The 55,988-nt window shown below is 74.7% G+C and carries 51 protein-coding genes and 1 tRNA gene (2 of these 52 only partly in view); 17 read left to right on the top strand and 35 right to left on the bottom strand.

What is annotated here, in order from left to right; all coding sequences use genetic code 11:
* Both ACSUPT_RS16575 and ACSUPT_RS16570 read right to left on the bottom strand, forming a co-directional pair.
* Positions 1-250, bottom strand: the 5' portion of a protein-coding gene (locus ACSUPT_RS16575) for a rodlin (protein WP_351963993.1). The gene continues 140 nt to the left of window position 1, outside the view; the window shows 250 of its 390 coding nt (coding positions 1-250); the start codon lies at positions 248-250; the stop codon falls past the left edge of the window.
* A 152-nt stretch (positions 251-402) separates the two neighbouring features.
* Positions 403-792 (bottom strand): rodlin, encoded by a 390-nt coding sequence (locus ACSUPT_RS16570; protein ID WP_351963992.1) that lies wholly within the window; start codon positions 790-792, stop codon positions 403-405.
* Positions 793-998: 206 nt separating this feature from the next.
* On the opposite strand from ACSUPT_RS16570, the gene ACSUPT_RS16565 reads away from it, so the two are divergent.
* The 4 genes from ACSUPT_RS16565 (at position 999) to ACSUPT_RS16550 (ending at position 3,809) form a co-directional block, all read left to right on the top strand.
* The gene (locus tag ACSUPT_RS16565; RefSeq protein WP_351963991.1) at positions 999-1,379 is read left to right on the top strand and encodes a DUF6479 family protein; all 381 of its coding nucleotides are present in this window, start codon (positions 999-1,001) and stop codon (positions 1,377-1,379) included.
* 313 nt (positions 1,380-1,692) lie between these two features.
* Positions 1,693-3,030 carry a cytochrome P450 gene (locus ACSUPT_RS16560; RefSeq protein ID WP_436944785.1) on the top strand — a complete coding sequence of 446 codons (1,338 nt, stop codon included), beginning with the start codon at positions 1,693-1,695 and terminating at the stop codon, positions 3,028-3,030.
* A gap of 100 nt (positions 3,031-3,130) precedes the next feature.
* Entirely contained in the window at positions 3,131-3,349 is a 219-nt protein-coding gene (locus ACSUPT_RS16555) for a hypothetical protein (RefSeq protein WP_351963989.1), read from the top strand.
* Between the two features lie 226 nt (positions 3,350-3,575).
* The gene (locus ACSUPT_RS16550; RefSeq protein WP_351963988.1) at positions 3,576-3,809 is read left to right on the top strand and encodes a chaplin; all 234 of its coding nucleotides are present in this window, start codon (positions 3,576-3,578) and stop codon (positions 3,807-3,809) included.
* 71 nt (positions 3,810-3,880) lie between these two features.
* Here the strand turns inward: ACSUPT_RS16550 and ACSUPT_RS16545 are convergent, their stop codons facing one another.
* Both ACSUPT_RS16545 and ACSUPT_RS16540 read right to left on the bottom strand, forming a co-directional pair.
* Positions 3,881-5,179 (bottom strand): NAD(P)-binding domain-containing protein, encoded by a 1,299-nt coding sequence (locus ACSUPT_RS16545; protein WP_436944783.1) that lies wholly within the window; start codon positions 5,177-5,179, stop codon positions 3,881-3,883.
* Positions 5,180-5,196: 17 nt separating this feature from the next.
* Entirely contained in the window at positions 5,197-6,618 is a 1,422-nt protein-coding gene (locus ACSUPT_RS16540) for an ATP-grasp domain-containing protein (protein WP_436944782.1), read from the bottom strand.
* 169 nt (positions 6,619-6,787) lie between these two features.
* Here ACSUPT_RS16540 and ACSUPT_RS16535 point away from each other — a divergent pair, with 169 nt between their 5' ends.
* Entirely contained in the window at positions 6,788-8,083 is a 1,296-nt protein-coding gene (locus ACSUPT_RS16535; RefSeq protein ID WP_399219583.1) for a glycoside hydrolase family 26 protein, read from the top strand.
* On the opposite strand, the gene ACSUPT_RS16530 is transcribed toward ACSUPT_RS16535, so the two are convergent.
* From ACSUPT_RS16530 to ACSUPT_RS16490, 9 genes are read right to left on the bottom strand one after another with little or no spacing between them, the layout of a single operon-like run.
* Positions 8,080-9,237, bottom strand: coding sequence for a GNAT family N-acetyltransferase (locus ACSUPT_RS16530; RefSeq protein ID WP_404148900.1), 1,158 nt, complete (start codon positions 9,235-9,237; stop codon positions 8,080-8,082). The two genes, ACSUPT_RS16535 and ACSUPT_RS16530, sit on opposite strands and share 4 nt — an antisense overlap.
* Positions 9,234-9,944 carry a lipopolysaccharide biosynthesis protein gene (locus ACSUPT_RS16525; protein ID WP_404148897.1) on the bottom strand — a complete coding sequence of 237 codons (711 nt, stop codon included), beginning with the start codon at positions 9,942-9,944 and terminating at the stop codon, positions 9,234-9,236. The genes ACSUPT_RS16530 and ACSUPT_RS16525 overlap by 4 nt, the downstream gene beginning before the upstream one ends.
* Complete coding sequence (locus tag ACSUPT_RS16520; protein ID WP_361656144.1) at positions 9,941-11,053, bottom strand: glycosyltransferase; 1,113 nt, start codon at positions 11,051-11,053, stop codon at positions 9,941-9,943. Before ACSUPT_RS16520 ends, ACSUPT_RS16525 begins: the two co-directional genes overlap by 4 nt.
* Complete coding sequence (locus ACSUPT_RS16515; RefSeq protein ID WP_436944780.1) at positions 11,050-11,796, bottom strand: polysaccharide deacetylase family protein; 747 nt, start codon at positions 11,794-11,796, stop codon at positions 11,050-11,052. The genes ACSUPT_RS16520 and ACSUPT_RS16515 overlap by 4 nt, the downstream gene beginning before the upstream one ends.
* Positions 11,732-13,429 (bottom strand): lipid II flippase MurJ, encoded by a 1,698-nt coding sequence (locus ACSUPT_RS16510; protein WP_436944778.1) that lies wholly within the window; start codon positions 13,427-13,429, stop codon positions 11,732-11,734. Before ACSUPT_RS16510 ends, ACSUPT_RS16515 begins: the two co-directional genes overlap by 65 nt.
* Positions 13,426-14,817 carry an O-antigen ligase family protein gene (locus ACSUPT_RS16505; RefSeq protein WP_436944777.1) on the bottom strand — a complete coding sequence of 464 codons (1,392 nt, stop codon included), beginning with the start codon at positions 14,815-14,817 and terminating at the stop codon, positions 13,426-13,428. The genes ACSUPT_RS16510 and ACSUPT_RS16505 overlap by 4 nt, the downstream gene beginning before the upstream one ends.
* The gene (locus ACSUPT_RS16500; RefSeq protein ID WP_436944775.1) at positions 14,817-16,304 is read right to left on the bottom strand and encodes an exopolysaccharide biosynthesis polyprenyl glycosylphosphotransferase; all 1,488 of its coding nucleotides are present in this window, start codon (positions 16,302-16,304) and stop codon (positions 14,817-14,819) included. The genes ACSUPT_RS16505 and ACSUPT_RS16500 overlap by 1 nt, the downstream gene beginning before the upstream one ends.
* The gene (locus ACSUPT_RS16495; RefSeq protein WP_436944774.1) at positions 16,301-17,461 is read right to left on the bottom strand and encodes a glycosyltransferase; all 1,161 of its coding nucleotides are present in this window, start codon (positions 17,459-17,461) and stop codon (positions 16,301-16,303) included. The genes ACSUPT_RS16500 and ACSUPT_RS16495 overlap by 4 nt, the downstream gene beginning before the upstream one ends.
* A 46-nt stretch (positions 17,462-17,507) precedes the next feature.
* Positions 17,508-18,662 (bottom strand): DUF3344 domain-containing protein, encoded by a 1,155-nt coding sequence (locus ACSUPT_RS16490; RefSeq protein WP_436944773.1) that lies wholly within the window; start codon positions 18,660-18,662, stop codon positions 17,508-17,510.
* Between the two features lie 292 nt (positions 18,663-18,954).
* On the opposite strand from ACSUPT_RS16490, the gene ACSUPT_RS16485 reads away from it, so the two are divergent.
* The 4 genes from ACSUPT_RS16485 to ACSUPT_RS16470 all read left to right on the top strand — a co-directional run bounded on the left by ACSUPT_RS16485 (position 18,955) and on the right by ACSUPT_RS16470 (position 21,231).
* Complete coding sequence (locus ACSUPT_RS16485; protein ID WP_351963976.1) at positions 18,955-19,194, top strand: chaplin; 240 nt, start codon at positions 18,955-18,957, stop codon at positions 19,192-19,194.
* Between the two features lie 261 nt (positions 19,195-19,455).
* The gene (locus tag ACSUPT_RS16480) at positions 19,456-19,722 is read left to right on the top strand and encodes a hypothetical protein (RefSeq protein WP_351963975.1); all 267 of its coding nucleotides are present in this window, start codon (positions 19,456-19,458) and stop codon (positions 19,720-19,722) included.
* A gap of 314 nt (positions 19,723-20,036) precedes the next feature.
* Positions 20,037-20,600 carry a hypothetical protein gene (locus ACSUPT_RS16475; RefSeq protein ID WP_351963974.1) on the top strand — a complete coding sequence of 188 codons (564 nt, stop codon included), beginning with the start codon at positions 20,037-20,039 and terminating at the stop codon, positions 20,598-20,600.
* 346 nt (positions 20,601-20,946) lie between these two features.
* Complete coding sequence (locus ACSUPT_RS16470; RefSeq protein ID WP_436944771.1) at positions 20,947-21,231, top strand: chaplin; 285 nt, start codon at positions 20,947-20,949, stop codon at positions 21,229-21,231.
* 102 nt (positions 21,232-21,333) lie between these two features.
* On the opposite strand, the gene ACSUPT_RS16465 is transcribed toward ACSUPT_RS16470, so the two are convergent.
* Both ACSUPT_RS16465 and ACSUPT_RS16460 read right to left on the bottom strand, forming a co-directional pair.
* The gene (locus ACSUPT_RS16465) at positions 21,334-22,200 is read right to left on the bottom strand and encodes a tyrosinase family protein (RefSeq protein WP_361656123.1); all 867 of its coding nucleotides are present in this window, start codon (positions 22,198-22,200) and stop codon (positions 21,334-21,336) included.
* Positions 22,184-22,702 (bottom strand): tyrosinase family oxidase copper chaperone, encoded by a 519-nt coding sequence (locus ACSUPT_RS16460; protein ID WP_436944770.1) that lies wholly within the window; start codon positions 22,700-22,702, stop codon positions 22,184-22,186. The genes ACSUPT_RS16465 and ACSUPT_RS16460 overlap by 17 nt, the downstream gene beginning before the upstream one ends.
* A gap of 196 nt (positions 22,703-22,898) precedes the next feature.
* Here ACSUPT_RS16460 and ACSUPT_RS16455 point away from each other — a divergent pair, with 196 nt between their 5' ends.
* Positions 22,899-23,402: a DUF5949 family protein gene (locus ACSUPT_RS16455; RefSeq protein WP_351963970.1), complete on the top strand. Its 504-nt coding sequence runs from the start codon at positions 22,899-22,901 to the stop codon at positions 23,400-23,402.
* 22 nt (positions 23,403-23,424) lie between these two features.
* Complete coding sequence (locus ACSUPT_RS16450) at positions 23,425-24,081, top strand: vitamin K epoxide reductase family protein (protein ID WP_436944769.1); 657 nt, start codon at positions 23,425-23,427, stop codon at positions 24,079-24,081.
* Between the two features lie 173 nt (positions 24,082-24,254).
* Here ACSUPT_RS16450 and ACSUPT_RS16445 read toward each other — a convergent pair whose 3' ends face one another.
* Positions 24,255-24,857 (bottom strand): LysE family translocator, encoded by a 603-nt coding sequence (locus ACSUPT_RS16445; RefSeq protein ID WP_436946223.1) that lies wholly within the window; start codon positions 24,855-24,857, stop codon positions 24,255-24,257.
* Positions 24,858-25,027: 170 nt separating this feature from the next.
* Here ACSUPT_RS16445 and ACSUPT_RS16440 point away from each other — a divergent pair, with 170 nt between their 5' ends.
* Positions 25,028-26,368 (top strand): PLP-dependent aminotransferase family protein, encoded by a 1,341-nt coding sequence (locus ACSUPT_RS16440; protein WP_351963967.1) that lies wholly within the window; start codon positions 25,028-25,030, stop codon positions 26,366-26,368.
* 15 nt (positions 26,369-26,383) lie between these two features.
* Here the strand turns inward: ACSUPT_RS16440 and ACSUPT_RS16435 are convergent, their stop codons facing one another.
* Positions 26,384-26,755 carry a winged helix-turn-helix transcriptional regulator gene (locus tag ACSUPT_RS16435; protein WP_351963966.1) on the bottom strand — a complete coding sequence of 124 codons (372 nt, stop codon included), beginning with the start codon at positions 26,753-26,755 and terminating at the stop codon, positions 26,384-26,386.
* Between the two features lie 135 nt (positions 26,756-26,890).
* On the opposite strand from ACSUPT_RS16435, the gene ACSUPT_RS16430 reads away from it, so the two are divergent.
* On the top strand, positions 26,891-27,757 hold the full coding sequence (locus ACSUPT_RS16430) for an NAD(P)-dependent oxidoreductase (protein WP_436944768.1): 867 nt from the start codon (positions 26,891-26,893) through the stop codon (positions 27,755-27,757).
* A 43-nt stretch (positions 27,758-27,800) separates the two neighbouring features.
* Positions 27,801-28,562, top strand: coding sequence for an alpha/beta fold hydrolase (locus ACSUPT_RS16425; protein ID WP_436944767.1), 762 nt, complete (start codon positions 27,801-27,803; stop codon positions 28,560-28,562).
* Between the two features lie 226 nt (positions 28,563-28,788).
* Here ACSUPT_RS16425 and ACSUPT_RS16420 read toward each other — a convergent pair.
* The 10 genes from ACSUPT_RS16420 to ACSUPT_RS16375 form a co-directional block, all read right to left on the bottom strand.
* A tRNA-Thr gene (locus ACSUPT_RS16420) sits at positions 28,789-28,862 on the bottom strand.
* A gap of 130 nt (positions 28,863-28,992) precedes the next feature.
* A complete protein-coding gene (locus tag ACSUPT_RS16415; protein WP_365724620.1) occupies positions 28,993-30,204 on the bottom strand; it encodes a DNA polymerase III subunit delta' in 1,212 nt (403 codons plus the stop codon).
* A gap of 139 nt (positions 30,205-30,343) precedes the next feature.
* Positions 30,344-33,520, bottom strand: a complete 3,177-nt coding sequence (tmk, locus tag ACSUPT_RS16410) for a dTMP kinase (protein ID WP_436944766.1) — start codon at positions 33,518-33,520, stop codon at positions 30,344-30,346.
* A 341-nt stretch (positions 33,521-33,861) separates the two neighbouring features.
* Entirely contained in the window at positions 33,862-36,726 is a 2,865-nt protein-coding gene (gene topA / locus ACSUPT_RS16405; RefSeq protein ID WP_436944765.1) for a type I DNA topoisomerase, read from the bottom strand.
* A 405-nt stretch (positions 36,727-37,131) separates the two neighbouring features.
* Entirely contained in the window at positions 37,132-37,329 is a 198-nt protein-coding gene (locus tag ACSUPT_RS16400) for a hypothetical protein (RefSeq protein ID WP_361656095.1), read from the bottom strand.
* A 424-nt stretch (positions 37,330-37,753) separates the two neighbouring features.
* Complete coding sequence (locus ACSUPT_RS16395) at positions 37,754-39,277, bottom strand: DUF7059 domain-containing protein (RefSeq protein ID WP_436944763.1); 1,524 nt, start codon at positions 39,275-39,277, stop codon at positions 37,754-37,756.
* Positions 39,278-39,364: 87 nt separating this feature from the next.
* A complete protein-coding gene (locus tag ACSUPT_RS16390) occupies positions 39,365-40,063 on the bottom strand; it encodes a small secreted protein (protein WP_351963957.1) in 699 nt (232 codons plus the stop codon).
* A gap of 209 nt (positions 40,064-40,272) precedes the next feature.
* A complete protein-coding gene (locus tag ACSUPT_RS16385) occupies positions 40,273-42,669 on the bottom strand; it encodes a sodium-translocating pyrophosphatase (protein ID WP_365726895.1) in 2,397 nt (798 codons plus the stop codon).
* 265 nt (positions 42,670-42,934) lie between these two features.
* Complete coding sequence (locus ACSUPT_RS16380) at positions 42,935-43,393, bottom strand: ATP-binding protein (protein ID WP_351963955.1); 459 nt, start codon at positions 43,391-43,393, stop codon at positions 42,935-42,937.
* Positions 43,394-44,037: 644 nt separating this feature from the next.
* Entirely contained in the window at positions 44,038-44,391 is a 354-nt protein-coding gene (locus ACSUPT_RS16375; RefSeq protein WP_003967428.1) for an STAS domain-containing protein, read from the bottom strand.
* 78 nt (positions 44,392-44,469) lie between these two features.
* Here ACSUPT_RS16375 and ACSUPT_RS16370 point away from each other — a divergent pair, with 78 nt between their 5' ends.
* Complete coding sequence (locus ACSUPT_RS16370) at positions 44,470-47,199, top strand: DEAD/DEAH box helicase (protein WP_436944762.1); 2,730 nt, start codon at positions 44,470-44,472, stop codon at positions 47,197-47,199.
* Here ACSUPT_RS16370 and ACSUPT_RS16365 read toward each other — a convergent pair.
* The 7 genes from ACSUPT_RS16365 to ssd form a co-directional block, all read right to left on the bottom strand.
* Positions 47,138-47,527, bottom strand: a complete 390-nt coding sequence (locus ACSUPT_RS16365; protein ID WP_436944761.1) for an Rv3654c family TadE-like protein — start codon at positions 47,525-47,527, stop codon at positions 47,138-47,140. The genes ACSUPT_RS16370 and ACSUPT_RS16365 overlap by 62 nt on opposite strands.
* 104 nt (positions 47,528-47,631) lie before the next feature.
* Positions 47,632-48,000: a TadE family type IV pilus minor pilin gene (locus tag ACSUPT_RS16360; protein ID WP_436944759.1), complete on the bottom strand. Its 369-nt coding sequence runs from the start codon at positions 47,998-48,000 to the stop codon at positions 47,632-47,634.
* Positions 48,001-48,014: 14 nt separating this feature from the next.
* The gene (locus ACSUPT_RS16355) at positions 48,015-48,152 is read right to left on the bottom strand and encodes a DUF4244 domain-containing protein (protein ID WP_231717367.1); all 138 of its coding nucleotides are present in this window, start codon (positions 48,150-48,152) and stop codon (positions 48,015-48,017) included.
* Positions 48,153-48,289: 137 nt separating this feature from the next.
* Positions 48,290-49,066 (bottom strand): type II secretion system F family protein, encoded by a 777-nt coding sequence (locus ACSUPT_RS16350; RefSeq protein WP_436944757.1) that lies wholly within the window; start codon positions 49,064-49,066, stop codon positions 48,290-48,292.
* A complete protein-coding gene (locus tag ACSUPT_RS16345; RefSeq protein ID WP_436944756.1) occupies positions 49,063-49,941 on the bottom strand; it encodes a type II secretion system F family protein in 879 nt (292 codons plus the stop codon). The genes ACSUPT_RS16350 and ACSUPT_RS16345 overlap by 4 nt, the downstream gene beginning before the upstream one ends.
* Positions 49,935-51,086 (bottom strand): TadA family conjugal transfer-associated ATPase, encoded by a 1,152-nt coding sequence (locus ACSUPT_RS16340; protein ID WP_436944754.1) that lies wholly within the window; start codon positions 51,084-51,086, stop codon positions 49,935-49,937. The genes ACSUPT_RS16345 and ACSUPT_RS16340 overlap by 7 nt, the downstream gene beginning before the upstream one ends.
* On the bottom strand, positions 51,083-52,186 hold the full coding sequence (gene ssd / locus ACSUPT_RS16335) for a septum site-determining protein Ssd (RefSeq protein WP_436944752.1): 1,104 nt from the start codon (positions 52,184-52,186) through the stop codon (positions 51,083-51,085). The genes ACSUPT_RS16340 and ssd overlap by 4 nt, the downstream gene beginning before the upstream one ends.
* Before the next feature lie 597 nt (positions 52,187-52,783).
* Between ssd and ACSUPT_RS16330 the strand changes: the two genes are divergently transcribed.
* Entirely contained in the window at positions 52,784-53,638 is an 855-nt protein-coding gene (locus ACSUPT_RS16330) for an HAD family hydrolase (RefSeq protein WP_436944750.1), read from the top strand.
* A gap of 573 nt (positions 53,639-54,211) precedes the next feature.
* Here ACSUPT_RS16330 and ACSUPT_RS16325 read toward each other — a convergent pair.
* Positions 54,212-55,030, bottom strand: a complete 819-nt coding sequence (locus tag ACSUPT_RS16325) for an oxidoreductase (protein WP_436944749.1) — start codon at positions 55,028-55,030, stop codon at positions 54,212-54,214.
* Between the two features lie 102 nt (positions 55,031-55,132).
* Between ACSUPT_RS16325 and ACSUPT_RS16320 the strand changes: the two genes are divergently transcribed.
* Positions 55,133-55,988, top strand: the 5' portion of a protein-coding gene (locus ACSUPT_RS16320; protein ID WP_351963945.1) for an ATP-binding protein. 128 nt of this gene lie beyond the right edge of the window; 856 of the gene's 984 nt are visible here — the first part of the coding sequence; its start codon is at positions 55,133-55,135; its stop codon lies off the right edge, out of view.

Raw genomic sequence — 55,988 nt, 5'->3', positions numbered from 1 at the left:
TGATCAGGCCCACGACGTTCTGGACGTCGGCCTGGATCGGCACACCGAGGCACGGCTTGTTCAGCGTGCCCTGGATGAGGCCCATCTGCGGGCTCATGTGGCCGCCCGTGACGGTGTTGCCGTAGGCCTGCTTGGAGAAGTTGCCGTTCTGCGTCTCCACGTTGTGGTCGCCCACGGCGGCGGCCATCGGGGCACCCGCACCCAGGACGGCCGCGGCGATACCGGCGCCAGCCAGAACCTTCTTGATCATGGTTGATCCTTCTCGTCGAGAGACCCGGCGTCCGGGTCGTCCTGCCGCACCCCTGGTGGGCGCATGGTCGAAAGGTGGAGCAGTGGCCGCACGGCCACGGGAGGCGCGGCCCGCGGGACGTTTCGCCCGCGCGGACCGGCCGCGGCCCGTCGTCAGTCGACGGCGATGGCGCCGTTCTCGGAGAGGACGTTCTCCAGGATGTGCGACAGGGCGCTGTCGCCCTTGACCGCGGTGGAGTTCTCGGCGCACTGCTGGTTCTGCGTGTCGTTCAGGATGTCCTGGACGCCGATGTTCAGCAGGCCCACGACGTTCTGGACGTCGGCCTGGACCGGCAGACCCAGGCACGGCTTGTTGAACGAGCCCTGGATCAGCCCGATCTGCGGGCTCATGTACCCGCCCGTGTAGGTGTTGCCGTAGGACTGCGTGGCGAAGTTGCCGTTCTGCGTCTCCACGCCGTGGTCGCCGACGGCGGCGGCCATCGGCGCGCCGGCGCCGAGGACGGCCGCGGCGACGCCGGCCGTAGCCAGAGCCTTCTTGATCATTTAAGTGATCCTTCTCGTCGAGAGACCCGGTCTCGGGTCGCCCTGCCCAACAGTGCGGCGCTGTTTAGGTTGCGCCAGGTCACCCGAAGGGCTCAATCGACGAATAAAGGTCCAGAATTTGAATGACGATAGGGCCGGGAAGGCGGGCTCCCCGGGCGTCGCGTATACGCGTGGATGGTTCGCCATCGCCGGGGTACTCATATTTTATGAACGCTCTCATCACGCACAGCGCGGAATTCGCCGCGAAAGATCACGTCGTCGGGATCGGGCCGCTGGTGGCCGGCATCCTCCTCGTCGGCTTCCTCATCGGCGCGTTCTGGCTGGGCCGTCGGATCTGGACCAAGGAGCCCGCACCGCCGACCCCGGACGAGCAGCCGCACCGCCCGCCGGACGCCGGGCTTCCGGGCGAGGTGGAAGGCCACCGCAGGCCCGCCGAGGTGCCAAAGGGTGAGCGGCGGCTGATGCCGTACGAGCTGCGGCACGAGAACACCGAGCCGGACACCTCCCCCATGTCGGACGACGACCGGAAGTGGCGCGGGGCGCCCAGCGGCGGCTTCGGCAGCGGCGGCCCCACCACGGGCGGCTGACCACCCGTCCCGTACCCCCGCGGGCCGCGCGGGCGGACGCTCCCGCCCTGCCCGCACCACCGCGGGCCGCGCGGACACGCCCGCCCCGGCATCCGGCAGGTTCTGCGCCGGACGTGGACCTGAGCCCGCGGCCACGCGGCGGGACACGCCCGCACGGGAAGACACCGGCCCCCGACGGCCCTCCGAGGCCCCGTCGGGGGCCTCTCGCCGTCGCGGCGCCGGCCCGGAGGGCGCGGGCGCCGCAACGGCCCTCGCGGGCCCGCCGCGGGCGCGCATGGGCGGGGGGAACCAGGGCACCCGAGGGGGCATGGTGATGATGGAGACGACGGGGCCCACGCGGGTCTCCGCACGAGACGCGGCCCGCGTCGCCGCCGTGGTCGTCGCACCCACCCTCGCCGCGGGCGTGATCCTGCGCCGCCGCGGCGGGATGGCACTGGCCGAGCGGTACGCGGCGGACCGCCGGGCCATCGGCCTGCTGGCCGAGCTGCGGCGCCGCTACGGCCCAGGCCCCCTCCGCGCCGACGTGGCCGGCCGCCACTTCGCGCTGGTGCTCCGCCCCGAGGACGCCGTGCGCGTCCTGGACGGCACCCCCGACCCGTACACGCCCGCCACCCGCGAGAAGCGGGCCGCGCTGGAGCAGTTCCAGCCCCATGGCGTGCTGATCTCGCGGGGGCCCGAGCGGACCGCGCGGCGGGCGCTCAACGAATCCGTCCTGGAGACCGGCAACCAGCTGCACAGCCTCGCCCCGCGCCTGGTGCGTGTGGTGCGCGAGGAGGCCGGGCTGCTGCTGCGGGACGTCGCCGCGGACGCGGGCGAGCTCGGCTGGGACGACTTCGCCGCCGCGTGGGACCGCACCGTACGGCGGATCGTCCTCGGCGAGGCCGCGCGCGACGACACGGCGCTCACGGCCATGCTCGGCCGCCTGCGGGCCGCCGCCAACTGGTCCGTCGCCGCACCGCGCCGCAGCGGTCTGCGGGAGCGCTTCGAGCAGCGGCTGCGCGCACACGTCGGACGCGCCGAGCCGGGCTCCCTCGCCGCCGCGCTGAACGCGGCCCCCGCGCCGCCGGACCTCGACCCGGCCGGCCAGGTGCCGCACTGGCTGTTCGCGTTCGACGCGGCCGGCATCGCCGCGTTCCGCACCCTGGCTCTGCTGGCGACCCACTCGCAGCAGGACCGGCAGGTGCGCGACGAGATGGCCGTCACCGACCTGACCGAGCCCCGTCCGATGCCCTACACGCGCGCGTGCGTCCTGGAATCGGTGCGGCTGTGGCCGACCACGCCGTTCCTGCTGCGCGAGGCCGTGACGGACACCGAATGGGGCGGCGGCACCCTCCCGGCGGGCACCGAGTTCCTGATCTACGCGCCGCTGTTCCACCGCGACGACGCGCTGCCGTACGCCGACCGGTTCACGCCCGAGATCTGGCTCGACGGGACCGCGCAGGACACCGCCGGCCTGTTCCCGTTCAGCGCGGGCCCCGGCGCCTGTCCGGGCGAGGACCTGGTGCTCTTCCTGACGTCGACGCTGCTCGCCGCGCTGGCGGAGCGGCACGCCTACCTGCCGGACCGCCCCGGGCGGCTGCGTCCCGACCGGCCGCTGCCGCGCACGCTCGACCACTTCGGGCTGCGGTTCGCGGTCCTGCCGAACCGCTGACCTGCGTCGCTGCGGCGGGTTACCGGGAGTTCCGGTGCACGCCGAACCGCTGTGACATGATGCGATGGCCCCGACACGCGCTGTGAACGGAAGGGTTGTCATGACCTCAGGCACCGGAAAGTGGGAGCGCGTGCCTCTCGCCCCGCCGCGCCCCGGCCACGCGGGCGCCGCCGCCCCGGCCCGGCACATGGGCGCCGACGCGGCACCGCTGTTCGCGGCGCTCGCCAGGGAGTGGCGCTCCAAGGGCCGCGTGGTGCCGGGGGCGCGGGACCACGAGTGGGAGCTCCTCGTCGGCCGCCCGGCGTGGCCGGGACGCTGATCACCCGTCAGCGAGCGCCCGTGCCTGATGGGGTGTTCGCGCGGCGCCTCTACTCCCTTGGGAGAAAAGCCGGTTGGCGTTCGAGTGAATCGCGTGCGGCCGCTGTTTCGCCGGTGTCCTTTCGGTGCCCTATTCGTTGTGGTTGTTTGCGGCGGCAGCCGGGCCCGCGGGCCCGTGGGTCACGAAATCCGTGGCATGTCTCCGCCGCGGAAAGGGAGCCGAATAAATGAAGTGCAAGAAGGCCGTCGTGGCGGTCGCCGGTATGTTCCTCGCCGTGGGTGCCGCTGCTCCGGCGCTCGCCGACGCGGGCGCCAGCGGTGCGGCGGTGGGTTCCCCGGGCGTCCTGTCCGGCAACGTCGTCCAGGTGCCGATCCACATCCCGATCAACATCTGCGGCAACACCGTGAACATCATCGGTCTGCTGAACCCGGCGTTCGGCAACGTCTGCATCAACGACTGACGCAGCGGCACCGCACAGCGAAAGCCGGCCCCGGAGCGTCTTCGGGGCCGGCTTTCCGCTGTCCTGACCGGTCAGCCGGGGGCGCGCACGCCCTCGGCGCGGGTGCCGGTCCGGTCGGCGGCGCGGGTACGGGCGCCCGGCACCGCCGCCGGCCGCCGGGCGGCGCCGAGCCGCCGCTCCACGCCCCGGACGAGCCGCTGCGCGGTGTAGGAGGCGCCGTACACGAAGCGCATCGCCGGGCCGTACGACGGGGCCGTCAGCAGCCCGGCGAGGAACAGGCCGGGGTGGGACGACTCGAAGCGGCCGCTCACCTCGGGGGCGCCGCTCGCGCCCACCGTGCGCAGCGCGGCACGGACGTCCCGCGGCAGCACGTCCACGCGGTCGAGGCGCGGTCTGAACCCGGTGGCCGCGATGACGTGGTCGGTCTCCACCTCCGTCGCCGCCGCGCCGGGCCCGCCGGTGTCGGCGAGGGTGAGCCGTACGCGGTCCCCGGCCGGTGCGGCCGCCACCACGGTCTTGCCGAGCCGCACATCCGCCACGGCCTCGAAGCGCGGCCGCAGCCACCAGGCGCCGGCCGGGCCCAGGGCGGTGTCGAAGACGCGCTCGCGGGTCGTGTCGGGCAGGCGCCGGAAGAGGCCCGGCGTACGGGCGTACAGCAGGTTCCGCCAGCCGCAGCCGAGCCCGGTGTGCGGGGCGCGGGCGGCCTCCCAGGGGTCGCGGCGCAGGGACGGCGGAACGGTGTTCCACACGAGGTGCCGGGAGCGGGCCACCACGCGCGCGCGGGCGCCGAACTCGGTGAGCAGCACCGCCGTCTCCAGGGCGGCCTGGCCGGCGCCCAGCACGGTCACGTCCCTGCCCGCGAAGGCCGTCAGGTCCGTGTGGTCGCTGCTGTGGGTCACCAGACCCGGCATCAGGGGCCGCAGCACCGCCGGTACGTCGGTGAACGGCATGACGCCCAGCGCGAGCGCGACCGTACGGGCGCCGGTCGTCTCGCCGTCCTCGGTCGTGACGGCGAAGCCGCCGTCGGGCCGGGGGCGGACGGCGGTGACGGCGCGCGGGTCGACGGCGGGCACGGCATGCCGCGCGAACCACTCGCCGTACGCGGTGAAGAACGCCACCGGCAGCGGTACGCCGTGCTCGGCGCGCACCCCGCGCGTGGCGGCGTACGCGGTCAGGCGGTACGCGCCGGTCGGGTCGGACAGGTCGGACGCCCACGGCTCGGACTTCAGGAGCATGCCGGGCGGCATGTCGTGCCAGGAGCTCATCAGCCGCCCGTGGACGCGCACCCGGAGGCCGCGCGCCGCCGCGTGGGCGGCCACCGACAGTCCGTACGGGCCGGCGCCCACGATCAGCAGATCGTCGTCGTGCATCGATCGCACCGCTTTCGTCATCGTCGGGGGGTGGGAGCGGAGGGGTTCTGCGGGCTCGCGGGGCCCGGCGGACGCGCCGCGTGCGGGGGGAGCCCGGGGCGGCGGTGGCCCGCCGCCGGGGCCTGGGCGTCGTGGTGGCGGCCCGGCGCGGGGTCGCGGCGGGACTCCGCCGTGCGGATCGCGGGCTGGGCGGGGATCGGGGTGCGGGCCCCCTCCTGGGACCGCCAGGCGCGCTGCGGGGCCGTCCAGGCGCGGCGCGCCAGGTGGCCCGCCCAGGCGCGCGCCATGGCGAAGGCGGGCGCGGGGTCGTCCGCCGCGTACCAGGCCGTCTCCAGGACGCCTGACGCCCCGTGGCGGCGGGTGCGGGGACGGGGCGAGGCCAGCAGGGAGAGCGCGGCGTAGTTCTCCACGGCGAAACGGCGCCCGTACGAGCGCACGAGGTCGGGCACCGCGCGGCCCGTCAGGTCCAGGTGCAGCGCGCGCACCACGTCGAGGCCCCACGGATCGGCGAACAGCCGGAACTGGGCGCCGGGCCGGGGGTTGAAGTCCAGCAGGTGGTACGTGCCGGTCTCCGGGTCGCGGCGGAAGTCCAGGTCGGCGATGCCCCGGTAGCCGAGCGCGGCCACCAGGTCCCTGGCCGGCCGCTCGACGTCCGGGTTCGGCGCCCACGCCCCGACGGCGGTCAGTCCCGCGCCGTCCGGCCAGGAGCGGACCTTGCGGCCGGTCGCCGCGACCCCGCAAGCCCCGGCGCTGTCGCAGTACGCGTGGAAGAACCAGTCGCCGTCCCTGCTGGCGGGCAGGTACCGCTGGAGCAGCAGCGGACTGCCGGCCTGCGCCACGCGCGCGTAGAGGTCCCGTACCTGCCGGACGGAGCGGGCGAGGACGGTGCTGCGCAGTCCGGTGCCGGGCGGCAGCAGCCAGGGGCGGCTCCACTTGGCGACGACGGGCAGGCCCAGGTCGGCGGCCATGGAGGCGGCCTCGTCGGCGTCGGCGGGGACGAGGGTGCGCGGATGGGGGACGCCGAGGCGGCGGCAGGTGGCGGCGAGCGCGGCCTTGTCGGCGACGAGCGCGGCGAGCCCCGGCGGCTGATCGGGCAGCAGGAACCGGCGGGCGGGGCCGCCCGGTTCGCGGCGCAGCTCGTCGAGGGCGACGGCGGTCGCGTCGTCGAGGGGCAGCAAGACGGCGGGTTCGCCGCCGAGCGCGCCGGCGACCCCTACCAGGGCCTCGCGGACGGCGGCGAGGCCCTCGCCGGCGGGCCGCGCGTGGCACCGCCGTACGTACCGGGAGCGGGCCACGGGCTCCGCCGGGTCCCCCGCCACGACATGGACGGGGACGCCCGCGCGGCCGAGGGAGCGGGCGGCGCCGAGCGTGCCGTGGTGGAACGGGTTCCGGTCGAGCCGCAGCAGCACTGCGGCGACGCGGGTGTCAAAAAGCGGCACGGCATGTCCTCGTCTCGATGCCCCGATTGGGCGATGAATTTCACTGATGGGCTAGGGAAAAGCCGGGACGGGTTCCCGCCCGCCGGTCAAGGAATACGTTCAGTCAAGACGACTCGATGACGATTGCCGGACGGCGTGGTGCGACGCGGCGGGCGACGGAGGAGTGGCGATGGCGATGCGGTACGGAAAGCGGACGAAAGCCTGGCTGGGGGCGTGTGCGGCCGGCCTGCTGATCTCGGGTTCCGTACTGACGGCGCAGGCCGCGCGCGCCATCGGTTTCCGGGACGGCCCCGACCCGGTGGCGACCGGCGAGACGGCGCTCGGCGCCTATCTGCACTACGGGCCGGCCGGAATCCAGCGCATGGCGGAACTCCAGTCCTGGCTGGGCGGCACCGAATTGCGGGTCGGCCACACCTACCTGCCGGGCGACCGCTGGTCGAACATCGCCGGGCAGGTCGGCTTCCTGGAGGACTGGGCCAGGTGGCGGCAGGAGCGCGCGGACCGGATGTTCGTCCTCAACGTGCCGATGCTGGAGCTCAACGAGAGCCGGCTGCCGGACTTCCTGGTCGCGCGGATGCTGCGGGCGGGCGCCGAGGGGCGGTTCGACCAGCACTTCCGGGCGCTGGCGGAGCGGCTGGTCGGGCTGGGCGTGCCGGACACGGTCCTCGTGCTCGGCTGGGAGATGAACGGATCGACGTACACCCACCGGTGCGGACCGGACCCGGAGGCGTGGAAGAGGTACTGGAAACGCATCGTCACCACCATGCGTGAGGTGCCCGGCCAGAAATTCCGGTTCGACTTCGCGCCCAATCGGGGCCGGGACGCCATTCCGTGGACCGAGTGCTATCCGGGTGACGACGTCGTGGACATCGTGGGAATGGATTCCTACGACCAGCCGCCGGGCCGGACATTCGACGAGCAGGCGAACGAACCGTACGGACTGCGCGACCATGTGGAATTCGCCGCCGCCCGCGGAAAGCCTATCTCCTATCCCGAGTGGGGCCTGTTCCGAAACGGCGACAATCCCGAGTACATGCGGCGGATGCTCGAATGGGTGAAGGAGCACAAACCGCTGTACCACTCGATCAGCGACTACTGCCCGCACGGCGTGTGGCAGTGCCGGAGCAATCCGAGGTCGTCGGACGTGTTCCGGTCGTCGCTGTACGGTCTGGTCCCGCCGGCCCCCGCCCCGACCGGCACCCCGACCGGCACTCCCGCCCCGACGGACCCGGGCGCGCCCGTCCCGTCGGACCCGGGTGCGCCGCCCGGACCGGAGCAGCCGGGCGAGCCCGGTACGGCGCCGCAGCCTCCCGTGGCCGGCGAGCCGCCCGTAGCCGGACAGCCCCCCGCGGTCGGCGAGCCGCAGCAGGGCACCGGACCCGGGCAGCAGGAGGCCGGTACCGGAGAGCCGGGCACCGGACCCGGGCAGCAGGAGGCCGGTACCGGGACGCGGCCCGGCGGTTAGGGGGTCCCGCGCCGCAGCCGCCTGGCCCAGGGCCGGTCGCGCAACCGGTCCGCCGCCCACCGCCGCCCGCCCGCGTACGCCGCCCGCAGCCACAGCAGCGGGGCCGTACGGCGGCTCGCCAGCAGCAGACGCTGGTTCCGGGCGGCGTGCGGGCGCCAGTGGTGCTTGTACGGCTCGTCGCCGCGCAGCAGGCTCAGCGTCCCGCAGCCGGCCTCCCCGGCGATCCGCGCGCCGTTGCGCAGCAGCAGCGCCGCCATGTCGACCTTGAGCGACCGCAGCAGCGGGTCGGCGCCGTAGAGGTAGCCGCCCGACAGGCGGGGCGACAGCAGCGTCAGGTCCGCCGCCACCGCCTCGCCGTCGATCAGGAACTCCGTCACGCGCGCGTGCCCGCTGTCCGCCATCGCCCGCACGGCCCTGCCGAGGTGCTCGGCGAACCGGTCGGTGAGGTGCTCCGCCGTCACCCCGCGCCCGGCCCACTGGCGGCGGTGCAGGTCGAGGAGGCGCCGCAGCGCGCGGGGCACCTCGTCGGCGGGGACCTGCCTGGCCTCGACGCCCTCCCGGTCGATTCTGCGGAGCTTCGCCCTGGCCCGCTGCGCCCGCGCGGCGGGCAGCCGCCGTACGAGCTCCTCGACGGGCACGGACGGCAGTTCCAGGCACAGCGAGTCCGGCAGGCGCGTGCGTGGGCCCGTCCAGAAGGCGAGGAGCCGCTCGGCGGCGGCGCCGCGGCGGATCTCCCGCAGGTCGAGCACGGCGCCGCGGGCGAGCCGGGCGAGGGCCTCCGCGAGGGCGGGCACCGCCTCGGGGCAGCCGTCGTCGGCGAGCACGTCGCCGTAGTCGGTCAGGGCTCCGCCGAGGAACTCCAGGGTGGGCACGCGCGCGTGGGTGCGCCACAGCGGGGCGGCGGCGACGAGCCGGCCGTCGCCCGCCCGGCGTACGAGGACCAGGCGCAGGCGGTCGGGGCTGCCGTACGACAGCCACCAGGAGTGCAGCCAGGCGTGGGTCTGGAACGGGGTGACGGAGGCGCAGCGCCCGTACAGATCCGCCCAGTCGGCGGCGAGCGCGGCGAACTGCGGCTCGTCCCGGCAGACGGTGACGGCGAGGCCGCCGGACCTTCGGGCGCCGGCGGTCCTGGCGCGGGTGCCGAGGCCGCTCATACGGCCTCCGTCTGCGCCGCGTCCCCGACAGCGGGCCCGGGTACGGCGGCGCCCCGTCCCGCGGCGGCGCCCGACGGCTCGTCCGCCGCGCCGCGGGCCGTCTCGGCGGTGGGGTGCTTGGGCCGGACCAGCAGGGCGAGCCCGCCCAGCAGGCCGCCCCCGGCCGCGCCCACCAGCGCCGCCAGCGGAGCCGACGGCGACGTGGGGCTCGTCGGTGTCGTCGCGCGGGAGAACTGCACGACCCTCACATGGGTGCTGTCCTCCGCGTGGGTGCCCTTCTGCACCAGGGCGCGGGCCACGCCGTCCGCCATGGCGGCGGCCGTGGCGGGGCGACCGGAGCGGGCCGTGATGGAGATCATCGGCGCGTCCGGGGAGGTCGCGGCCGACACCCCCGCCTTGAGCGCCGCGGGCGACACGCGGGCCCACACGGCGGCGTCCCCGGCGAGGGCGACGTCCGTGGCGACCCGCCCGTACGCCTGCGCCAGGCCCATCGCCCCCGCCGGGTCGGAGCCCTCCTCGGGGACGACCACGACATAGCTGGTCGCGGCGTACTCGGGCGGGCTCAGCAGCCCGTAGAGGCCGCCGGCGAGGGCGCCGGCCAGAGCGGCCGCCGGGACCGTCCAGGCGCGGCCGGGGCGCCTCACGTGGGCGACACGTCGGGCGAGCCCGGCGGGCAGGCGCCGCAGCGGAAGGAATCGCGGGGTCATCGGTCACTCGCTCCTCGGTAGAGGGTCCGGTAGAGGGTCGTCAGCTGCCGCGCGCTGCGCGCGATGTCGTAGCGGTGCGCCGCCGGAGGCACCGGCCATCTGCTGTGGCCCGCCGCGTGGTGGGCGCGCGTCTCGCGCACCGCCGACGCCACGTCGGCGACGGTGCCGCCGATCCGCCGCGCCGCGGGAGCGTCCTGCGGCGGCAGGTCGTCCAGGGCGGGGCAGGCGACGTAGCGGACGGGCAGCCCGGCGGCCAGCGCCTCGACGACGGCGAGCCCGAACGCCTCGTCGGCGGACGGGGACACGAACACGTCCATCGCGGACAGCAGGGCGGGAAGGCCGCGCGTCACGGCGCCCGCCCACACGACGCGGCCGTCCACGCCCTCCGCCGCGGCGAGGCGCCGCAGCCGCGGCAGCTCGGGGCCTTCGCCGACGAGGAGGAGCCGTACGTCCGGCGGCAGCTCTGCGAGGGCGCGGACGAGCGTGCCGAACCGCTTGCCGGGCACCAGCCGGCCGACGCCGCCGACCACGTAGGCGTCGGCGGGGATGCCGAGCCGCCGGCGCGCCGTGCTCCGCGCGACCCGGTCGTGGGCGAGGCCGGCCGCGTCGATGCCGTTGGGGACGACGCTGATCCGGTGCGGGCGCACGCCCCAGTCGGTCAGGCGGTGGGCGACCGTGTCCGAGACGGCGACGGTGGCGCTGCCGAGGCGTTCCGTCGCCAGGTACAGGGCGCGCGCCCCGGCGGTGAGGGGGCGGCCCTCGATCTGGGCGGCGCCCAGCGAGTGCTCGGTCGCCACGACGTGCCGGACCCCGGCGATGCGGGCGGCGATCCTGCCGTACACGCAGGCGCGGTACAGGTGGGTGTGGACGATGTCGTACCGGCCGCGGCGGATGAGCCGCGCGAGGCGGGGCAGGGCGGTCAGGTCGCGGTTGCCGCGCATGCCGAGGTGGGTGACGGGGACGCCGTCGGCGCGCAGGGCCTCGGCGACGGGTCCTGGGTTGGTGAGGGTGACGACGGCGCTGCGGACCGGCAGGTGGCGCAGCAGGAGCCGCAGTTGCTGCTCGGCGCCGCCGATGCCGAGCCCGGTGATGACGTGCAGGACCCTCATGACGCGTACGCCTGTGCCGCGGGCAGGTCGGCGGGGGTGCGGCGGCGCAGGGCGTGCAGGCGCCGCTTGGCGTGGAGCCGCAGAGCCGTGTCGCGCTGCCCGACGTGGACGCGCGGCAGGGCGTGGACGCCGCTCAGCGGGCCGGGGTCGATGGCGCAGGCGTACGCGTACCCGGCGTCCCGCGCGGCGGCCACCACGCGCGCGTCGACGTGCCCGTACGGGTAGCAGAAGCCGGCGGGCGGCTCGCCGGTCAGGGCGTGCAGCAGGTCGCGGCTGCCGCGCAGTTCACCGTGGAGCGTCGCGTCGTCGGCGGGCGGCAGGGGGATGTGCCGCAGTCCGTGCGAGGCGACCTCCATCCCGGCTTCGGCGCAGCGGCGGAGCCCTTCGGCGGTGAGCAGCGGTTTGCGGGGGCCCAGCGGGTCCCAGGCGTTGTCGCCGCCGAGCCGGCCGGGCAGGGCGAAGACGGTGGCGGTGCAGCCGTGGCGGCGCAGCAGCGGGACGGCGTGGTGGAGGAAGTCGGCGTACCCGTCGTCGAAGGTCAGCCCGACGAGGCCGGCGGCGGTGCCGCGCGCGCGGGCGGCGAGGAGTTCCCGCACGGCGACGCCGCGCAGCCCTCGCGCGCGCAGCCAGCGCAGCTGGGCGTCGAGCCGGCCGGGGGTGACGGTGACGCGGTACGGGTCATCCCTGTCGGTGTCGACGGAGTGGTACATCGCGATCCAGGGGGGCGGGGTGCGTCGGAGCATGGCGGGGCTTTCGCGGGAGGGGGCGGCGCGGGAGGGCGGTGCGCAGCGCCACGCGGGTGAGGTGGGGCACGAGGGGCGCCCGCAGCGCGTGTGCGGCGAGGACGAAGACGGCGGTGACGGCGGCCGCGGCGAGGGCGGTGCCGAGCAGCGGGTGGGCGGCCTGGGCGGCGCACAGCCGGCCGGCGGCGGTCGCGGCGGCGGCAGCGGCGGTGAGCCGGGCGAGGCCGGAGGCGATGGTGCGGGCGGAGAGCGGCACCTGCTGGCGGCCGGTTCCGGCGAGCAGCAGTGCGGCGGTGAGGGTGATCCCGGCGGCATTGGCGAGGGCGATCCCGGCGGAGCCCCAGGGGCCCACCCACAGGGCGCCCAGCGCGGCGTTCGCGGCGACACCGGCGCCCATGGCCGCGGCGGGGAACCACAGCGGGCGGGAGGCGGAGAAGTAGCACCTGCCGAGCGCGCTGACCAGGGCGTGCCCGAGCAGCCCGACGGCGTACACGCGCATGACGGACGCGGTGGCCTCGGTGTCGGCGGCGTCGAACGCGCCGCGCTGGAAGAGGAGTCCGACGATCTGCGGGGCGGCGGCGATCACGGTGGCGGCGCCGACGAGGACGACGACTCCGGCGAGCAGCAGATCCCGTTCCGCGCGGCGGCGGGCGGCGTCCCGGTCGCCCGCGGCGACGGCCCGCGCGATGACGGGGAAGCTGACGGTGCACAGCATCAGCGACAGCACCATCGGCAGCTGGGCGACCTTCTGGGCGTAGTTGAGGTGCGAGATCGCCCCGCCGGGCAGCGGCGCGGCGAGGAACCGCTCGACGAGGACCTGCGACTGGCGGCCCACGGCGAAGACGATGACGGGTGCGACGAGCGCGAGGACGACGCCCGTGGCCGCCGCGGGCCCGGCCGGGCGCGCGGCGCGGGAGGCGTGGCGCCGGCGCAGCCGCCGCAGGAGCGAGGGGGCCTGGACGAGCGCCATCAGCGCCCCGCCCGCCGCGACGCCCGCGGCGGCCGCCCGCACGCCCCACGCGGGGCCGAGGAGGACGACCGCGGTGATGATGCCGGTGTTGTAGGCGACGTAGATGGCGGCCGGCGCGAGGTAGCGGCCGTGGGCCCGCAGCGCGGCGCTGAAGTACCCGGCGAGCGCGAACGACAGGACGCAGGTGGCGGTGAGCCGCGTGCAGTCCACCGCGAGCCGCTGCTCCGGCAGGCCGGGCGCGAGCAGCGGTACGAGGAGGGGCGCGGCGGCGGCGACGAGCGCGGCCGCCGCGGCGGTGACGGCGGCGGTGCGGGGCAGCGTGGACCGTACGAGGCCCAGCACCGGGTCGGGGCCCGCCGCCGCCTCGGCGCGCAGGGCGAGGGCCCGGCTGAAGGCGGGGACGAGGACCAGCGCCATCGCGTCCTCGATGAGCAGCGTGGACGCGAACTCGGGCACCGTCCAGGCGACGAGGAACGCGTCGGTGTCGGGCCCCGCGCCGAAGGTGTGCGCCAGCAGCTGGTCGCGCAGCAGGCCCAGGAGGGCGCCCGCGGCGGTGAGCGCGGCCGTCAGCAGCGCGGCGCGGGCGAGGAACCGGTTGGACGGCGCCCACGCCGTTCCGCCGCGCCGCTTGTCCTCCACCGGCGCGGCGGCGCCCCGGCTCACGCCCGGACCCCCGGCGCCCCGGCGGGGGCGTCGCGGCCCGCGAGCGCCCACCAGGCGGCGACGCCCAGCACGACGGCGGTGAGGACCGTGGAGGGGCCGCCGATGTCGGCGTACAGGAAGTCCGTCAGCTGCCATCCCAGCAGCCCCAGCGCGACGAGCGCGGCGTCCAGCGGCCGGCCGTCGCGGCGCGCGGCGCGCAGGCGGCGGCAGCCGCACAGCAGCAGCGCCAGCCAGCCGCCCGCGAGGGCCAGCAGTCCGAGCAGGCCCTGTTCCGCGAGGACCAGCAGGTACATGTTGTGCGGCGACAGCAGCGGCTGCCGCCGGAACGCCATGCCCGCGCCCGCGGTGTCGCCGGCGGACGACAGGGCGAGCGACGCGTGGCTGTCCCGGTACGCCGGGAAGCCCTTCAGTCCGACGCCGGTCAGCGGTTCGTCGCGCCACATCCCCGCCGCGGCGGCCCACATCGTGTACCGGTCGGTCACCGACCGGTCGGGCGCGGCGGTGACCTGCGTGATGCTGGCGACCCGTTCCTGGACCACGGCGGAGCCGACGCCCAGGCCGCCGACGAGGACGACGGCCAGGGCGCCCGCCGCGAGGGCCGCCTTGAGGGCGCGCAGCGGGCCCGTCACCACGAGCTGCGCCGCGCAGGCCAGCAGCGTGGCGATCCACGCGCCCCGGCTGAACGACAGCACCAGCGGCACGGCCAGGAGCGCCGCGCACACGAGCGCGGCGGTGCGGGCGCGGCTGCGGGCGGGCGCTCCGAGTGCGAGCCCGACGGCGGCGACGATCCCGTACGCGACGACGGTCGCCATGCCCATCACGTCGGTCGGACCGAACGTGCCGACCGCCCGGATGTCCTCGCCCTGGTAGGAGGCGCCCGTCCCCGTGGCGTACTGGACGACGCCGACGCCGCCCTGGACGAGGGCGAGGCCGATGAGCGCCCAGGCGACGACGGCGAGGTCCCGCCGGTCGCGCACGGTCAGCACGACGGCGGCCGGGACCAGGACGAAGACCTGCAGGTGGCGGACGAGGCCCGGGAGGGCGGCGGCCGGGTCGTGCGCGGTGGCGGCGGCGGCGCAGAGCCCGGCCACCGGCAGGCCGATGACCACCGCCGCCAGGCGGGACAGGGGCCGCACGCGCGCGCGGGCGAGGCGTACGAGGCACCACACGACCAGCAGCCCGGACGCGGCGTCCGCGACGGTGGCGCCGCCGGAGCCGGGGCCGCCGCCCGGCGGCACGGCGAGGAGCGCCACGACGGCGAGCAGCGGCAGGAGGTGCGCCCGGCCTGCCGCTGCGGCGGCCCACGCCTCGGGGACGCGCGGCCGGCGGACGGCGGTGGCAGGGGCGGCGGGCGCGGCGGGCGCGGCGGGCGCGGCGGGTACGGCCATCAGCTGCCCGCCGGACGGATCAGCGTGGCGGCGGTGCGCAGCAGGATCCGCACGTCCTGCCAGAGGGTCCAGTGGTCGATGTAGTGGTTGTCGAAGCGGCAGCGGTCCTCGATGGAGGTGTCCCCGCGCAGCCCGTGCACCTGCGCCAGCCCGGTCAGCCCGGCGGGCATGCGGTGGCGTGCCGCGTAGTCGGCGTGCAGGAGGCTGAACCGCTCGACGAAGTAGGGCCGTTCGGGGCGCGGACCGACGAGGCTCATGTCGCCGCGCAGGACGTTCCACAGCTGCGGCAGCTCGTCCAGGGAGGTGCGGCGCAGGAACGACCCGACCGCGCTCAGCCGTTCGTCGTGGGCGACGCTCCAGCGGGTCGCGGCCTCCCGCTCGTCCTCGGGGCGCAGCGTGCGGAACTTCAGCAGCGTGAACAGCCGCCCGTTCTCCCCGACCCGCTCCTGCCGGAACAGGACGCCCGGCCCGTCGGCGAGCCGCACGGCGGCGGCGCACAGCAGCAGTACGGGCGCGGCGGCCAGCAGCAGCACCCCCGCGCCGACGATGTCGAGGGCCCGCTTCGCCGATCTGCCGGGCCGCGCTTCGGGCGGCTCCAGGAGCCGGAACTCGTAGCCCCACAGGTGCCGCCCCATCGGCGCCTGGCCGGCTCCCGCCCGGGCGGGGGCGCCGACGAGCCACAGCGCGCAGCCGTGCCGGCGCAGCAGGGCGGTGTGGTCGGGCCGGGGCGCGCCGTCCTCCGCGGCCGCCAGCAGCGCGTCCTGGACGCCATTCTGGATGACCGCCCGCTGGATGTCCTCGGGCGAGCCGAGCACCGGCAGCGCGGGCCCCGGCGGCGCCGCGCCGGCGGGCTGCGGGATGTCCCGCTCGGCCGGGGTGACGAGCCCGACCGGGCGGACGCCGTACTCCGGGTGCTGGTGCAGCAGCGCGGCGAGGCGCTGCGCCGCGGGCGCGGGCCCGACGACGAGCGCGGCGCGCGGCTCGTCACGCGCGGCGCGGCGGCGGCGCCGGTGGACGGCGCCGCGGAGGACCAGCGTCGCCGAGAGGTGCAGGGCGTACGCGGCGGCGAGCGCGCCGGGCGCGAGGGCGAGGTCCGGCGAACGGGCGGCGAGCAGCGCTGCGGCGGCGCACCACAGGAACGCCAGGCGGGCGGCGACGGCGGGCAGCTCGTCCAGAAGGTTCGGATACGCCCCGGCGCGTACGGCGCCGAGCGCAGCGGGCCGGTAGAGCCCGGCGCGCGCGTGGAGGGCGACGGCTGCGGCGGTCAGCTGGAGCAGCAGCTCGGCGGACCGCTGCCCGGGGGCGAGGGCGGCAGCGGCGGGCAGTACGGCGACGCAGTCCGCGGCGACCAGCGAGGCGGCGAACGGCGCGCGGGCGGCGGCCCGGGTGCGCGGTGCGGCGGTCCGCGCGGCGCCGCCCCGCTGCGGGGCGAGGGCGGCCGGGCGGGCGGTGTGGGGTCCGGACGTGCTGGTGCTTTCCGTGGTCACTGGGCGATCGGCTCTCTGAGCGGGCGGTGGCGCGGGGCTCCGGCCACCTCGCGGTACACGTCGGCGATGGCGGCGCCCGCGTGGCGTACGTCGAAGCGGGCGTGGACGTGCTGGTGCGCCTGGCGGCCCAGGGTCTGCCGGAGGATGGGCCGCCGCAGGAGCCGGACGAGCGCCTCGGCCAGCGCGTCGGGGTCACCGGGGGGTACGAGGCAGTGCGCGGCGTGCCCGGGCGGCAGGCTCTCGCGGGCGCCGTCCACGTCGGTGAGGAGGACCGGCCGCCCGGCCGCCATGGCCTCCAGGGGCGCGAGGGCCATGCCCTCCCAGCGGGACGGCAGGACGGCGAGGTCGGCGGCCCGGTACCAGGGCAGCGGGTCGGCGACGGCCCCGGCGAGGACGACCGACGGGTGCGCCGCGGCGCGGAGTCGAGCGGCGGCGGGGCCGTCGCCGACGAGGATGAGCCGCGCGTCCGGCACGCGCGCGTGGACGGTGCCCCAGGCGCGCAGCAGCAGGTCCTGGCCCTTCTGCCGGCAGAGCCTGCCCACGCACACGACGACGGGCGCGGCGGCGGGCGTCCCGGCGAGGAGCCGGGCGCGGGCGGCGGTCCGCTCGGCGGCGGCCGGGTACGGGCCGAACCGGCCGGTGTCGACGCCGTTGTGAACGACCGTCCAGGAGGCGCGCACACCGGCCTCCTCGCCGCGCCGGCGTTCGGCCTCGCTGACGCAGATGACCCGGTCGGTCCAGCGGGCCGCCCACCGCTCCCAGCGGCGCGCCAGGACCGCGGTGGACCCCTCCACGGCCTCGAACGACCAGGCGTGCGGCTGGTAGACGGTGGGGACGGCGCCGCGGACCGCGAGGCGCGCGGCGAGCCCGGCCTTGGCGCTGTGCGCGTGGACCAGATGGGGGCGTACGAGGGCGACGAGTTCGGCGACGGCGCGGCTCTCCGCGAGGACGTCCCGGCCCGGTTCGCGGCGGGCGTCCCACGGGTGCACCTCGGCGCCCCGGGCGCGGACGGCGGCGGCCAGCGGCGTACCGGGCGGGCAGGCGACGGCAACACGCATGCCCTGCGCCACATGGGCGCCGACCACATCGGTGACCACCCGGGCCACCCCGCCGTCCCCCGGCTGGACGACATGCAGTGCGGTGAGGGGAGGACGCACGCGTGCCCCTTTCTGACGAAGCGGTGGCGGGGTGGTCGGGTGCCGGTCAGCCGCGGGCGTCGGCCTCCAGGAACAGGGCGCCGATCCACAGGTAGTCGCGCGCCGCGCCGAGGCGTACGGCGGTGTCGCTCGCGCCGTGCAGCAGGGCCGGGGAAAGGTCGATGACGTCGGAGTCGTATCCGAGGGTGTTGCTGTGGGCCGGTTCGCGGAGGTGCCGCGCCGCGCCGGGGTCCGTGATGGTCGAGTCGAAGGCGTCGCCGCCGCCGGCCGCGGAACCGCCGCCGGTGGGACTGCTGTTGTCGGAACCGCCGTCGCTCGCCGACGCGCTGAGCGGCACACTGCGGCGGGGGTGGGGCTCGAAGGCGACGGAGTCCCCGGTGATGCCCCGGTCGCCGTCGTACGTGACCAGTCCCAGCCGTCCGGACCCGCCGACGGGGACGCGCTTCCTGCCGAGCTCGACGCGGAACGAGCGGCGCCCCTCGGCGAGGGTCTCGAAACCGTCCCAGAGGGAGAGGTGGCGCAGCGGGGCGCCCTTGCGCGCGTACGCGACGACCAGCGTCCAGCCGCCCCAGGCGCCGACGGCGCTGCGGCCCATGGCGACGTTGATCTGGGCGACGGTGTACATGCCGGGCCCGCTGCTCGCGACGAGCTTGGTGACGTCGGCGGTGGCGTGGAAGGCGTCGGCGCCGTTCGCCGTGCGGTGCCCGACGACGGAGTCGGCGAGCACCTCCTTGTAGGCGCCGCCCGGTTCGGCGATGAGGACGCGCCCGTTGTCCTTCGGCGGCTTCTGCTCGCCGACGCGGAGATTGCCGCCCCAGTACAGCCGGGCGTAGGTGACGCGGGCGTCCTTGGGGAGGGCCAGTTCGGCGCGGCTGGAGTTGAACGTGTTCGGGTCGTCGTCCACGTCCGTGTAGAACATCTCGTACTGGTGGTTGGCCGCCGCGCCCCGCCCCGCTCGCGCGGAGAGGCACGAGACGGCCGCCGTGCGGGCGTTCGCCGCGGAACGGCGGCAGGTGACGGCCGAGTTGGCGGCGCGGACCAGGCCGCCGCGCTGGACGGCGTGGTAGCGCTCGGTGAACGGGATGCGCGGCCGCTCCTTCACCTGGGGTGCTGCGGAGGCGGGAAGCGCGGCTGAGACGGCGGCGCAGGACAGGACGCAGACGAGCCCGCGCCGCACGGCTGGAACCACAGGAATCCGCATAGGGGTTCTCCGCATTGAGGAGTGACGAAACGGCTCCTACCGGGATGTACCGGCACAACAAGTGCACGTTATAACCAGATACGTCAAATTCGAAGCATTATGGACATTCGTGGCGCATCACGCGCGTAGAGCCGCGCCGCCCCCACCACGGGCCACCACACCGGGCGTTGGCAGCTCGACGCCACGCGGTTCACCCGTTCGGTAGCGCAACCAGCGAGGACCTCACGCGTTCTTGTTGCAGTCGGCCTCACCCGGCCGCAACGCCCCACCTGACACCTAGGAGTGCTCCACCATGTCCCGTATCGCGAAGGCTGCCGTCCTGACCACCGCCGTAGCCGCGTCCGTGGCGGGCGCCGCCGGCGTCGCGAACGCCGACGCCGGCGCGCACGGCGCTGCCGTTGGCTCCCCGGGCGTTCTCTCCGGCAACGTCGTGCAGGTCCCGGTCCACATCCCGATCAACCTGTGCGGCAACACCATCGACATCATCGGCCTGCTGAACCCGGCCTTCGGCAACGTCTGCATCAACGACTGACGCCTCGCCGGTCCTCCCCCACGCGACGGCGCCGCGCCCCGGGCCTCCCCCCGGGCGTGGCGCCGTCGTTTTGTCGCACTGGTCCGACGATCGGACCACCGCGCCTCGTTCGGGTGCCGTGGCGGGAAATCCGGCGGGACGGGGTTTCCCGCGCACGCGGGGCTCGTTACAGAGGGCAGACACCCGCCGCCCGGCCGGTCGAGCACCGGGCCGGGAAGCGTGTGGTTCCGCACGATGCCCTTTCCAGGAAGGACTCCCCCGATGAAGCCCACGAAGGTTGCCGCGGTCCTCGCCGGCTCTGTGATGGCGATGGGCGTGGCGGCACCGGCCTTCGCCGACACCCTCACCCCCTCCAGCCTCAACGGAGCGGTCGACACGCTGGGCAAGCGGGGCCTGCCCGAGGCGGTTCCCGCCGACCGCATCGGCGAGATCACCGACAACAAGCTGGTCGGCAAGGTCGCGAAGACCGGCCTCGGCGCGACCCAGAAGGCCAAGCCGCTGCTGGGCGGACTGCCGCTCGGCGGCTGAAGCCGCACGCACGGAGGCGGGGCGGGACCGGATCGGGTCCCGCCCCGCCTCGCAGTATGACGGCCCGGCACCACACCCGCGACGGCCCTCGTGGTGCCGCGGGCCCCTCCGCCTCCGTCCCACCCCTCACCGTCCGCGCCCCCGCACCCGGCCGCCCCGCCGTCGTGTGCCCCGCCCCCGGCGCGCTCCAGTCCGTGTGCGCCTCCCGCGATCGGGTGAGTTCCGCGTCGTCCGCCCGCGCCGCTCGTTCATCGGGGCAGCGAACGGCACCGCCGGTCGCCCCAGTCCACATGCCCGGGAAGGCGTACGCAGACATGAACGTGAAGTCCCCGGCCGGTACGGCGCTCCTGGCCGCCTGCCTCGCTTCGGCGGCGGCCACGGCCCTCGCCGCCCCCGCCACGGCCTCGCAGGCACGCCCTGCGGCCCCGGAGCCCACCGCGGCGTCCGACGTGCCCCTGGAGGTCCCGCTGAGCCCGCTGAGCCAGGTGCTGCCCCTGGAGGCGCCCACCGTCACCACCGGCGTGCCCGCCGCGGCGCCCGGCATGCCGGAGGGCGCCGGCCGCGTCGGCGAGGGCGGCCTTCCCGAAGTGCTGGTGCCGCGCACGCCCGTCACCGCGGTGCTGCCGTCGACGAACGTCACCGCCCCGCTGCCCGGCCTCCTCGGCGGCCGCCCGCTCGGCACGGCGATGCTCGCGTCGCCCCGCAGCGACGTGGAGTCCAGCACTCCGGGCGCCACTCTCGGTGACCCCGTCGGCCTGCCGGAGACCGGCGTACTGGCCGCTCTGCCGGATCTCGGCACCCCCCGGGCGGCGCTCCTCGGCCCGACCCTGTCCGGCGTCGTCGCCCCCGGGCTGGCCCTCCTCCCGTCCGGCTCCTGAGCCGGGCCGCCGCCCCGCGGATGAACGGGAGCGCGCGGGAGTGAAGGGGGAGTGAAGAAAGCATTCCTCCCGCCACCCGCCGCGCGAACGCTCGTTACACCCGGCGGCTTGTCGCATGGTCACCGCCCGCGGTGCCCCGCCCGGCGCCGGCGCATCCAGCGTCGTCTCCGGGCGGGTCCCGCGGGCTTCTTCGTTGCCGCCCACGCGCGCGCAGGGACGGGCCCGGCCGTTGGGCTCTTGGTGTGAGCGGGGCGGTCCACCCGTTACCGGCCGTGAGGAGCGGCGTTGTAGCCGGGTGACGACCGCTGGTCCGCGGTCATGTTTTCCACGTACAAGGAGATCCTCAATGTCGCGCATCGCGAAGGCTGCCGTCGTCCTCGCCGGCACGAGCGCTGTCGTCCTGAGCGGGGCCGGCCTCGCCGTCGCCGACGCGGGGGCCGGCGCCGTCGCTGCCAACTCCCCCGGTGTCGCCTCGGGCAACATCCTGCAGGTCCCGGTCCACATCCCGGTCAACGTCTGCGGCAACACGCTCAACCTCGTCGGCCTGCTGAACCCGACCTTCGGCAACACGTGCGCCAACATCGGCGGCGACCACAAGGACCACCACGGCGAGCACGGCTACGGCAGCTGACCCCGCCCGTCACGACGGTGGCCCCCCGGTCCGCGACCGGGGGGCCACTCTCGTGTGTACCGCCCCTCCACGCGCGCGTGGCGCCTCGCCCGGGCGGGGCGGTCAGGCGTACCGGTACACGTGGCCGTGGTCCTCCAGCTGCGCGGGCGTCACCGTCCACGGCGGCATCGGCTCGTCGCGCGAGACCACGCGGCCGAACTGCGCCGTGCCGGGCAGCGGGGGCGTCGCCGGCAGGTAGCGGGCCTTCGGGTTGCGGGCCTGCCAGCGGGACCAGACCGCGTCCACGAAGGCGTGGTGCAGCCAGAACACCGGATCGTTGACCGAGGCGGCGCCGAGCATCAGGCCGCCCACCCAGCGGTGCACCTTGTTGTGGGTGCGGAGCCGGGCGCTTCCCGTGCCGCGCGTCCAGCCCTCCAGGCGGTTGCGGAAGCCGCCGCCGCTGGTGGAGTTCCAGGGCGACACGTCGTAGACCGTCTCCCCCGTCGCCCACGCCAGCTCGGACCGGGTCGGCAGCTCGACGGGGTCCTTGGGGTGCCCGAAGTCGCGGGTCAGGAAGCGGTTCTCGGTGACGCCCACGGTGATCGGCCAGTTGCCCGTGCGGTACGCGAAGGGCCCGGTGGTCACCTGCAGGTCGCCGCGCCGCCCGTTGCCGCCCATGAAGTCCTCGCCCCACAGCGGCCCGGCGGGACTGCGGTCCCGCGTCCAGTCCCAGTACGGCACGGTGATCGTCCGGTCGATCTGCCGCAGGTCCCTTTCGAAGTCCAGCAGGTACTGCCGGTGCCACGGCAGGAAGGACGGCGCCATATGGGCGGTCCGCAGGCCCGTCTCCCCGTCGGCGTTGTAGTACTTCACATGCGTGCGGACGTACTCGTCGTACCGGCCGCTGCGCTTCAGCTCCAGCACGGCGGCGACGAACCGCCGCCGCTCCGCCTTCGTCAGGTCCCGCTGGTCCTTACGCGTGTACGCCACGGTGGCCCTCCTCCCGCCGGACAGCGGAGCCGTGCTCCACGCCGTGCGCCGCCAGCCGGGCGCCGCCCAGCTCGTCGACGGCGGCGCGGGTCGCGGCGAGCGGCGTCGGATACGCCTCGTAGTGGTTCACCAGCGTCAGAAAGCCGCCGTCGGCGCACCGCATGAGGTGCAGCTCCCGTCCGTCGACCAGCACCTCGAACCCGCCGGCCGACGCCGCCGCAGGGCGGCCCTTGATGCGCCGCCCCCGGTACATCTCGTCGAACGCCCCCTCCGCGCGCGCGTGGGACCCGCCTCCGGGTGCCGGGGGGTGCCCACCGCCGACGGGGGCGCCCGCCGAGGGCCCGGATGCGCCGTCGGGCGGAGCGGTGGCGACGCGGGCGAGCGCGCCGCCGGTCAGCGCCGCGACGGCGGCCGTGAACAGCGTGCGCAGCACACCGCGGCGGAGCAGGCCCCGGCGGCGGTACCGGCCGGTGGGCGGCATCTGCGGTCTGGTGACGGTCATGACGTGATCTCCCGTACGGGTCGTGCGGGCGGTGGACTCCCCTCCCCTTGCGGGCCCAACGACCCGGCCGGCGAACCGTTCCGGCGCGTGAGGCCGAATCCCGTACGCGTCAAGGTGAATCGAGCCGAACGGGTAGCACCCGAACGGGTGAAAAACCGCCGGGTAGGCCCCTTTCACACCATTAGGCTCCGACCCCATGACCTCTTCCACCGCCGTATACGCGGACAGCCGGCGCTCCCCGCTGGGCACGCTCACCGTCATCCCCTGGTGCAGTGAGCCGACCGCCGACGACCCCGGCGACCCGCTGCTGATGGTCTACTCGCTCGGCGACGGCCGGGACGGCCCGGAGGCCGGCCAGCTGGCGATGCGCGCCCAGCTGGAGCAGCTGGGCCTGTCCATCGGCACGCACCTGGTGGACCTCGGCAGCGACCACCGCTTCTCCGCCTCGCTGCTGGTGGAGGCCGAGCGGGCGGTGCTGACGCTTCCGTTCATGCGCGCCCAGTGCCCCGTACCGCCGGAGTGGCAGCGCGCCGCGCACGCCAAGGGGCAGGTGTACCTGATCCTCGCGGTCCGCCCGTGGCCTCAGGCCGTGCCGGGCCGGGCGGTCCCGCCGGAGGAGCTGCGCGCCTTCGTGTCGGGCGAGGGGTTCCTGGAGGGCAGCGCGCACTGCCTGGTTCCCGTCCTGCGCGTGCGCACCTGACCCGAGAGGACCGCCCCAAGCCATGACGATGACCCGCGGCGCCCATGTGCGGCCCGCCCCCGCCCACGCCCGCTCCGCCGCGCAGCCGCCCGCGGGCCGGCACGCCGCCGGCGGCGGACGCGTCCTCGCCTGGCTGCTGGTGGTGACCGGCGCGGCCGGGGTGCTGGCGTCGTGGGTCATCACGCTGGACAAGTTCCGGCTCCTGGAGGACCCGCACTTCACACCGGGGTGCAGCCTCAATCCGGTCGTGTCCTGCGGCAGCGTCATGAAGAGCGAGCAGGCGGCGGTGTTCGGCTTCCCCAACCCGATGCTCGGCCTCGTCACGTACGGCATGGTCGTGGCGATCGGCGCCGGGCTGCTGGCGGGCGCCCGTTACCGGGACTGGTTCTGGCTCGGCCTCAACGCGGGCACGCTGTTCGGCGTCGGTTTCTGCACCTGGCTGATGTGGCAGTCGCTGTACGAGATCAACGCCCTGTGCCTGTGGTGCTGCCTCGCCTGGGCGGCGACGATCACGATGTTCTGGCACGTCACCGCCGAGAACGCCCGGCACGGCCGACTGCCCGTCCCGGTGGGCGTACGGCGCTTCCTGGACGACATGCCGTGGGTGGCGCCCGTTCTGCACCTCGGCATCATCGGAACGCTCGTTCTGACCCGCTGGTGGGACTTCTGGACCAGCTGACGCCCCGCCGGGGCGCCTCGGCGCGGGTGCGCGCCTCGCGCCTCGCGGTGGGTGCGCCCCAAGGCCGTCTCGGGGCCTTCCCCGGGTCCCCTCAGGGCCTCCTCCGGGCTTTCTCGGGGTCCTCTCAGGGCCTTCCCCGATAGCCCGCCGGTCAGAGGCCGGGCAGACTCGGGTCAGTGGGCGGCGGCGCGCGGTGTGGAGGTGTCGACGGCCAGGCTGACGGCGAGCGCTCCGAGGACGGCCCCCATGGCGTACCGCTGGGTCCGCAGCCAGGCCGGGCGGCGGGCGAGGAAGACGGCGATGCCGCCCGCGGCGACGACGATGGCCAGGTTCACCCCGACGCTGACGACGATCTGCACGGCGCCGAGCAAGAGCCCCTGCGCGAGGACGTGACCCTCGTCGACATCGATGAACTGCGGGATGAGCGACAGATACATGATGGCGATCTTGGGGTTGAGCAGGCTGGTCATCAGCCCCATGGTGTACAGCCGGCGCGGTGAGTCCGGCGACAACTCCTGCGGGGTGAAGACGGACACCCCTCCGGGCCGGAGGGCGCACCACGCGAGCCAGCCCAGGTAGGCGGCGCCGGCCAGCTTCACGGCGAGGTAGAGCTGCGGCACGGCGACGAACAGGACGGACAGACCGAGGTTCGTCGCCAGCAGGTAGATGAGGAACCCCGTGGCGACCCCGCCGAGCGAGACGACGCCGGCGCGGCGTCCCTGGGTGAGGGAGCGGGAGACGAGGTAGATCATGTTCGGTCCGGGGGTGAGCACCATGCCCAGCCCGATCACCAGGACGCCCAGCAGGGCGCTGCTGTCCACCACGGTCGTGCCCCCTCAAGTCCCGTGCGACATCGTGAAATCGAGCATATTGACTGCGAATAACTCAGTGCAATAAAAACATTGCACTCGGTGCAATGTGACGCGTGCGGACAGGGGGCGGGCGGATGAGGGACTACCAGAAGGTGGCGGAGGCGGTCGCGGCGGACATCGCGGCCGGACGGCTCAGGCCGGGCGACCGGCTGCCGCCGCAGAGGCGGTTCGCCCGCGACCGGGGCATCGCACCGTCCACGGCGGCCCGCGTCTACCGGGAGCTGGCGCGGCGCGGCCTGACGGTTGGTGAGGTGGGCCGGGGCACGTTCGTACGGGCCGCGGAGAGCCGCCCGGCCGGCCCCGCGCTGAGCGCCCCGCCGCAGCAGCCGGTGAACCTGGAACTGAACTACCCCGTGGTCCCCGAGCAGGCCGCCCTCCTGTCCGATCCGCTGGGCGGGCTGCTGAGGCCCGACGCGCTGGAGGCCGCGCTGCGCCCGGTCGGCCCCACGGGCACGCCCGAGGCCCGTACGGCCGCGGCCCGCCTGCTGGCCCGCGCCGATTGGCACCCCCGCCCCGAGCAGTTGCTGTTCACCGGCAACGGCCGCCAGGCGATCTCCGCCGCCGTCGCCGCACTGGTCCCGCCGGGCGGGCGGCTGGGCGCCGAGGAACTGACGTACCCGGTGCTGAAGTCCATCGCGGGGCGCCTGGGCGTGAGCGTCGTACCGCTGGCCATGGACGGGGACGGCGTACGGCCGGACGCCCTCGCCGCCGCGCACCGCACGGCCCCGCTGCACGCCGTCTACGTACAGCCGGCGCTGCACAATCCGCTGTCGCTCACCATGCCGCCCGCGCGGCGGGCCGAACTCGCCGCCACCGTACGGCGGCTGGACGTGCCGCTGATCGAGGACGCGATCTGGGCGTTCCTGCACGACGACCTGCCGCCGCTCGCGGCACTGGCACCGGAGCGGACCGTCCTGGTCGACAGCCTGTCGAAGCGCCTCGCCCCCGGTCTGACCGTCGGCTTCGCCGTCGTACCGGACGCGTCGGCGGCGGCCGTCGAGGCGGCGGTCCGCTCCGGCGGATGGGTCCCGTCGGGCTTCGCCCTGGAGGCCGCCACGCGCTGGGAGGCGTCCGGCACCGTCGAGGCGCTCGTCCGGGCGAAGCGCCGGGAGGTCCAGCGGCGCCAGGACCTTGCGGCCCGCCACCTGGCGGGTTTCGCCGTGCGTACCGACCCGCGTTCCTGCTTCTGCTGGTGGGAGCTGCCGCCGGCATGGCGGGCCGACATGTTCGTGGCGGCTGCCGCACGGCATGGCATAGCGGTGACCCCGGCGTCGGCGTTCACGGCGGACCCTCAGCGGGCGCCCAACGCCGTACGCCTCGGGCTGGCGTCACCGGATCCGGAAACGCTCACCTGGGCGCTGCGGACCCTGGCGAGTGTGGCGGCCTCGCCCCCGGACGCCGGGATACCGGCCTGACGGGACGGCGTCCCTTCACGCGGCGGCCGGGTCGGCCACCTCGATCTTCTCGGCCCCGATCCGCCGCATCCGCTCGGTGCCCCACTGCCCCAGCGCCCCCAGGGCGGCGTTGAGGGACACGCCGTGCTCCGTCAGGGAGTACTCGACCTTCGGCGGCACCTGGCGGTACACCTCGCGGTGGACGAGCCCGTCCTCCTCCATCTCCCGCAGGTGCTGGATCAGCATCTTCTCGCTGACCCCGGGCAGTCCGCGCCGCAGCTCCGCGAACCTGCGTGTGCCGTGGTGGTGCAGCTCCCACAGGATGAGCGACTTCCACTTGCCCGCGACGACGTCCATCGCCGCGTCGATACCGCAGAAGTAGGGACCGCGTCGAGCCGATCCGGCCATCAGACCCTCCAAGCACTCGTCCACCAGGGGTACTTACCTTTTGGTGAGTACCCCACTAATTAGTCCGTACTGGTCAACAGTACCGGCGGCGGAGAGGATCGAAACCAAGGACGAACCGAAGGGGGAGTAACCGAAATGACTGCTGACAAGCGTGTCCAGGTGAGCGTTCTCGGGCTGGGAGCGATGGGCAGCGCCCTGGCGGAGGCCCTGGTCCAGGCGGGCCACGACACCACGGTGTGGAACCGGACTCCGGCGAAGGCGGAGGCCCTCGCCGCGCGGGGAGCGACGGCCGCCGCCACCGCGGGTGACGCAGTGCGCGCGGCCCCGCTGGTCATCGCGTGCCTGCTGGACCACGCCTCGGTCCACGAGGTGCTCGACCCGCTCACGGGCGACCTGGCGGGTCGGACGCTGGTCAACGTGACCACGACATCCCCGGCCCAGTCGCGGGAGCTGGCCGAGTGGGCCGCCGCGGCGGGCATCGCCTACCTGGACGGCGGCATCATGGCCGTACCGCAGATGATCGGGAAGTCCGGGTCGTCGATCCTCTACAGCGGGTCCGCCGAGGTGTTCGAGGAGTACAGGCAGGTGCTCGACCTGTGGGGCGCGAGCACATACTTCGGTGACGACGCGGGTCTCGCGTCCCTGTACGACCTGGCGCTGCTCGCCGGCATGTACGTGATGTTCGCCGGCTTCATGCACGGTGCCGCGATGGTGGCCCCCGCCGGTGTGACGGCACGGCAGTTCGCCGGCTTGGCCGCGCCGTGGCTGAGCGCCATGACGGGGACGCTCGACGGGTACGCCCAGGTCATCGACGGCGGAGACTACACGGTGGAGGGGCAGCAGAGCCTGGAGTTCTCCAGCCTGGACGACATCCTCGCCGCCAGTTCGGCGCAGGGCATCAGCACCGAGGTGGTCGACATGGTGCAGACGCTGATCCGGCGCCAGATCGACGCGGGCCACGGCAAGGAGGCGTTCCCCCGGATCATCGAGAGCATCCGCTGAATTGGGTGTCGCCGGGCCCGCTCCGGTGGGTAGCGTCGCGCGAATGACTCTCGCTTACGACGTATCGGGCACCGGTCCCGCCGTGGTGCTGCTCCACTCCTCTGTGTGCGACCGCCGCATGTGGGACCCGCAGTGGTCTGATCTGGCCGCTGCGGGCTACCGGGTGGTGCGGTGCGACTTCCGGGGGCACGGCGATTCACCGGTACCGGACGGCCCGCACAGCGACGCGGCCGACGTCGCCGAGCTCATGGAGCACGTGGGCATCGGACGGGCCGCGCTCGTCGGCTCCTCCTACGGCGGCAGGGTCGCCCTCGAACTGGCGGCCTCCCGGCCCGAGGCCGTCACCGCCCTGGCCCTCCTCTGCTCGGCGCTGCCCGGCCACGCCCCGGGAGCCGGACTGCGGGCCTTCGACGAGCGGGAGGAGGCCCTCTTCGAGGCCGACGACCTGCCGGGCGCCGTGGAGCTGAACGTGGCGACCTGGCTGGGTCCCGACGCCACCGACGAGGTGCGGGAGCAGGTCCGCGCCATGCAGCGCCGGGCGTTCGAACTGCAGTGGACCGCGGAGGGCTTCCCCTCGCCGCGGCCCGAGGTGGACCTCCGCCGCATCACCGTTCCGTGCCTGGCCGTCTCGGGCGGACACGACCTGCCGGACTTCCGCGCGATGGCCGCGACCATCGCGGCCCAGGCCCCCGCCGCCCGCCATCTGGAACTACCCTGGGCCGGCCACCTGCCGTCCCTGGAACGCCCCGAGGAGACGACGGCCCTGCTGACCCACTTCCTCAAGGAGACCACCACCCCCGACTGACCGGGCCCACGGAGCGGCAGGGCCGACTGCGGCTGCGACTGCGGGCTGCGGGCAGCGGGCTGCGGGCGGCCGACCACGGTCATGGAGCGCACCCTTCCCGCCTCGGCATCGACGAAGGGCGCTACACCGGGAAACCCTCACCCGGAACGGCCGTCTGCCCATCCGGTAAAGCCCAGGCAGCACGAGAAAGCCCCGGTCAGAAGGATCTGACCGGGGCTTTCGACTGAGCCGCCTTCGGGATTCGAACCCGAGACCTACGCATTACGAGTGCGTTGCTCTGGCCAACTGAGCTAAGGCGGCACACCGCGCTTTCCCCCTGGGGGGTGCAGCAGCGAGGACAAGTCTACACAGGTGAACGGGGTGCTCTTGCACGCCCTTGTTCGAGCGGGGGCGCGGGGCTGCCGCCACCGTGCGTCCGTGCTCCCGCGGGTCAGCCCGCGCGCAGGGCCATGGCCATGGCCTCCACCGCGAGGAGCGGGGCGACGTTCCGGTCGAGGGCCTCGCGGCAGGCGAGGACCGCCTCTATCCGCCGCAGGGTCGCCTCCGGGGTGCTCTCGCGGGCGATCCGGTCGAGGGCGTCCTGCACGTCCTCGTTGGCGATCGCGGTGCGGGTGCCGAGCTGGAGGGCGAGCACGTCCCGGTAGAAGCCGGTCAGGTCGCTGAGGGCCAGGTCCAGGCTGTCGCGCTGCGTACGGGTCCTCCGGCGCTTCTGCTTGTCCTCCAGCTCCTTCATCACCCCCGCCGTGCCGCGCGGCATGCGCCCGCCCTGCGCGGCGCCGAGCGCGGCCTTCAGGTCCTCCGTCTCCTTGACGTCGGTCTCCTCGGCCAGCTGCTTGGCGTCCTCCCCCGCCGCGTCGATCAGCTCCTGGGCCGCCTTGAGGCAGGCACCCACGTCGTGGACGCGCAGGGGCAGCTTCAGGACGGCGGCGCGGCGGGCGCGGGCGCGCTCGTCGGTGGCGAGGCGCCGGGCCCGGTCGATGTGGCCCTGCGTGGCTCGGGCGGCGGCGGCAGCCGTCTCCGGATCGATGCCGTCGCGCCGTACGAGCACGTCGGCAACGGCCTCCACCGGAGGCGTGCGCAGCGTGAGGTGCCGGCATCGGGAGCGGATCGTGGGCAGCACGTCTTCCAGGGAGGGGGCGCACAGCAGCCAGACCGTGCGGGGCGCGGGCTCCTCGACGGCCTTCAGCAGGACGTTCCCCGCGCCCTCGGTGAGGCGGTCGGCGTCCTCCAGGACGATGACCTGCCAGCGCCCGCCGGCCGGGGAGAGCTGCGCGCGGCGGACCAGCTCGCGGGTCTCCTTGACGCCGATGGACAGCAGGTCCGTCCGGATCACCTCCACGTCGGCGTGCGTGCCGATGAGGGCGGTGTGGCAGCCGTCGCAGAAGCCGCAGCCGGGCTCCCCGCCGAGCGCCCGGTCGGGGCTGACGCACTGGAGGGCGGCGGCGAAGCAGCGGGCGGCGGTGTCGCGCCCCGCGCCGGGCGGGCCGGTGAACAGCCAGGCGTGCGTCATCTTGGACTTCGAGGCGTCGGGCGGCGCCGTGCCCTGCGCCTCGGCCGTGACGAGCGCGTCGGCGTCCCGCGCGGCGGCGGCGAGCTGCGCCTGCACACGATCCTGGCCCACCAGGTCATCCCATACGGGCACGGGTCACCACCTTCATCTCACGCCGCGGCATCTCCACCGGCGCCACCCATTGTGACGGAGCCCTCTGACAACGCCCGCCGCGCCGGAACCGGTCCGGGCCGTGCTTCTGCGGCGAAGCACGGCCCGGCCTGCGCGAGCGTCAGCGGCGGCGGCCGCGCCTACCGCCGTCGTCGTCCCCGCCCTCGTCGTCGTGGCCGCCGAGCAGTTCGTCGGCGAGGGACGGCAGGTCGTCGAGCGGAGTCTCCTCCGCCCAGTCGGGCCGCTCACGCCGCGGCCTGCCCCGCTCGTCGACCTGCGGCAGCTCGCGCGTCCGCTCGTTCCCGCCGTCCGGCTCGGCCGCGGCGCCCGGCCGGATCTCGTCGCGGAAGAAGCCGGGCGGCACCCGGTCGTCGGGCCGCTCGTCCCGTACGGGCGGCAGCACCGCCGTCTCCGCGACGTCCGGGGCGGGGTCGTCCTTGCGCATGCTGATGCGCTGCGTGTCCTCGTCCGGCCGGACAGCGGGCTCGGCCGACCCGGCCGCGGGCTCCGGCTTGCGCATGTCGATGCGCTGCGTCTCGTCCTCCGCGCGGGGCCGGTCGTCCTTGGTCAGGTCGATGCGGGCCGCGGGCAGGGGCTGCGTGATCTCGTCGGGCCGTACGACGGGGGTGGGCACGGTCACGTCGTGCGGCGACACGGACGCCGCCCTCGCCGCCGCCGCTGCCGCGGCGGCCGCAGCGGCTGCCTCGGCCTCGGCCGCCGCCTGACGGCGGGCCTCCTCCGCGCGCAGCAGGGCCTCCTCGGCCTTGCGCTGCTTCTCCCGGCGCCGCTCCTCGGCCTCGGCGCGCAGCCGGGCCTCCTCCTCGGCGCGCTTGCGAAGCCGCTCCTGCTCCTCGCGGCGGGCCTTCTCCTCGGCCTCGCGCCGCCGGCGCTCCTCCTCGGCGAGCCGCCGCGCCTCGGCCGCCCGCTGGCGGGCCTCCTCGGCCTGCCGCTCGGCCTCGCGGCGGCGGGCTTCCTCCTCCTCGCGCCGCTTGCGCTCCTCCTCCTCGGCGCGCAGCCGGGCCAGCTGCTCCTGGCGCTCGCGCTCCAGGCGTTCGGCCTCGGCCTTCCGCCGGGCCTCTTCCTCGGCCTTGCGGCGTGCCTCCTCCTCGGCGGCCTTCCGCGCCTCCTCCAGCGCCTTCACCTCGGCGTCGGACAGCGGCAGCATCTGGTCGAGGCGGTGGCGTACGACGGTGGTGACGGCCTCGGGCTCCTGGCCGGCGTCCACGACGAGGTACCGGGCGGGGTCCGCCGCCGCGAGGGCGAGGAAACCGGCCCGTACGCGCGCGTGGAACTCGGCCGGCTCCGACTCCAGCCGGTCCGGCGCCTCCGTGAACCGCTCGCGCGCCGTCTCCGGCGACACGTCGAGCAGGACGGTCAGGTGCGGGACGAGCCCGCCGGTGGCCCAGCGGGAGATCCGGGCGATCTCCGTCGGGGACAGGTCGCGGCCCGCGCCCTGGTAGGCGACGGACGAGTCGATGTACCGGTCGGAGATGACGACGGCGCCGCGCTCCAGGGCGGGGCGGACCAGCGAGTCGACGTGCTCGGCTCGGTCGGCGGCGTACAGCAGTGCCTCGGCGCGGTGGGAGAGCCCGGCGGAGGACACGTCGAGCAGGATCGAGCGGAGCCGCTTGCCGATGGGCGTGGCACCCGGCTCGCGGGTGACGACCACTTCGTGGCCCTTCGCGCGGATCCACTCGGCGAGCGCGGTGACCTGCGTGGACTTGCCGGCGCCGTCGCCGCCCTCCAGGGCGATGAAGAAGCCGGTGGGGGCGGGGGCCTGGGCCGGGTCGGCGCCGCGCAGGGCGTCGCGCAGATCGCGGCGCAGCGGTACGCCCGACCGGTCGTCGGTCTTGGCGAGGACGAGCGCGGCGACGGGCAGCAGCAGCGCGCCGACGAGCATCAGCGTGAACGCGGCGCCGGCGTGCGCGAAGACGTGGTCCCCGACGGCGAGGCGGTGCGGGCCGATGGCGGCGGCGAACAGCGGAGCGGCGAGCGCGCCGAGCGCGATGGCGACGCGGACGACGGCCTGGAGGTGCTCGGTCAGGCGGGGCCTGCGGAACTCCTCGGTCTCCTGGTCGATCAGCGTGTGCCCGACGTTCGCGGCGACACCGGCCGACAGTCCGGCGGCGAGCGCCAGGAACAGGACGGTGGCCGTGTCGAGCACGAGGCCCATCACGAGCAGCAGCACCCCGGTCAGCGCGGTCGCCAGGGCGAGGAGGCGGCGGCGGGACAGGGCGGGCAGCACGGAGCGCGCGCCGCGGATGCCCAGGGCCGTACCGCCGGTCAGGGCGAGGACGAGCAGCGCGTACGTGACGGGGCCGCCGCGCAGCTCACCGGCGTGCAGCACGGCGACGGCCGCGGCGGCGGCCACCGCCCCGGCGACCGCGGCGCAGGCGAGGACGAGCAGCGGTATGGCACCCGTCCGGCCCTTCTCCGGGCCCGCGCCGTTGGACGGGCGGCGCAGGCCCTCCAGCGGGGAGCGGGGGCGGGGCGTCTGCGTGTCGGGCAGCTGCAGGAAGTACAGGATCGACAGGGAGCCGGCGAACAGTCCGGCCGCCGCGTACGAGCCGAGTGCCGCCTGGTGCCTGCCAAACCAGTCGACGCCGAGCGCCAGCAGCCCGGCGAGCAGGGCCGTGACGAGCAGGGCGACGGCGGCCAGCGGCACGGCGGCGAAACCGGTGCGCAGCGAGAGCCGCCGCAGCGCCCCCAGGTGGTCGGGCAGCGGCCGTACGGCGGCGCCCTCCAGCGGCGGGGCGGGCAGCAGGGCGGGCGCGGCGCTCTCCTTGGCGATGGTCCAGAACCGCTCGGCGGCGCCCGCCAGGAAGACCGAGATCAGCAGCAGCAGGACGGCGTGCCGGGGTGTCCACACGATCCACAGCGGGGCGACGACCAGCAGTGCGATCCGTACGCCGTCGGCAGCGATCATCGTCCAGCGGCGGTCGAGGGGGCCGCTGGAGGCGACGAGTCCGCTCATCGGGCCGAGCAGCACGGCACCGAGCAGCAGCGTGGACAGCGCGCGTGCGCCGAGGACGGCGGCGACCGCGAAGGCCGCCCCGCGCACGCCTCCGCCGAACGTCTCCGCCGTGACGGCGGCCCGTACGGTGAGGATGACCAGGGTGAGCAGGGCGAGCGCGTCCGCGACGCCACCGATGAGCGACGCGCTCCACAGCCTGCGAAGCGGCGGGTTGCGCAGCAGCGCCCGTACGGCGCGCTCGCGGGAGTCCGCGGCGAGTGCGGCGTCGGAGACTTCGGGGTCTGAGGTGGGGCCCAGGGCCGTTGGCTGCTCGGCTCGCGTCATCCCCTCAGCCTATCCGCCCGGGCTGACACTCATACGCCCCGACCGAACGCGCGAGCGCATCCGCGGACGCGCGGCGCCACACCCGCGGGCGCAGCGCCGCGGCAGCGGAGGGGAACGGGGCGGTGAGGCCCGTCACACACCCCGCGCCGGGCCCGGGCGTGTCCTCCGAACGGGGGTCGGCCCGCACCTCATCCACGCGGCGGCCGCCCAGGACGACGCCCGGACGGAAAAACCCGCCCGGCGCTCATACGGCCGGGCGGGCCGTTCCGTCTACTGGTCGGAGAAGGTCCTCCCCGGAGGACGCCCTACCGGTCGAGGACGTCCTACCGGTCGAGGACGCCCTACTCGTCGGAGGACGTCGACGAGTCCGAGGCCGCGGCCTTGGCACCCGCCGCTGCCGTCTTCTTCGCCGTCGTCTTCTTGGCCGCCGACTTGGTCGTCGTCTTCTTCGCGGCGGTCTTCTTGGCAGCCGTCGTCTTCGCCGCCGTCGTCTTCTTCGCGGCCGTCTTCTTGGTGGCGGTCTTCTTGGCGGTCTTCTTCGCCGGTGCCTTCGCCCGCTTCTCGGCGAGCAGCTCGAAGCCGCGCTCCGGCGTGATGGTCTCCACGCTGTCGCCGCTGCGCAGGGTCGCGTTCGTCTCGCCGTCCGTCACGTACGGGCCGAAACGGCCGTCCTTGACGACGACGGGACGCTCGCTCACCGGGTCGTTGCCCAGCTCCTTCAGCGGCGGCTTGGCGGCGGCGCGGCCGCGCTGCTTGGGCTGGGCGTAGATGGCGAGGGCTTCGTCCAGCGTGATCGTGAAGAGCTGCTCCTCGCTCTCCAGCGACCGCGAGTCGGTGCCCTTCTTCAGATACGGGCCGTAGCGGCCGTTCTGCGCGGTGATCTCGACGCCCTCGGGGTCCTTGCCGACGACGCGCGGCAGCGACATCAGCTTGAGCGCGTCCTCCAGGGTCACCGTGTCGATGGACATCGACTTGAAGAGGGAGGCCGTGCGCGGCTTCACCGCGTTCTTGCCGGTCTTCGGGGTGCCCTCGGGGAGGATCTCCGTGACGTACGGGCCGTAGCGGCCGTCCTTGGCGACGATCGTGTGACCGGTCGCCGGGTCGGTGCCCAGCTCGAAGTCGCCGCTCGGCTTGGCGAGCAGTTCCTCCGCGTACTCCACGGTCAGCTCGTCGGGCGCCAGGTCGGCGGGGACGTCCGCGCGCTGGTGCCCCTCCTCGTCCTTCACGCCGCGCTCGATGTACGGGCCGTAGCGGCCGACGCGCAGCACGATGCCGTTGCCGACGGGGAAGGAGGAGATCTCCCGGGCGTCGATCGCGCCAAGGTCCGTGACCAGCTCCTTCAGTCCGCCGAGGTGGTCGCCGTCGCCGTTGCCCGCGTCGGCGGCGCCGGTGCCCGTGGCAGCGCCCGCGCCCTCGCCGAAGTAGAACCGCTTCAGCCACGGCACGGCCTGCGCCTCACCGCGCGCGATGCGGTCGAGGTCGTCCTCCATCTTCGCGGTGAAGTCGTAGTCGACGAGCCGGCCGAAGTGCTTCTCCAGCAGGTTGACGACGGCGAAGGAGAGGAACGACGGGACGAGCGCCGTGCCCTTCTTGAAGACGTAGCCGCGCTCCAGGATCGTGCCGAGGATCGACGCGTACGTCGACGGGCGGCCGATCTCGCGCTCCTCCAGCTCCTTGACCAGCGACGCCTCGGTGTAGCGGGCCGGCGGCTTGGTGGCGTGGCCGTCCGCCGTGATCTCCTCAGCGGTCAGCGCGTCGCCCTCCGCGACCTGCGGGAGGCGGCGCTCGCGGTCGTCCAGCTCGGCGTTCGGGTCGTCGGCCCCCTCCACGTACGCCTTCATGAAGCCGTGGAAGGTGATCGTCTTGCCGGACGCGCTGAACTCGGCGTCACGGCCGTCGGCGGCACGGCCACCGATCCGGACGGTGACGGAGTTGCCGACGGCGTCCTTCATCTGGGAGGCGACAGTCCGCTTCCAGATCAGCTCGTACAGCCGGAACTGGTCACCGGTGAGCCCGGTCTCGGCGGGCGTGCGGAAGCGGTCGCCGGAGGGGCGGATCGCCTCGTGCGCCTCCTGCGCGTTCTTGACCTTGCCGGCGTACGTGCGCGGCGCGTCGGGCAGGTAGTCGGCGCCGTACAGCTGCGTGACCTGCGCGCGGGCGGCGGCGATGGCCGTGTCGGACAGCGTCGTGGAGTCCGTACGCATGTAGGTGATGAAGCCGTTCTCGTACAGCTTCTGCGCGATCTGCATCGTCGCCTTCGCGCCGAAGCCGAGCTTGCGGCTCGCCTCCTGCTGGAGGGTGGTGGTGCGGAACGGCGCGTACGGGGAGCGGCGGTACGGCTTGGACTCGACCGAGCGGACGCTGAAGCCCGTGTCGGCGAGCGCGGCGGCCAGGGAGCGGGCGTTCGCCTCGTCCAGGTGGAGCACCTGGTCGCTCTTGAGGCGGCCGTCCGGGCCGAAGTCGCGGCCCTGGGCGACGCGGCGGCCGTCGACCGAGGCCAGGCGGGCCGTCAGGGTCGACGGGTCGGACGGGTCGCCGGCGCGGCCGGTGCCGAAGGTGCCGGTGAGGTCCCAGTACTCGGCGGAGCGGAACGCGATGCGCTCGCGCTCCCGCTCGACGACGAGCCGGGTGGCGACGGACTGCACGCGGCCGGCGGACAGCCGGGGCATGACCTTCTTCCACAGGACCGGCGAGACCTCGTAGCCGTAGAGCCGGTCCAGGATGCGGCGGGTCTCCTGCGCGTCGACCATCCGCTTGTTCAGCTCGCGCGGGTTGGCGACGGCCTGCTGGATCGCGTCCTTGGTGATCTCGTGGAAGACCATCCGGTGGACGGGGACCTTGGGCTTGAGGACCTCCAGGAGGTGCCAGGCGATGGCCTCGCCCTCGCGGTCCTCATCGGTGGCCAGGTAGAGCTCGTCGGACTCGGCGAGCTGCTCCTTCAACTTCCTGACCTGGGCTTTTTTATCGGCGTTGACGACGTAGATCGGCTGGAAGTCGTGTTCGACGTCCACGCCGAGGCGGCGCACCTCGCCGGTGTACTTCTCGGGCACCTCCGCGGCGCCGTTCGGGAGGTCGCGGATGTGCCCGACACTCGCCTCGACGACGTAGCCGGGGCCGAGGTAGCCCTTGATCGTCTTCGCCTTGGCAGGCGACTCGACGATGACGAGTCGGCGGCCGCCCTGTGCGGTCTCGCGTGTCGGGGACAACTCTTCGCTCTTCTCTCCGGTCGGCGCTCGGTGCATGTGCGGCGCGACGCGGCCCCGCTGGGGCGCGCCTCGGGCACTGCGGGCACTGCGCCACGGCTGTGACGCTGCTGTCGCTGCGGAGTGTGACGGTACAACCCGCCCCCGTGTCAAACGGCGAAAGCCCGCAACGGCCACTCGAACGGTAACCCGACTTCGGGCATTCCTGCCGCCCGGACTCCCCTCATGGCGCGGAGGGCCCGGTTCCGGCGGCGGGCCGCCCGGCCTGTGCGCCGAGCGCTGCCCCGGGCCGTCCGGGGCGCCCGTTCCGGCCCGGTTCCTGCCGGGTTCGGGCTGCTCAGGGCGTACGTCCCGGGCGGGTGCGGGCCCGGGTGCGCCGGGCGTGGGAGCGGCCTGCGGTGAAACCGGTCAGATCCGGCTGAAGCACCACACGCCGAGCGCCAGGAAGACGGCCCCGGAGCCCACGGCGAAGGCGAGCGCTGTGGCCGGGCTCACCCCGTGCGCCACCGGAGCGCGGTGCGTCACACGCGCCGCCGTCCACACCAGCAGCCCCGCGCCGAAGATCGTGAACGCCGCGCCCGCGAAGATGGCCGGTCCGCTCTCCATGCCCGTACCCCGTTCCGTCGTACCAGTCCCCGGGGGAGCCCGCCGGTCGCGCACGGGCCGGGTGCGCGGCCCGGTGGTGTGCGCCCCGCGCGGAGCCGGGGCCGGGACCGGGTGTCTGGCCGGGGCGGGGCCGCGCTGCGGGTGTCCCTGGGGGGAGGCTGGCACCTCCGGGCGTCGGGAGCGCGAATTGCGGGTGAACGACGCGGGGCCCGGCGGGGCCGTTCACCCACCCGGACGCCGAAGCCGCCACCCCGCCGGGCCCAGGAGCAGGCCCCGGCGCCGTGCGGGCTCAAGCCGGGACCACCGCGCTGAGCCGACGTCGCAGCCGGACCGCCTCGCCGCGCCCAGGCCCAGACCCAAGCCCGGGCCGCAGCCGAAGCGCCCGCCGCGCCCGGACGCAGCGTTCGGACTGCCGCCCCAGCCGTCAGCCGCGCCCCTCCGGTCCGACCGGCTCCAGGAAGCCCTCCTCCACCAGCAGGCGGATGGCCTGGGGCGTGCGGTCCCGCAGGACGACCGGGTCCTCGCCCATCAACTGGGCGATGGCGTCCAGGATGCGGCCCGCGCTGAGCGTGCCGTCGCACACCCCGGCGAACCCGGCGCCGACCGTGTCGACCTTGGTCGCGCGCCGCATCCCCCGGTTCTGCCGCAGGATGACGTGCTCGGGGTCCTCCGCGCCGGGCAGCCCGACCTGCTCCTGCACCACCTCGGGCGCGAGCCTGAAGTGGTCGGTGAGCAGGGCCGCGTCGTCGCGCGAGCGGAGGTAGTCCTGGCGGGCGAAGTGGGCCCGCACGGTCTCGCCGAGCGGCTGCTCCACCGGGTGCGGCCACTCCTCGACCACGATCGACGGCTCGTCGGCGCCGGACTTGCGCAGGGTGATCCAGCCGAAGCCGACCGCCTTGGTCCGGCGCGCCTCGAACTCGTCGAGCCACGCCTCGTACCGCGCCCGGTACTCCTCCGGGCCGGCCCGGTGGTCGCCGGCGTCCCGCAGCCACAACTCCGCGTACTGCGTGATGTCCTGGACCTCGCGCTGGATGATCCACGCGTCGCAGCCGCGCGGCACCCACGAGCGGACGCGGTCCTTCCAGTCCTCGCCCTCGACGTGCTGCCAGTTGGCCAGGAACTGGGCGTATCCCCCGTCGTTGAGCCGGTCGCCCGACTGCTGGACGAGGGTGCGGCACAGGTCGTCGCCGCCCATCCCGCCGTCCCGGTACGTCAGCCGGGCGCCGGGCGAGATGACGAACGGCGGATTCGACACGATCAGGTCGTACGTCTCCGAGGCCACCGGCTCGAACAGCGAACCGGCCCGCAGATCGGCCTCGGGCGCGCCGGACAGCGCGAGCGTCAGCCGCGTGAACTCCAGCGCCCGCGGGTTGAGGTCCGTCGCGGTCACGCGGGTGGCGTGGCGCGTGGCGTGCAGCGCCTGGATGCCCGAGCCGGTGCCGACGTCCAGCGCGGAGGCGACGGGGGTCCTCACCGTGAGCCCGGCGAGCGTGGTGGACGCGCCGCCGACACCGAGGACGACGCCCTCGCCCCGGCCGCCGGCCCCGCCCGCACCGCCCACGGCGCACCCGAGGTCGGACACGATGTACCAGTCCTCGCCGTCGGGGCCGCCGTACGGGCGCACGTCGACCACGGCCCTGACGTCGTCGCCGTCCCGTACGACCCAGCCGCCGGCCAGCGCCTCGTCCAGCGGGAGGGCCTTGCCGGCCCGCTCGTACGGGACGGGCTGCTGGAGCAGGAACAGCCGGACGAGGGTGTCCAGCGTCCCGTCCCCGCGGGTGGCGCGCAGGGCGGGCACCGTCTCGCTGCGGGCGAGCGCGGCGTAGGCGGTCGCGCCGAGCCGGTCGAGCAGCCCGTCGGCGGTGAAGCCGGCGGCCAGGAAGGCGGAGCGCAGGCGGTCGGCGTGGTGGGGTGCGGGAAGGCCGGTGGCCGGGCTGGTCGTACTCACCCACTCATTGTGACCGGCGCCACCGGCAATGACGAACGGCCCGGCGTCCCTGTGGACAACCGGGCCGAACGGGTGTGGCACGTACCGCTACTCGGCGGCGCCGCTCGCCGGGGCGGACGGCTTCGCGGAGGCCGCGGGCTTCGCCGACGCACCGCCGGAGGCCGCCGCGGACGGCGCGGCGGAGCCGCCGGGCTTGGCGGCGGGGCCGCTGGTCGTGGTGGGCGCGGCGGACGGCTTGGCCTTCTGGCAACCGGGCTGGCGGGCCATGGCGCCGCCGAGTTCGCCGGTCTGGAGCTTGCCCAGCGCGTCCTGGTCCATCTTCTCGATGCGCTTGAGGCTGTCCGCGACGCCCTTGAGGCCGTCGGCGAACTTCTGCTGGTCCTTGGTGTCGAGGGCGTCGACCTGCTTGCGGAGGCCCTCGTAGGCGGTCGCGGTGGAGTTGAGCTCCTTGACGGCGTCCTGGTGGAGCTTCTCGCCGCTGTCGACGGGCGGGACGCCGGCGCCCTGGACCGCCTTGGCGAGCGCCCTGTTCGAGTCGGCGATGTCCTGGAACGCCTTCGAGTCCGCCGCCTGGACGTCGGCGGGCTTGCTGTCCGCCGCGGTCGAGATGATGGTCTGCTGGGCGCCGGCCCGCTTCTGCAGCGGGGTCCTGGCCTGTTCGCAGAAGGTCTTCGCCCAGGCCTCCACCTTCTTGCCCTCGTCTTCGACTTCGTCCCCGCTGCAGCCCGACAGCGCGAGTACCAGCACCGCACCGCCGGACAGCGCGGCTGCAAGCTTCTTGTTCACCGGTTTGGTCCCTTCCAAGGCTCTCGGCCCCGGAACATACACGCCAAGTGGGCGACATCCGCGTGTCGTGCAACCATTTCGTACGCTTTTGGACCGTTTGCACCAAGGGAGAGAAGGCTCACCGAAACGGCGCCGCGCCGATCCGGGGCACGGGCGGCACGGCCGACGACCGGGGCTGACCAGGTGTCATGCCGTGCCGCGGGCGGCGGTCACTTGACGGGCGCGGCGGCGTCCGGGGAGCCCGTGAAACGCCCGGGCGTGTCCTCGTCGTCCCCGGCCACGGTGCGTCGCTTGGAGGCGTACACCGCCGCGACGATCACGGCGATCGCGACGGCCGCCACCACCGCCCGCACGCCCGGGCTGGCGTCGGCGCCGTGGCCGAAGCGGACGACGGCGGGGGCGATCAGCAGCGCCACCAGGTTCATCACCTTGAGCAGCGGGTTGATCGCCGGACCGGCGGTGTCCTTGAACGGGTCGCCGACCGTGTCGCCGATCACCGTGGCGGCGTGCGCCTCGCTGCCCTTGCCCCCGTGGTGGCCGTCCTCGACCAGCTTCTTGGCGTTGTCCCAGGCGCCGCCCGAGTTGGCCAGGAAGACCGCCATCAGGATGCCAGTGCCGATCGCGCCCGCGAGATACGCGCCGAGCGGTCCCACGCCGAGGGCGAAGCCGACCGCGATGGGCGCCATCACGGCCAGCAGGCCGGGGGTGGCGAGTTCCCGCAGGGCGTCCTTGGTGCAGATGTCGACGACGCGCCCGTACTCCGGTTTCTCCGTGTGGTCCATGATCCCCGGATGGTCGCGGAACTGTCGGCGCACCTCGTAGACCACCGACCCCGCCGAACGGGACACGGCGTTGATGGCCAGTCCGGAGAAGAGGAAGACGACGGCGGCGCCGAGGATCAGCCCGACGAGGTTGTCGGGCCGCGAGATGTCCATGCTCAGCGTCGTCTCGCCGGCCCGCGCGCCCACGTCCGCGACGGCGGTGGCGATGGCGTCCCGGTACGAGCCGAACAGCGCCGAGGCGGCGAGGACCGCCGTGGCGATGGCGATGCCCTTGGTGATGGCCTTGGTGGTGTTGCCCACGGCGTCGAGGTCGGTGAGGACCTGCGCCCCGGCGCCCCGCACGTCGCCGGACATCTCCGCGATGCCCTGCGCGTTGTCGGAGACGGGCCCGAACGTGTCCATCGCGACGATCACGCCGACGGTGGTGAGCAGCCCGGTGCCGGCGAGGGCGACGGCGAACAGCGCGACCATGATGGACGCGCCGCCGACCAGGAACGCGCCGTAGACGGTGAGCCCGATCAGCAGGGCCGTGTACACGGCGGACTCCAGCCCCAGCGACACGCCGGCGAGCACGACCGTGGCGGGGCCGGTGAGCGACGACTTGCCGACGTCCCGCACGGGCCGGCGGCTCGGCTCGGTGAAGTACCCGGTCAACTGCTGGATCAGCGCGGCGAGGACGATGCCCAGCGCGACCGCGACGAGCGCCAGCACACGCGGATCGCCGCCGTGCGCGCGTACGGCCGGGTCGGTGACGCCTTCCAGCTGCGCGAACGACGACGGAAGATAGGCGAACGAGGCGGCCGCCACGAGGACGAGCGAGATCACCGCGGAGAGGAAGAAGCCCCGGTTGATCGCGGACATGCCGCTGCGGTCGGCCCGGCGCGGCGCGACGGCGAAGATGCCGATCATGGCTGTGACTACCCCGATCGCCGGGACGATCAGCGGGAAGGCGAGACCGAGGTCGCCGAAGACGGCCTTGCCGAGGATCAGCGCGGCGACGAGCGTGACGGCGTACGACTCGAAGAGGTCGGCGGCCATGCCCGCGCAGTCGCCGACGTTGTCCCCGACGTTGTCGGCGATGGTGGCGGCGTTGCGCGGGTCGTCCTCGGGGATGCCCTGCTCGACCTTGCCGACCAGGTCGGCGCCGACGTCCGCGGCCTTGGTGAAGATGCCGCCGCCGACGCGCATGAACATGGCGATGAGGGCGGCGCCCAGGCCGAAGCCCTCCAGGACCTTGGGCGCGTCGGCCGCGTAGACGAGGACGACGCAGCAAACGCCGAGCAGACCGAGGCCGACCGTGAACATGCCGACCACACCGCCCGTACGGAAGGCGATCTTCATGGCGCGGTGCGAGACGGCCGTCAGGTCCTTCTCCGGCTCCCCCGGCGCCGGGGTGGCCTCGCGGGCGGCCGCCGCGACCCGCACGTTGCTGCGTACGGCGAGCCGCATGCCGAGGTATCCGGTGACGGCGGAGAAGAGCGCGCCGACGAGGAAGAACAGCGACCGCCCTGCGCGCTGCGACCAGTTGTCGGCGGGGAGCAGCATGAGGAGGAAGAACACGACGGCCGCGAAGACCGCCACGGTCCTCAACTGCCGCGCGAGATAGGCGTTGGCGCCCTCCTGGATGGCGGCGGCGATCCGCTTCATGGACGCGGTGCCCTCACCGGCGGCCAGCACCTGCCGGACGAGCAGCTGGGCGACGACCAGCGCGAGCAGCGCCACGAGGGCGATGACGATCACGATGATCCGGTTCTCGCCGGTGAGGACCGCGGCGGCCTGCGGGGACGGGTCGTGGGGCCACTGCGGGCCGGAGAGCCGCACCATTCGTCCTCCTTGACGGCAGAGCTCAGGACACGGACGGCTACAGGAGCGGAATCCGATCGGAAATGGCCGCCGAAAGACCAGAATCGACCGGCTTTTACCGGTCGGCAAATGCTCTATTCGGGAAATCCACCCGGACGACGTAACAGGGCGGGGAATCCGACCGACCGGCGCACGGGCCGGGGAGGCCCCCTGGGAAACGCGAAAGGCCCCGCTGGGCGGGGCCTTGGCCAGGCAGTGAGGGGGCTGGGGACCGGTGCGGGGGCGCTCAGACGACTTCCGCGAAACCCGACCGGGGCCAGCTCATCCGAATGAGCCCGCCGCGCTCGCCCGCCGACACCTCGACGTCGTCCACGAGCCCGCTGATCACCGCGAGCCCCATCTGGTCCTCGCCCTCCGCGTCGTCGAAGTCCCTGGCCGGCGCGCCACTGCGCGATCCGGGCACTCCCGCCGCGTCGGCGGCCGCGACCCCGGCGCCGGGCACCTCGTCGCCGACCTCGATGGAGAACGCCTTCTCCTCCTCGGTCAGCATCACCCGGACGGGTGCGGTGACGCCGTTGCTGCGGTGCAGCCCCACGGCGCGGGAGCACGCCTCGCCCACGGCGAGCCTGACCTCGTCCAGCACGGCTTCGTCCACCCCTGCCCGGCGTGCGACGGCGGCCGCCACCAGACGGGCGGTCCTGACGTGTTCGGGCTGGGCGCTGAAGCGGAGTTCAACGGTGGCCATGCGGTCCCCCTCGGGCGTACGAGCGTGCATCTCGGAGGTCCGGGCCGGCTGCCCGGCACCTCCGCCGTTCCACGTGATGCCCCGGATTCCGTCCGGCGCATCCACACCGCCGTGGCGTGCCGCCACCGGCGGCGGTACCGCCCCCAGCGCGCCATGGAGCCGTACGGGCCGGAGGCCGCCCAACGGGGCGTATGCCCTGCGGGCGGGCGTTCACGCCCCTTCCGGACGGCTTCACGGGCCCTTTGCCGCTCCCCGCACCGAGGCCGACCGCCGCACCGCACGGCTGTGCGGCCCGCGCGGGGCGCCGCTAGGCAGGCACCGGTCGCGACGGGAACCCGGCGCGGCGGCTGACCTCACCGCTGTCGCACGGGGCCCCGGCGGCCGGAACCGTTTGCGGAGCCCCGCCCGCGGAAGGCGTGCGGGTCCGGCCCGCGGCGCCCGGGCGAGGACGTCGCGACGACCTGACCAGGAGGGCGGGTGCCCGGACGACGGGGCGTACGAGACCGGCGCACGAAGGCCGACGCACGGCATCGGCCGGCGGCGCAGGCCCCGGCTCACGACCGGCGCCCACGCTGCGGGGGCTCCGGCCGGGCGGGGTGCGGCGTCCGGCCCGCACGGGACGGGCCGGGCGTCGTCGTGCGGGCTCAGTCGGTGGCGGCGACGGCCTCGTCGACCGTGGTGTGAATCGGGAACACCTTGGTCAGGCCCGTGATCCGGAAGATCTTCAGGATGCGCTCCTGGTTGCAGACCAGACGCAGCGAACCCTCGTGGGCGCGCACGCGCTTCAGCCCGCCGACCAGGACGCCGAGGCCGGTCGAGTCCAGGAAGTCCACGCCCTCCATGTCGACGACCAGGTGATAGCTGCCGTCGTTCACCAACTCGACCAACTGCTCGCGCAGCTTGGGCGCGGTATACACATCAATCTCGCCACCGACCTCGACGACCGTACGGTCGCCACCAGGGCCGGACACATTGCGAGTCGACAGGGACAGGTCCACGGATCCTCCAGCACCTTGCTATCGAGCGGTCGCCCCCGGGTCTCCCCGACGGAGTCAGGGGACGGATCGCCAGCCGCGATGGCATTCAATCACTTACCAGCAGCCATGCACGACGCCTTGGGAGCATTGTCCGTCACGCCGGTGACACACTCGGTGTCGATGGCCAGGAATCACCGCCCCAGTCGTCCCCCCGAGAACGGGGACGCCCGCCCCTCCCCCGGTACGGTCCTCGACCGCCTCACCGCGAGGGCGAACCGGGCTGCGCGCATCACTCATACGGAGCACCTGCCCCCGAGAGAGGGGCGCCATGCCGTCTGGCCGGATCGCATCCGGCCGGAAGTGGTTCGTGCGATTCACCAGGCCGGGGTCGACCATCCGTGGGCCCACCAGGCGGCCGCCGCCGAGCACGCCCTGGACGGCGAGTCGGTGGTGATCGCCACCGGCACGGCGTCCGGCAAGTCCCTCGCCTACCTCGCGCCCGTCCTCTCGGCGCTCCTGGACGGATCGGAGGCCCCGAACGGCCGCGGCACCACCGCCCTGTACCTCTCCCCCACCAAGGCGCTCGCCGCCGACCAGCGGCGCGCCGTACGGGCCCTGTCCGCCCCGCTCGGCAACCGGGTCCGCCCCGCCGTGTACGACGGCGACACCCCGTTCGAGGAGCGGGAGTGGGTCCGCCAGTACGCGAACTACGTGCTGACCAACCCGGACATGCTCCACCGCGGCATACTCCCCTCCCACCCCCGGTGGGCCTCCTTCCTGCGCGCCCTGCGCTATGTCGTGATCGATGAGTGCCACACCTACCGGGGCGTGTTCGGCTCGCACGTGGCACAGGTGCTGCGCCGCCTCCGCCGCCTGTGCGCCCGGTACGGCTCCGAACCGGTGTTCCTGCTCGCCTCGGCCACGGCCGCCGAGCCCGCCGTCGCCGCGAGCCGGCTCACCGGCCTGCCGGTCCACGAGGTGGCGGACGACGCGTCGCCGCGCGGGGAACTCGTCTTCGCCCTGTGGGAGCCGCCGCTCACCGAACTGGAGGGCGAGAACGGCGCGCCCGTTCGCCGGACCGCGACGGCGGAGACCGCCGAACTCCTCACCGATCTGACGGTGCAAGGCGTGCGCTCGGTCGCCTTCGTCCGGTCCCGGCGGGGCGCCGAGCTGATCTCGGTGATCGCGCAGGAGCGGCTCGCCGAGGTGGACCGGTCCCTCGCCCGCAGGGTCGCCGCCTACCGGGGCGGCTACCTGCCGGAGGAGCGCCGCGCGCTGGAGCGTGCGCTGCACTCCGGGGAGCTCCTCGGCCTCGCGGCGACCACCGCCCTTGAACTGGGCATCGACGTGTCGGGCCTGGACGCGGTGCTGATCGCCGGCTATCCGGGCACCCGGGCGTCGCTGTGGCAGCAGGCGGGGCGCGCCGGACGGTCCGGGGAGGGCGCCCTCGCGGTGCTGGTCGCGCGGGACGACCCCCTGGACACTTATCTGGTCCACCACCCGGAGGCGCTGTTCCGCCGGCCGGTGGAGTCGACCGTCCTGGACCCCGACAACCCGTACGTGCTGGCTCCGCATCTGTGCGCCGCGGCGGCCGAGTCGCCCCTCACCGACGGCGACCTTCCGCTGTTCGGGCCGTCCGCGGCCGAGTTGCTGCCTCAGCTGGAGGCCGCGGGACTGCTGCGGCGGCGGGCGTCCGGCTGGTACTGGACCCGCCGGGAGCGTGCCGCCGACCTCACCGACATCCGCGGCGAGGGCGGAAGCCCGGTCCAGGTCGTGGAGGAGGGCACGGGGCGGCTGCTCGGCACCGTGGACGCGTCGGCCGCCCACACCACCGTGCACGAGGGCGCCGTCCACCTCCACCAGGGCCGTACGTACCTGGTGCGGCACCTCGACCTGAAGGAGTCCGTCGCCCTCGTCGAGGAGGCCAGCCCGCCGTACTCCACCACCGCCCGCGACACCACCTCCATCTCCGTCCTGGAGACCGACACCGAGGTCCCCTGGGGCGACGGCCGCCTCTGCTACGGCTCGGTCGAGGTCACCAACCAGGTCGTCTCCTTCCTGCGCCGCCGTCTGATCACCGGCGAGGTCCTGGGTGAGACCAAGCTCGACCTGCCGCCTCGCACCCTGCGCACGCGGGCGGTGTGGTGGACGGTCACCGAGGACCAGCTGGACGCCGCCCGGGTGAACCCGGAGCAGCTGGGCGGGGCGCTGCACGCCGCCGAGCACGCCTCGATCGGGCTGCTGCCGCTGTTCGCCACCTGCGACCGCTGGGACATCGGCGGGGTGTCGGTGCCGCTCCACCCCGACACGCTGCTGCCGACGGTGTTCGTCTACGACGGCCATCCGGGTGGTGCCGGGTTCGCCGAGCGGGCGTTCCACACGGCGCGCGCCTGGTTGAGCGCGACCTGCGAGGCGATCGCTTCGTGCGAGTGCGACGCGGGCTGCCCGTCCTGCATCCAGTCGCCCAAGTGCGGCAACGGCAACGACCCGCTGCACAAGCGTGCCGCCGTACGCCTCCTCACCGAGCTCCTCCGAGCCGCCCCACCGGAGCCGGCCACGCCAGGCCCGGACACCCCGCGGGACCAGGACGCGCCGCCTCACGGCTCCGCGCGGGAGCCGGCGGCGACCACGGGGGGCCGGGCCGAGCGCCGGCCGGACCACGCTGCTTCCGCTCCGAACGCGGAGGGCGCTGGTGGCCCGGCTACGCGCCCGGGGGACGGTCCCGGCAACCCGGCTACCCGCCCGGAGCAGGCCCCCGGCGGCCCCGCTACTCCCCCGGTGGCCGGTCCGGGGGCGGCCAGGCCCCCGGAGGGCCCGCCCGGGACCTGACAGCCGGGGCGTACGGGCCGAACCGCGCCCGTGCCGTCACCTCCGCGATCTCACCGCGCACGCTGCACCCGACCAGTTCGGCGTGCTGTGCCCGGGCCACGCGGCGGGCGGTGTCGCACGCGTCCTCCTGGCCCCGCAGTGCCAGGTCGGCCGCGGCGAGGGCCGCCAGGTCGGCCGCCCCGCCGGCCCGGTGGCGGGCGGCGACGGCCTGGCCGAGGGCGAGTACGGCGGAGAACACCACGCACAGCGCGCCCGCCGCCATCGCCGACCACACGGTCGCCGAGCCCCGGTCGGCGACGCGCGTGGCGGCCCGCCGACCACCACTCACCGCCCCGCAGGTCGGGAGCCCCCGGGTCCCCAGGCGCCGGGGGCCGCCTGCCGACGTGCCGGGAGCGGGGCCCAGGGGCCGGAGGCACCGCCCGGCGCGGCGCCTCAGGAGCCCGTCGGCCCGGTGTCGCCCACCGTGTCCTCCGCGAGGGCCGCCGCCTCGGCGCGGAGGGTCAGCCGCCACGAGGCGGGCCCCGGCGCGGGCGCCTCGACCCGTACCCGCCACAGGTCGCCCGCGCGCTCCACCGCCACCCGCGCACCCTCCGGGGCGGCCGCCCGCGCCGCTTCCACGGTCGACGCCTCCGGCTCCGACCGGGCCACCGCCCTGGCTCCGGCGCGGGCCGCGTCCACGCACTGGATCTGTGCCGCCGCCGCGATCAGCCCCCACACCAGCGTCATCGTGAAGACCACCAGCGCCGGCATGGCCACGGCCGCCTCCGCCGTCACCGACCCCCGGTCCCCGCGTGTCCGCAAGCGGCGGCCCCTTCTCAGAACGGCGCATCGAGCGCCCTTTCGATCGTGGACCGCAGCCCCGACGACACGGCGTCGCTGGTGACGACCTTGTACAGCACGGCCGCGAAGGCGCATGCCGCGATCGTGCCCATCGCGTACTCCGCCGTGTTCATGCCCGCGTCCCGGCGCAGGCCCGTCCGGGGGTACGTCCAACGTCGCCTTGTCCACTCCACCATTCGGTGCCACACGGCAACCTCCTTGTCCGATGTGCGCGTTGTCTCTGTCACCGGCTTGTGCGGCCGGTGGTTCCTTACAGCAGCCGGCCGGCGAGTCCGATCACGACCGGCGCCACGCCGACCGCGAGGAAGGCGGGCAGGAAGCACAGCCCGACGGGCGCGGTGATCAGCACCTGGGCCCGCTGGGCCCGCGCGGCGGCGGCTCTCGCCCGGTCGGCGCGCAGTCCCGCCGCCAGCCGGGACACGGGTCCCGCCGCCGGGGCACCGGACGCGGCCGCCCGCTCCAGGCAGCGCGCCAGCTGGCGGGCGCCCTGCAGCTCCCCGAACCGGCCCCACGCCTCGCCCGGGTCACCGCCCAGCGCCAGTTCCGCCGCGGTCCGTCTGAGCCGCTCGCCCAGGGGGCCGCCCAGCGACCGGCCGACGGCCTCCGCCGCCTCGCGCGGTCCCGCACCGGCCGACAGACAGGCGGCCAGCAGCTCCGCCGCGAGCGGGAGCCGGGCGGCGGCCTCGGTGTCGCCGGCCGCCGGACGGGGGCGGCGCTGCCACCGGCGCAGCCCGTACGCGGCGGCGACGCCGACCGCGCAGCCGACGGCCCCGCCGAACAGCACCCACCCGGTGAGCACGGCCGCGGCCAGGGCGCCCCACCGGCGGGTCAGCGCCACGGCGAGCGGCGCCACCCCGCGGCTTCGGGGCCGGCGCGGACGGTGGGCCGGGATCAGCACCACGAGCCGCCCGCGGGTCCTTCTAACCCGTCGTGCGCGAGCCGCCGCGCGTGCCGTCCACAACACGGCCACGAGAACCGTCAGCACTGTCCACAGGCGGTGGACAACCTCGTCGGCGTCCCAGGTCACGGCTCCTCCCCCGCCCGGACGATCCTCCCGGCCCACCAGAGACCCGCCGCCTCCAGACCCGCGCCGACCACGAGGCAGGCCACACCTGCCGGGGTGTGGAAGAGGACCCGGAGCGGATCGGCGCCGAGGGCGGCCCCCATGGCGAGGCCCGCGATGGGCAGGAGAGCCAGCAGGACGACGGTCGACCATGCCCCGGACAGCTGGGCGCGGAGCCGTTCCCGCTGCTCCCGCCGCTCCCGGAGCGCCGCCTCCAGGCGATCGAGTCCGGCGGCCAGTCCCGCACCGCCGTCCACGGCGACCTGCCAGCACGCCCCGAGGCCCGCCAGCCCCTCGGCACCGTCCGCCCGCGCCGCGCCCCGCAGCGCCTCCGGCACATCACCGCCGAACCGCGCTGCCGCCACCACGGCGGCCTCATCGCGACCCAGCGCGCCGGTACTGCGGGCGGCGAACCTCAGCGCCTGGACCGGCTGGCTGCCGGCGCGCAGTTCCGCCGCGACGGCGGCGCACAGTTCGATCACGGCGTCGGCCCGCCGTTCGCGCTCCCCGGCCCGGGCGCGGGCCCGCAGCCGCCTCGCGACGAGAGGCACAGCGGCCGCCCCCGCGAGCAACGGCAGCAGGGACTCACCCAGCAGGACCGGTACGAGCGCGGCCACTGGGCACAGCCATTCCTTCCGCAACCGAACCGTCCTCCAACCGGGCCGGCCGATTCGCCGCCCGATCAGCGACGCGTCGAGGCGGACCGGCGAATCGAGGGGAACGGCGGAATCGCCCGCGAACAGCAGCCGTCCACGGCGCCGTGCTCTGCCCCGTTCCGCGTGCAGCCAGGCCGCCGCGCCCAGGCACAGCGCGGCCGCGTACGCCGGGTCCGTCACCATCGCGCACCTCCGATCAGGTCGCTGAGCCGCTGCCAGCCGCGCTCCCGGGCGAAGCCGGTCGGGGACCACCGCAGCGCGGGCACCGTGACCACGAGCCCGTCGGGCCCGCGTTCGAGCACATGCACCTGGGCGACCCGCCGCACGCCGTCCGGTCCCCGTACGAGGTGGATCACGGCGGAGAGGCCCGCGGCCAACTGGCTGTGCAGAGCGGCTCGGTCGAGCCCGGCGGCCGATCCGAGCGCTTCCAGGCGGGCGGGGACGTCCGCGGCGGTGTTGGCGTGGACGGTTCCGCAGCCGCCGTCGTGGCCGGTGTTCAGGGCGGCGAGCAGGTCCGCGACCTCCGCGCCGCGCACCTCGCCGACGACGAGGCGGTCAGGCCGCATCCGCAGCGCCTGTCGCACCAGATCGCGCAGGGTCACCTGGCCGGCGCCCTCCTGGTTGGGCGGGCGGGCCTCCAGGCGCACCACGTGCGGATGGTGGGGCCGCAGCTCGGCGGAGTCCTCGGCGAGGACGATCCGCTCCCCTTCCCCGACGAGTCCGAGCAGGCTCGAGAGCAGGGTGGTCTTCCCGGTGCCCGTGCCGCCGCTGACCAGGTATGACACGCGGTTCTCGACCAGGGCCCGCAGGATGTGTCCCCCACCGGGCGGCACCGTCCCGGCCTCGACGAGCTCGGCGAGGCTGAAGGCGCGCGGACGCACCACCCGCAGCGACAGGCACGTCGAGCCGACGGCGACGGGCGGCAGCACGGCATGCATCCGCGTACCGTCCGGGAGCCTGGCGTCGACCCAGGGGCGCGCGTCGTCGAGGCGCCGCCCGGCCACGGCGGCGAGGCGCTGTGCGAGCCGGCGCACCGCCTCGGCGTCGGGGAACGCGACACCGGAGCGTTCGAGCCCGCGACCGCGGTCCACCCACACCTGGTCCGGAGCGGACACCAGCACATCGGTGACGTCCGGGTCGGTGAGCAGCGGCTCCAGCAGGCCTGTGCCCACGAGTTCGCGCCGGAGGCTCTCGGCGGCCCCGAGGACCTGCGTGTCACCCAGCAGCCTTCCCTGCGCCCGCAGGGCCGCCGCCACGCCGGCCGGTGTCGGCTCGGCGCCGCTCTCGGCGAGGCTCTGGCGTACGGATTCGAGATACGGGGTGCTCATGACGCGGCCTCCGGGGTGAGCACCCGCTCCCAGAACGCCGTGCAGAACCGCCCGAGCGGCCCGGACGCGTCGGCGCCGGGAGCCGTCCCGTCGTCCAGTGACGCCAGGAGCCGTGGCTCATCGGGGAGTTCCCCGGCGAGCGGCAGCCCCAGGACCCGGGCGACCCATGTGTCGTCCATCCCGGCGGCGTACGGGCCTCGCACCACGGCACGCAGGTCGTCCAGGACCATGCCGGCAAGCGAGGCCACGCGCTTCGCCGCGGCGATCGCCCTCAGCTCGGCCGGTACGACGAGCAGGCCCAGATCGACCTGGGCGAGCGCCTCCACGGTGGCGTCGTCGACGCGGCGCGGCAGGTCCACCACGACGACACCGCCCCGCCTGCGGGCCGCCGCGAGCACCGACCTCATCGCTTCGGGAGGGACCACCGTCATGTCCCCCCGGTCCCAACTCAGCACCCGCAGCCCGCTCAGCGCGGGCAGGGAGTCCTCCAGCGCGGCGCCGGCGACCCGTCCTTTCGAAGCGGCGAGATCCGGCCATCTCAGCCCCTCCTCCCGCTCGGCGCCGAGGAGCACGTCGAATCCGCCGCCGAGCGGATCGCCGTCGACGAGCATCGTGCGGTGCCCGCTCCGGGCGGCCGTGACGGCCAGGGCGCACGCCAGGGTCGACGCTCCCGCCCCGCCTCTGCCGCCCAGCACCCCGACGGTCAGGGCCTGGCGGCCCACGCCTTCGACGACATCGGCGATCCGGTCGACGAGCCAGCCTTCGGCGTCCGGCAGCCGCAGGACGCAGTCCGCTCCGATCTCCACGGCCCGCCGCCACACATCGGCGTCGTCCTGGTCGCGGCCGACGAGCAGGACACCGGGTCTGCGCGGGACTCCTCGGCAGCGTGCCGCCGCGTCGTCCCCGACGATGACGAGCGGCGCGGCGTCCCACTCGGCCCTGCGGTCCGGTGGCGCGTGGTGCACCACGGGCCGGCAGCCGACGGCCGCGCAGAGTCTCAGCAGGTCGTCCAGCAGTGCGGCGTCCTCGGTGATGATCAGCGGCACCGCCCGCCGGCTCCCGGGGGACGACGCGGGGTCGTCCGTCTTGGATTCCGTCATGTCTCCGCCCCCTTCTCCGCTTCCTCCCGGCGCCTGTTCCGCCGCCGGGTCGCGCTGGTTGTCGCGAGTCGCGCACGGATGCGTCGGCGTCTGCCGACGGCGTGCACCGCGTGCGTCATTCGGTGCGCGGGCACCGAGTCGCGCCGCGTCGGCGTGACGGGAGATCAGGGATTCCGGCGTCACGTCTTCGCGGTGGAATCACAGTGACGGCGTTCCGGAAATAAAGTGGATCTTGCTGAAAAACTGTGGACAACCCACCGCTTGTGAATATCTCGATCACCCAAACCAGCGACTTCCCCAACGCATCGCTTCGGCTACTGTGAGTGATGGCAAGCGGCATGCCCGACGCGGGCGGCACGGAAGCGCCAAGGAGGCGAGATGCGCGGACCGAAGCGGGAGCGGCGGGCGAAAACCCCTCCGGACATGCGACGACCCCCGCCGGGGGGGAGAGCGGGGGTCGTCTCTCCGGCCGACTCGGGGGGGGAGGAGCCGGTCCGGGTTAGCACGGTCGCGAACGATCCGTGACTTCCATGGTGTACCCGAGAGCCTTCTCAGGCAAACCCACACGCCCCAGCGTACGCCGAATGGCGGGCACCTATGCTCTGGCTTGTGGAAAACCACTCCTCGCCTCGGACAGCAGCGTTCTTTGACCTGGACAAGACGGTCATTGCGAAGTCATCGACGCTGACCTTCAGCAAGTCCTTCTACCAAGGCGGCCTGATCAACCGCCGTGACGCGCTGCGCACCGCGTACACGCAGTTCGTCTTCCTCGTGGGCGGCGCCGACCACGACCAGATGGAGCGGATGCGCGCCTACCTCTCCCGGCTCTGCAAGGGCTGGAACGTCCAGCAGGTCAAGGAGCTGGTCGCGGAGACGCTGCACGAGCTGATCGACCCGATCATCTACGACGAGGCCGCCTCCCTCATCGAGGAGCACCACGCCGCCGGCCGGGACGTGGTGATCGTCTCCACGTCCGGCGCCGAGGTCGTGGAGCCGATCGGCGAGATGCTGGGCGCCGACCGTGTCGTCGCGACGCGGATGGTCGTCGGCGACGACGGCTGCTTCACCGGAGAGGTGGAGTACTACGCGTACGGGCCCACCAAGGCCGAAGCGGTCCGGGAGCTCGCCGCTTCCGAGGGGTACGACCTGTCGCGCTGCTACGCGTACAGCGACTCGGCGACGGACCTGCCGATGCTGGAGGCGGTCGGACACCCGTACGCGGTGAACCCCGACCGGGCGCTGCGCCGGGAGGCGGTCGCACGGGAGTGGCCGATTCTCGCCTTCAACCGGCCGGTACGGCTGAAGCAGCGGGTGCCGTCGTTCCGGATGCCGCCGCGCCCCGCCCTGGTGGCGGCCGCGGCGATCGGTGCGGCGGCCGCGACGGCGGGACTCGTCTGGTACGCGAGCCGGCGGCGGCAGTCGGCGCTGCCGGGGCCCGTACCGGCCGCCTGAGCAACGAACCGGACTTATCGGTACGTGAAGGAGCAAGTAAAGAACTAACGGCAGGACTTTCGCATCACGGGTCGTGGTAGTACAAAGGAGTTACGGCCCGCGAGACCGAGGACATCCGAGAGGATCACCTGTTGAGCAAGAAGGCCCCACGGACCGAACAGCACGGAAGCTGAGCACCCACGCGACGTCGACCCGTCGATTACGGGCCAGCCGCACCAGGCGTAGGGCGAAGTTCCCCGCCTGATGGGCACATATCGAGGACGCATGGTAACTCGGCGGAAGTGCCAGCGGCGGTACCGAAATCGGTACCGCCGCAACCCTGTTGAGGGTTGGTTCACCGCTGGCCGGCCGGGGATCGCGCCGGGCGGCTGAGGAGTTCCGGCACCTCGCCGTATCCGGGCGGGATCTCCGGGGAAGACCCGAGCCGGATCCTCCCGCTTCCGCGGCTCCGGGCGAATACCGGCCGCGTCAGGCCCTCCGGGCACAGGCCCTCCTCCCGAGCTGTCGCCCGGCCCGCCGAGCAGCCGACCCGGCGCGGGCACCCCGTGTCGCGCCGGATCACGTGCCTGCGGATCAGGCCGCGCCGCGCTGGAGAGCCTCGCAGACGGCGGTCGACTCGCGGACGCCGAGTTCGACGGCACGGCCGCAGTGAGTGATCCACTGGGCCATGCCCTCCGGGGTCCCGGAGAGGTAGCCGTCGAAGGCGGCGGCGTAGGCGGCACGCCCCAGTTCGGCGTGGCCCACCTCGGCCGGGCAGATCGCCTTGGGATCGAGGCCGCTGCCGATCAGCACCAGCCGTTCGGCGGCCCGCGCCACCAGCCCGCTGTACGAGGTGAAGGGCCGCAGCGCCAGCAGCTCGCCGTGCACCACCGACGCCGTGACCAGCGCCGGGGCCGAAGATCCCGCCACGATGAGCCCGGCGAGCCCGTCCAGACGGGCGGCGACCTCGGCGGCGTCCGGCAGCGGCGCCTCGATGAGCGGCTCGTCCACCGCCTCGCCGACCTGGCGCGGACGGCCCACGGAGTCCGCGTCGTCGCCGGCCGCCACCAGGTGGAGCCGGGCCAGCACCCGCAGGGGCGACTGCCGCCAGATGGAGAGCAGCTGGCCGACCTCGACGCCGAGCCGCAGGGCGGCGCCGACCGTCCGCGCCTCCGCGTCCGCGCTGAAGTCGGTCCGCCTGCGGACCTCCTCCAGCGCCCAGTCGGCACCGGACAGCGCCGCCGAGGCGCGCGCGCCACGAAGGGCGGCCTCGGAGGAGATCTCGTTGCTGCGGCGCCGCATCACACGGTGCCCGTAGACCCGGTCGACGGCCTTGCGCACGGAGTCCACGGCGTCGGGGACACCCGGCAGAGCGGCGAGGGCGGCCAGGGGGTCGGCGGCATGCGTACTCATAAGTAGCGAGGCTACGCGCCCGCGCGACACCGACCCAGCCCGAGTGGTGTTCCTCATAAGGAGCGGCAACGAGCCGCGATCGAGCCACTACGGTAGGTGAACATGAAGATCGCTTTCGTCGGGAAGGGCGGCAGCGGCAAGACGACGCTGTCCTCCCTCTTCATCCGCCATCTGGCGAGCACCGAGGCCCCCGTGGTCGCGGTGGACGCCGACATCAACCAGCACCTCGGGCCCGCGCTCGGCCTCGGCGAGGACGAGGCGGCGGCGCTGCCCTCGATGGGCGCGCATCTGCCGCTGATCAAGCAGTACCTGCGCGGGAGCAACCCCCGGATCAGCTCCGTCGACACGATGATCAAGACGACTCCGCCGGGTGAGGGCTCACGGCTGCTCCGCGTCCGCGAGGAGAATCCTGTCTACGAGGCGTGCGCCCGCCCGCTGCGGCTGGACGGCGGGGTGATCCGGCTGATGGCGACGGGCCTGTTCACCGAGGACGACCTGGGGGTGGCCTGCTACCACTCCAAGGTCGGCGCGGTGGAGCTGTTCCTCAACCACCTGGTCGACGGTCCCGACGAGTACGTCGTCGTCGACATGACGGCCGGCTCGGACTCGTTCGCCTCGGGGCTGTTCACCCGCTTCGACATGACGTTCCTGGTCGCGGAGCCCACCCGGAAGGGGGTCTCCGTCTACCGCCAGTACACCGAGTACGCGCGGGACTTCGGGGTCGCGCTGAAGGTGGTCGGCAACAAGGTGCAGAGCCGGGAGGACCTGGAGTTCCTACGGGACGAGGTCGGGGACGACCTGCTGGTGACGGTCGGGCAGTCGGACTGGGTGCGGTCCATGGAGAGGGGCCGGCCGGGCCCGTTCGGGGCACTGGAGCCGGAGAACCGGGAGGCGCTGCGCGTACTGCGCGACGCGGTCGACGCGACGTACGCGACGCGGGACTGGGAGCGGTACACGC

This window comes from Streptomyces sp. SudanB25_2051, assembly GCF_964272635.1.
Classification (GTDB): Bacteria; Actinomycetota; Actinomycetes; order Streptomycetales; family Streptomycetaceae; genus Streptomyces.
This window is presented reverse-complemented; position numbering and strand designations above follow the sequence as displayed.

Excerpts from the sequence above, each read along its gene's own strand:
- ACSUPT_RS16475 (WP_351963974.1), top strand. The coding sequence starts at position 20,037 with ATGAACGTGAAGTCCCCGGCCGGTACGGCGCTCCTGGCCGCCTGCCTC.
- ACSUPT_RS16530 (WP_404148900.1), bottom strand. The coding sequence starts at position 9,237 with ATGAGCGGCCTCGGCACCCGCGCCAGGACCGCCGGCGCCCGAAGGTCC.
- ACSUPT_RS16435 (WP_351963966.1), bottom strand. The coding sequence starts at position 26,755 with ATGGCCGGATCGGCTCGACGCGGTCCCTACTTCTGCGGTATCGACGCG.
- ACSUPT_RS16480 (WP_351963975.1), top strand. The coding sequence starts at position 19,456 with ATGAAGCCCACGAAGGTTGCCGCGGTCCTCGCCGGCTCTGTGATGGCG.
- ACSUPT_RS16460 (WP_436944770.1), bottom strand. The coding sequence starts at position 22,702 with ATGACCGTCACCAGACCGCAGATGCCGCCCACCGGCCGGTACCGCCGC.
- ACSUPT_RS16515 (WP_436944780.1), bottom strand. The coding sequence starts at position 11,796 with ATGCTCCGACGCACCCCGCCCCCCTGGATCGCGATGTACCACTCCGTC.
- ACSUPT_RS16345 (WP_436944756.1), bottom strand. The coding sequence starts at position 49,941 with ATGGTGACGGACCCGGCGTACGCGGCCGCGCTGTGCCTGGGCGCGGCG.
- ACSUPT_RS16355 (WP_231717367.1), bottom strand. The coding sequence starts at position 48,152 with ATGAACACGGCGGAGTACGCGATGGGCACGATCGCGGCATGCGCCTTC.
- ACSUPT_RS16445 (WP_436946223.1), bottom strand. The coding sequence starts at position 24,857 with ATGGTGCTCACCCCCGGACCGAACATGATCTACCTCGTCTCCCGCTCC.
- ACSUPT_RS16505 (WP_436944777.1), bottom strand. The coding sequence starts at position 14,817 with ATGGCCGTACCCGCCGCGCCCGCCGCGCCCGCCGCGCCCGCCGCCCCT.
- ACSUPT_RS16330 (WP_436944750.1), top strand. The coding sequence starts at position 52,784 with ATGCTCTGGCTTGTGGAAAACCACTCCTCGCCTCGGACAGCAGCGTTC.
- ACSUPT_RS16535 (WP_399219583.1), top strand. The coding sequence starts at position 6,788 with ATGGCGATGCGGTACGGAAAGCGGACGAAAGCCTGGCTGGGGGCGTGT.
- ACSUPT_RS16490 (WP_436944773.1), bottom strand. The coding sequence starts at position 18,662 with ATGCGGATTCCTGTGGTTCCAGCCGTGCGGCGCGGGCTCGTCTGCGTC.
- ACSUPT_RS16370 (WP_436944762.1), top strand. The coding sequence starts at position 44,470 with ATGGCATTCAATCACTTACCAGCAGCCATGCACGACGCCTTGGGAGCA.
- ACSUPT_RS16555 (WP_351963989.1), top strand. The coding sequence starts at position 3,131 with ATGACCTCAGGCACCGGAAAGTGGGAGCGCGTGCCTCTCGCCCCGCCG.
- ACSUPT_RS16570 (WP_351963992.1), bottom strand. The coding sequence starts at position 792 with ATGATCAAGAAGGCTCTGGCTACGGCCGGCGTCGCCGCGGCCGTCCTC.
- ACSUPT_RS16340 (WP_436944754.1), bottom strand. The coding sequence starts at position 51,086 with ATGAGCACCCCGTATCTCGAATCCGTACGCCAGAGCCTCGCCGAGAGC.
- ACSUPT_RS16560 (WP_436944785.1), top strand. The coding sequence starts at position 1,693 with ATGATGGAGACGACGGGGCCCACGCGGGTCTCCGCACGAGACGCGGCC.
- ACSUPT_RS16485 (WP_351963976.1), top strand. The coding sequence starts at position 18,955 with ATGTCCCGTATCGCGAAGGCTGCCGTCCTGACCACCGCCGTAGCCGCG.
- ACSUPT_RS16380 (WP_351963955.1), bottom strand. The coding sequence starts at position 43,393 with ATGGCCACCGTTGAACTCCGCTTCAGCGCCCAGCCCGAACACGTCAGG.
- ACSUPT_RS16400 (WP_361656095.1), bottom strand. The coding sequence starts at position 37,329 with ATGGAGAGCGGACCGGCCATCTTCGCGGGCGCGGCGTTCACGATCTTC.
- ACSUPT_RS16550 (WP_351963988.1), top strand. The coding sequence starts at position 3,576 with ATGAAGTGCAAGAAGGCCGTCGTGGCGGTCGCCGGTATGTTCCTCGCC.
- ACSUPT_RS16325 (WP_436944749.1), bottom strand. The coding sequence starts at position 55,030 with ATGAGTACGCATGCCGCCGACCCCCTGGCCGCCCTCGCCGCTCTGCCG.
- ACSUPT_RS16425 (WP_436944767.1), top strand. The coding sequence starts at position 27,801 with ATGACTCTCGCTTACGACGTATCGGGCACCGGTCCCGCCGTGGTGCTG.
- ACSUPT_RS16565 (WP_351963991.1), top strand. The coding sequence starts at position 999 with ATGAACGCTCTCATCACGCACAGCGCGGAATTCGCCGCGAAAGATCAC.
- ACSUPT_RS16520 (WP_361656144.1), bottom strand. The coding sequence starts at position 11,053 with ATGAGGGTCCTGCACGTCATCACCGGGCTCGGCATCGGCGGCGCCGAG.
- ACSUPT_RS16455 (WP_351963970.1), top strand. The coding sequence starts at position 22,899 with ATGACCTCTTCCACCGCCGTATACGCGGACAGCCGGCGCTCCCCGCTG.
- ACSUPT_RS16450 (WP_436944769.1), top strand. The coding sequence starts at position 23,425 with ATGACGATGACCCGCGGCGCCCATGTGCGGCCCGCCCCCGCCCACGCC.
- ACSUPT_RS16385 (WP_365726895.1), bottom strand. The coding sequence starts at position 42,669 with ATGGTGCGGCTCTCCGGCCCGCAGTGGCCCCACGACCCGTCCCCGCAG.
- ACSUPT_RS16545 (WP_436944783.1), bottom strand. The coding sequence starts at position 5,179 with ATGCACGACGACGATCTGCTGATCGTGGGCGCCGGCCCGTACGGACTG.
- tmk (WP_436944766.1), bottom strand. The coding sequence starts at position 33,520 with ATGACGCGAGCCGAGCAGCCAACGGCCCTGGGCCCCACCTCAGACCCC.
- ACSUPT_RS16470 (WP_436944771.1), top strand. The coding sequence starts at position 20,947 with ATGTCGCGCATCGCGAAGGCTGCCGTCGTCCTCGCCGGCACGAGCGCT.
- ACSUPT_RS16525 (WP_404148897.1), bottom strand. The coding sequence starts at position 9,944 with ATGACCCCGCGATTCCTTCCGCTGCGGCGCCTGCCCGCCGGGCTCGCC.
- ACSUPT_RS16430 (WP_436944768.1), top strand. The coding sequence starts at position 26,891 with ATGACTGCTGACAAGCGTGTCCAGGTGAGCGTTCTCGGGCTGGGAGCG.
- ACSUPT_RS16440 (WP_351963967.1), top strand. The coding sequence starts at position 25,028 with ATGAGGGACTACCAGAAGGTGGCGGAGGCGGTCGCGGCGGACATCGCG.
- ssd (WP_436944752.1), bottom strand. The coding sequence starts at position 52,186 with ATGACGGAATCCAAGACGGACGACCCCGCGTCGTCCCCCGGGAGCCGG.